Origin of the sequence: Flexibacter flexilis DSM 6793 (genome assembly GCF_900112255.1) — a bacterium.
GTDB classification, from domain to species: domain Bacteria; phylum Bacteroidota; class Bacteroidia; order Cytophagales; family Flexibacteraceae; genus Flexibacter; species Flexibacter flexilis.
This window is the reverse complement of record NZ_FOLE01000013.1, coordinates 1-57,671: the sequence shown is the minus strand read 5'-3', so window position 1 is coordinate 57,671 and position 57,671 is coordinate 1. Positions and strand designations below refer to the sequence as shown.

Below are 57,671 nucleotides of genomic sequence, written 5' to 3'. Positions count from 1 at the left end.
AAATATTTACATCAACTGTGGCACTTTCAAATATTTTTTGCCCTGCAAAATCAATCAGTAATACGGGGTTGGTATTTTCAGCAAAAAACTTTCGTGTACTTTCGCCATAGCCTGCCCGCATCCATTTGTTGGAAGTAATAAAACACAAGTGGCCTTTTTCTTTTATCACTTGCCAACCTTTTTCATAAAAGAGAGAATAGATGTCGCCAGAATTAGAAAAAACTTTGAAGCCCTGAGGTTCATAAATTCTGTTGTGTTTTATCCTTTTCCCTGTTTTATCATCTAAGTAGATGCTATCTGTTGATAGTGAAAAATAAGGTGGATTTCCAATTACAATGTCAAAGCCATCCTTTAAAAGAAACATCCATTCTACATCAAAAAAATCAGAACTTGAGTTTTGGTCATAAGGATTCCATTCAGCTATTTTTTTTGCATCTTCATGGTTAAGTGAATGGTTGTTTTCTAACAACTGCACTAACTTCTTACGCAATTTTTCGTCTTTATCGCGTAGTTGCCGCTTTTCTTTGGCTGTTCTGGCGTAAAAATGTTCGTGGCGCACTGCAAAAATTTCCTGTTTAGTTGTTTCTATGGCTGGGTCTTCAAACAAATCAATCTGAGCTTGCCTTTTAGGCAGCCCAAGTAAGGTGTTTGCCGCTACAAATTTGGTTTCCAAGTTAGGTAAAGTAATGACACCGTAATTTTCTTTGCTCAAATCCATTTCCCCTTGTTCCACAATAAGCGAAATAAAGAAACGCAATTTGCTTATTTGTGCCGCTATGGTTTGTAAATCCACACCATAAATACAGTTTTCAATCAGGTGTAGTTTTAGCTGGTACATATCCAAGTGTTGTGCCACGCCAATTTTTTCGAGCAAGGCAATGATGCCGTTCAAAATTCCCATTGGAAAAGCACCAGAACCGCAGGCTGGGTCAAGGATTTTTACTTTGAGTAAGGTATTGTAAATTTTCTTTTTTTGTTCATCGGTCAGTTGTCCGTTCAAATCAACATCGCCAATTTTTTCGTTCAAATAGGTCTGCAAACTTTCGCTTACCATAAAATCCACAATCTCGCGGGGTGTGTAAAAACTTCCGCTTTGCTTACGGGCAGATTCTTTGGTTTCGCTGTTGTATGCACCCAAAAGGTTTTCAAATACATTACCCAAGAGTTCGGGGTCAAGAGCCACTTGCACATCTTCGGGCGCATTTTCTTCTACGGTAAAATTGTAGCGTTCCAATAGTGGAATAATGCCCTTGTTTTCGTCGAAGAAAACGCAGTTGGGAATGTATGCACGGTGGCTGAATTGCCCTCTTACTTTCCTATCGTTTCGACTAAAGCCGTCTAAATGATATTTTACGCCGTCGGTTGATGCTTCTTTGTCCAAACATTCAAATAAACCGCCATTCAAAAAAGGAATTTTGCAGAATAGATTTAAAACTTCCGCTTCTTCAATATCAAACATTTCTGCATAGCGATACAATGTTTTTACATCTCTGTTATTTTCGTCTTTGGCAAAAGCACGTTCAGTAACGGATTTATTGAGTGTGGCAAAAAACAGGTTTTGCAAGATAGCATTGTAATAGCTCCCGTTATTGTTGTCGTTTGGATTAAAGTCTTTTAGTATGGATTTTAGTTGTTCTTTGTCGAATAAATTGTGTGGCACTAACTGTTTTTGTTTGATGAACCATACAAAAAGCAAACGAGTAATGAGGCGAATAATTTGTTCTTCCAACTTTTCGCGGTCGTCGTCTGCGGTACTTGTATTTTTAGGAAAGGTAATACCTATTTCCTCCGACAATGCCCATTCGTACCATTTAAAGAGTTCGTTGTAAAACTCTTTGGTGAGCGTTGAAACAGAAAATAAACTTCTAATATCCTCAAGTTTTGCTTTTTTACCTGCAATGGCACATAGTCTGTCGGTGGGGGTTTTTACTTTTTGACCACTGCCTAAAAGATAGGTGTATCGTTTGGGTTGCGTTTGGTTTTCAACAATTTGCCCATACTCGTCCAAAGTACGAATTTCGCTTACAAAACTCAAACGCCATTTATCAGCTTGCTCGAATACAATTAAAGCACCGTCCACCTCATTTTTGTAAACAGAACGTAGTAATTCCCTTAAACCCACTTTGTTGCGCTCCAACCAAACTTCGGGTTTTACCTTTACCAAATACAACCCAATAATTCTATCGTCAGCCGTACTGAAACTACCCAACTCAAAAGCAGCTTCGGCTTTGTTGTTGCTTGGTAAAGGGATTTCAGCAGGGTTTTGAAGAAAGTTTTTTACACCGAAAACATCTGTCAATAAAGTCAGCCAGTCGGAAAGCACAAAGGGCTTCGATAATATATTTTGAAGTATTTTCTTTTCCATTAGTCAATATCTTTATTAGAAAGTTGTAGCACAAGTTGATGTAACTTGTTTGCCAACAAGGTTTTGGATATTAGTTTGGTTTCGTAATCGGCAATCATGGCAGGCGATGTATTTCGAGCCATCGCATATTCAACTACTTCGGTTTCTTTGCCTTTGCAAAGCAAAATACCAATACTATTATTTTCAAAAGGGCGTTTTACGTCGCGGTCTAATGCTTCTAAATAGAAGTTCAGTTTACCCAAAAATTCGGGTTCAAACTCTTGAATTTTCAGTTCAAATAATACTAAGCATTGCAAATCGCGATGGTAGAAAAGTAAGTCGGTGTAATAGTCTTTATTGCCTACTTGTAATCGGTATTGATTTCCCATGTAGGTAAACCCTTTTCCTATTTCAAGAATAAATTTTTGCAGATTGCTTATGAGTGCTTTTTCAAGGTCTTTTTCTGAATGACCTTCTGGCAGTTCCAAAAACTCGAAAATGTAGGGGTCTTTAAAAAAGTTTTGAGGCAATTGTGTAAATGTCGTTTTCAATTGTTGGTTAGAAAGTGCCGTTCTTTCAAATACTGCGGAGTTGAGCTGTCTCTCCAGTTCCCTTACAGAAAGTTTTTCTTGTATGGCCAAATGCAGGTAAAACAGCTTTTCATCGGGTGTTTTGGTTTTGCTCAAAAGGAGGAGATGTGCCGACCATTGCAATTGAGTTAGTAGTGTTTTTACAATTTTAATAGCTTCATTTTCAGATTTTTGTAAATGTGTCATCAGTGTTGACACAAATTCAGGTGCTGTGTATGCTTCATAAAATTGCTTCATTCTATAAAGTCCCCTGCGGTTGAATCCTCTCAACTCTGGGCATTTTTCCTGAATAAAACCTGCGAGTGCTTCCACTGTATTTTCGCCCCATATTCCAGCAGAAACTTTTTCGGACACCAGTTTACCTACCCTGAAATAAAGTAATATAAGTTCTTCATTTACTTTATGGAAAGCTCTGTTTCTGGCTTCTTCTATCAGTAGAACAACTTGCTTAAATTCAGTATTCTCACTTTTAAGTTTATTCATGTTTTAATCAATAAAGGTTTCTGATAGTACAATTTCTGGTGAAATATTGGCTTCTACAATGCTTGTTTGCGCATTATTTTCTTCGTCGGTGTTGAGTGCATCGTATTTTTGAGCGAGAGCAATGAGCAAATTATCAGCCTGCGATGTAGTAATTTCTCGTTTGTTAAACAATTTTTGACTGATTTTTTTCAGTTCGTTAGCCAATGGCGTATAAGTGCCAGCCTCTACTATTGGTTGCAAGGTTTGACAAACTTCTTTTACAGTAGCTTGGTGTGTAATGCCTTTAAAATCACGCAAAAATTTGAGTGCTTGTTTGGTGTTGGCATCAGCTTTGTCGGTAGAAGTTACTTTTTCTGTGCTTGCACTCAGAAAATCTTGTTCAAAAGAGAGTAAAGCGGCTTGTACGTGTTTATAGTGGCTTTCTGGCAGGTCGAAAGCTGGCTCTGAGGTCTTGGCTTCAAAAATTTGTGCAGCCTCCAAAAAAGTAAGTGGTTTTACTTGTGCTTTGTCGTTTATTTGGTAAAATTCTGTTTTGTAAACCGATTTAAGGAATACTACAGTAGATTGTTGTGCCTGACTTTTTTGTGCATACTCTTCTTTTCGGGCTGTTCTGGCTTTAAGCGGGAATGCCTTTATTCGTTTAAATTCTTTTGGGTTTTTGTCTTTAAACTCTCTGATAACGCGCAAATAATAAAGCCTTTTGTCTTCGTCGTCGGGCAAACCTTCCTTAAATAACTCAAATTGTTCGAGCAATTCTTCGTGCGTATAAATTTGTGCGTCTTCGCCAAAGGCAGTATGAAAACCTTGCAACTTTACGAGCGCATTCCTATACAATTTTATTTCCTCGTCACCTTGCTGCGATGGGTAGAAATTGTAATTGTAGATAACGCCCGCAACACTACCAATTCTGTTTACTCGCCCAATACGCTGCATGAGCCTTGTGGCGTTCCAAGGGGTATCGTAATTAACAATCACATTGGCGCGGTGTAGGTTTACACCTTCGGCCAGCACATCGGTAGTGATGATAATGTCGTAGTCGTCTTTTCTCTCCCCAATATAATTGGCATCAAAATTTTCGAGTATTATCTCAAAAATTTTGTTCCGATTATTACTCGACACATTCAAGATTTTAGTCCCTAAAAACGCTTCTACCTTTTCTGTCAGGTAGTTGGCAGTGTCGGTACTTTCGGTAAAAATCACCAGCTTTCCTGTCGGGTTTATCTGTTTATCAAGTAGTTCGTCTTTTAACGTTGCAAGAAAAGTGTCAAGTTTTGGGTCAGTATCTACCTTGCTCCATGCCTTTACTAATTCTTGCAATAAGGCATAGTCTTTTTTCAAGCCATCTAAAATCTCGACAAATACAGGATTTTTTTTACTGATTTGCCTTTCAACAAAATCTTTTTTATTAAAGACATTGTTTTTGGGATTGATAATACTGTAGTCTAAAATGATAGATTCAATTTGACTTTCGGTTAAACCTTTGTCCTGTAATTCATTGACTCCTAAGTCTGGCGCAATGAACACTTTATCATTTTCAAACATCTCAATCATTCGCCCTGTGGAGATGAGGAGATTATTAAGCGTTTTCTTAAACGCAGTGAAGCTGCTTTCTAGTCTTTTTATCAGAAGCGTTTTTATAATACCAGCCAAAGATTTTGAAAATCTTTCAGCTTGCGTGTAGCCACAAATTTCCAACTGTTCATCGGATAAAAACCGTATGGCTTGGTATCTATAAAACTGAATTTTATCTTCGTCTGTCAAGTAAAAAATTGTATGATAAAATAGCTTACTTAACTTGGCATCTAGGGTATAAATTTTGGGTTTAGGGGCAGCTATGTCGGGAAACTTAATTCCCTGCTCGGTTAAGTCCTCTATGTATTTAGGGTACTTTTCTAGGTGCTTGCGAGTACGCCTTACGGTAATCTGCGAAATTATCTTTTCGCGTATTTCTGAATACAACTCTCGTATTCTTTCAATATCAGGTTTGTCATGCTGCATAATTTTCCAAAACTCCCGAATAATTGGGGCAAAAAAGCCTTGTAAATTTGTTATGGGCAACGTGCTGCGCCTTGCATCTTGGAATAAAAGCAATTGATAATATAAATCTTGCGGTCTGTTATTGAGCGGTGTTGCTGAGATGAGAATTACCTTTTTCTTATTGCCAGTTACAAGACCTTCCCCGTTTCTTGGAGCCTTACAAATTCTTTGGAGCATAGCAAATGCTTGTGAGGTATGATTTCGGTAGCGATGTGCTTCATCTACCAAAACTAAGTCGTAATCTTCCTTTGCCCAATAATTAATGTCGTTGCCTTCTGCTATTTTTTCAAGTCTTCCGTTCGTAATAAATTTGGTATGTTTGTCAAGTTTAAATAAGCCGAATGTATTTTTCCAGTTTTTTTCTAGTGCTGGTGGATATACTACAAGAATCTTGGTATTTAGTGAGCCGTTGGCAATTAAAAATCGCTTGGCAATCATAGCAGCAATCACGGTTTTTCCTAAGCCCACAACGTCGGACAAGAAAAACCCGTTATGCTCCATAAGCATCTGAAAACCTTCATTTACTGCATCAACCTGATACGATAATTTCTTGTAATTTCGAGGCAAATCGCCTACAGTGTCGGGGTCGTAATCTATATTTTTATCAAAGTATTCTATCAGAAACTTTATGTACAGTTCATAGGGCGAAAATTTTTGTCCTACGTGTGTTTTTTGTTTAAAGCTGTGTATATCTGCGGGTAAGATAGGAGTAGATTGCTCCCAAAGTGTAAGGAACTCTTGTTTGGTAAACGCTACGTCATCGTAGTCTTTCAGCGCGATATTTAGCTCATAATTAGGCGATTTCTTTATTCCAAGCCCTGCTTCTGTCAGGTTGGAAGACCCCATAATTACCCAGCCGTCAGAGTGTACCGAATGATTTTCTGGCAGAAACAAATAAAATTTGGCGTGTATAGCACTGGAATTATGCGCTCGCACCTCAATTTTTCCATCAATGAGGTCATTCACAAACTTTAAAATACCTTTTTCAACTTCTGAGGAATATTTTGCTTCTCTTATGTCTTGAACAAACCACTTCAAAAACTCATCTTTGGTTCTTTGCTCATCGCCAAAATACAATAATCCTTTACGTTGAGATTCGGCAAACATCGCATCTACATTGATACCAACCAATATTTTTATATCTGTAATATTCTGCAAATAAGGTTCTAATGCAAAATATCCCGACGACCTAAAATAGCCTACCACTGCATGAAAGGCATATAAATCTTTCATGTGTTCTATGATACCTTTAAACTTATCAAAGAGATTTCTGTCTTTGCTATTAGTGAAGAATTTAGACGACATATTGGGTTGTAAAATGATGGCGTGATTAAAACTTAGGGGCAAGTTGGATAAAAGTGTCTTAACAAACAATAAACGTCATTATAAAACAATGCCATTGTTACTACCATAGTACATTTATTTCGAGTTCATTGATAGCTTGTTTGCCGTCCACCATGAAGGTTATCTGGTTTTCTACTCGCGTACCATATTGCTTGTTTTGCTTGCAAGTTATGTGAGGCGAATAGGGGAAAAAAGACAAAAGAAAAGCCGCCAATGGAGGGGTAGATTAACGAAAAAGTATTTGTGCAGGACGGGATTTGATAACACTATTGCCCCCAAAAAGCACAAAAGTTTATTTTAATACCTTAGTTCGGGTTGCACAAATGCAATGTTAGTGGCAGTGAGTTTATGTAAACAATCTGCTTTTATTGTCGTTTACAAACTTTTTTGCTTCTTCGACCATATACATTGTCTTACAAGTTGGACACAACAAATAATAGTCAAAGTAATATTCTTGGTTTGGTTTTAGCTCTTTCCTTTTGGTATCCTTTTTTATTACTTGGGTATTACATTTTCTGCAATTATCGCCTTCATTTAGAACTTTTCTTTTGCGATTTTGATGCTTTTCTTGCTCTGAGTGAGTGGGAATATAAACTTCCTCTTTCTCTGATTCATACCCAACATCTTCTAACAAATTTTTGCTATTCAATGCCCAATTAGCCAATTCATCACATCTCTCATTTTCTTTATGCCCTGCATGACCTTTTACCCAATTAAAAGTTACCTTTTGGTTGTTTGAAATCAAGTTTAATAATTTATCCCATAAGTCATAGTTGATGGCTTTCGCATTCCTTTTCCTGTACCAATTGTTTGATTTCCATTTTTCCGCCCAACCTTTTTCAATTCCGTTCACAACATATTGAGAGTCTGTGTAAACATTTACAATTGAAGGTTTTTTCAACCTTTCCAAAGCGAATATAACACCCATTAGTTCCATACGGTTATTTGTCGTTAGCAAGTAACCTTGGCTAAATTCTTTTTTGTGTTCTTTATATGTCATTATTACACCAAATCCACCTTTTCCTGGATTTGGTTCAGCACCTCCGTCTGCGTAAATATTTACTTCTGGGATTATTTCTTCTGTTTCCATACTCGTTTTGCATTGCTACTAAAATCTGTATAAACGAAACCTACTCTCGTTTATCAGATATAAAATCAAGCCTATTACGCTTAACATCTGATTTACTTACCAATGCCTTTATTGTTTCGACAAGCACCTTGCCCGCCATTCTTTTACAAAGGTAGCATCTGTGAATTATGTAAAAAATTATTTTTAATATATTTTTAGTGCAATTAATTAAAGATACAAACCGACCCCAATCCCCTGAATTTCAGAGGTACAGCAGTCTAAAATTCAGGGGAAGTAAAGCACACGGGAAGGGTAACTGTATATAAAGACGAATCTCGAAGGGCAAATGGGTGACAAGCACTTTTCAAAAAAATGAAAATATTTTTCAAGTATCTTGTTATCAATAAATTACAAACAAAAAAGTTATCCACATTTTGCGGTATTATTATAGCCTAAGTTTTCGACGATGCCCCTATTGAAGACTTAGGAATGGCCGCTTGATGATTTAAACAGAAAGAATTAGCTGCGTTCTTATGCTGCTCGTGAAATCAAAATAAAACAAAATTTCACGATGGAATCCAAAAACAATTCGACCCCTGATGTTTACCAAAGAGTAAACCAACTGATTATGGCACGCTTAGAACAAGGCGTTGCCCCTTGGCAGCAACCTTGGCAAAACACTTTGCCTCAAAACTACCTCAGCAAAAAGCCCTACCGTGGCATTAACTGCTTCTTGCTGAACCTCTTTAATTTCCAAGAACCCTATTTCCTTACCTTCCAACAGGCCAGCGATTTGGGCGGGAAAGTGATAAAAAACAGTAAAGCCCTACCCGTGGTGTATTGGAATTGGCTTTACATTGACCCTATCACTCAAAAGTCCGTCCCTAATCCTGCACCCCAGCAATTGCCCCTTTTAGAAAAAGTCCCGCTACTACGATATTACAATGTATTTAATATCAGTCAGATAGAGGGGATAAAGTGGCAACTGCCCCAAGTGCAACCTCTTGGTGCCAATCTTTCCATTCAAACCGCTGAACGCTTATTGCATTTTATGCAACCACAGTTGCCACCTATTCGCGTGGGCGGCTCTTCGGCCTATTATACACCCCCCATGGATTACATACAAATCCCTGAAAAACAACACTTCATTAAGCCTGAAAGCTATTATGCTACTCTGTTCCATGAGTGCATACATGCCACAGGACACGCCAAGCGGCTTTGTCGTAAAGAAGTGGTCGAAACCAGTTCCTTTGGTTCATACAGCTACGGCGTGGAAGAACTAACCGCCGAAATGGGAGCAAGTTTTCTGTGCTATCATGCCCAAATTCTACCTCAGGTCTTGGACAATTCGGTGGCCTATTTGGAAAGTTGGCTCAAAGCCATCAAAGAAGATAAAAGGCTCTTAATCAATGCCTCTGCCAGAGCACAAAAAGCCGTGGATTATCTCTTAGGGCAGCAAAACGATGAATAAAGACCACCTTTAAACAGAAAATCTACCATACTTCAGTACAAACAACAGGCGAATCATTCGCTTCTCATCAATCAATTAAAATCCATGACAAAAAGAAAAGACGAGGAAGAGGGCGTAGCAGCTACGAACCTTCCCAATGCCGAAGAATCGGTGCAAACACCTGTGTCCGAAGAGTTGCAGGACAATCCAACCCCTAACACTTGGCAACAGGAAGAACAGTATTTCCATTATGATTTTGATGGAGATATGCACATCAGCCGCGAGGTATTCAAAAAGATTCCTATCGAAGATGTGGCCAATATCATCAAAGCCGTATTTGCAAAAGTAAGTGCAGAACGCGGCCTCAAAACGGACACCTTGTATTTTAAAAATGGCCGTTTACGCGTTGTAGTCAAAGACAGCAACAGCCGCGAGGAAATCTACGGTTCGGATTTGAGCCGTTCGGGACAGTGGCACCGTAGCAACAAACATCACACCATTATCACGGTGGAAGAACTCAGTTAAAATCCTAATTGCTCCCTGTTTTCAGGTGAGCAATTTTTCTATTGCAAAACGCACCTGAAATAAGCATAAACAATTATTCCGCCAACCTTTTCTCCGCGTCGTTTTTACAGAAAGTAAAAGCGGGCATGGATACTTTTTTTCTGTGAAAAGAGAGAAAAGGGCTTGGCGGCTTGGGTATTCATGACCCGCTTTTATTGTTGTTGCCCCATTATGGCCGCCAAGCAAAAACACCTCTCTATCGGAACTTTTCTGTTGGTGAAAGTCGCCTGAGAAGCCAAACCTTATCTCATGCTCATTGAATCCATTTCAGAACAATGGTTAATGGTACGCGCCACCGACCGACCCCATTTTACGCTACAAATTCCCAGAATCGAAGGCCGCACCCTCGAATATGTTAGTTTGGGAGACGGGGGACAATTGCACTAAAAAGACTGCCAGTTCCCGAAAAAACCATTGGCTTGAATTTCTTGAAGGCTTTTGGCTAAAAAATAGCCTCTTAGATTTTCATATGCTGGATTTTGGGAGAGTCTTTCCCAAGTGGCTTGTTGGCAACTGGCATGTTCAAATACGCACAAAATTTGGTAACCTTTAATGTGCGGAAAACGCGGTAGGAGCAAATCCACCAACACCCCCTCCGATAAAGCCTGAGCGTGTTGCCACAAAGCCCTTTCCACTCTTCCCGTATCTTTTCCATTATACATTTCTAAGGCATATACCTGATAATCAGTATTATTATCCCAAACAATTACCGCATCGGCAATCAAAAATGAGTTGTCCGAAAGTACCAACTTGGTCTTACTGCGGGCATTAGCCTGCGTTCTGTTGTTGCCCTCTTGGTCAAAATAAGTATCGAACAACAGCAAATTGCCTTTGCCTTGCAACTGCTGCTGAAGCAAAGATACCTGAATATCAATGGTATGCTTGCGGTGTTTATAGTCCTTGTAAAAAAGGGTGCTGTCTCCCATCGGCCTTCTGATTTGAACTATATCCGTATGTTCCTGCAATAGTTTTTCACCCGCAGCCGTCAGGTAATGCACCGACTCCAATTTGCCTGCCACTGGGTCTGCCCCAAAGTTTTTGTGTGCTATCGGCGGTTTGTTCCAATGGCGCATGGCTTTGAGTTCGCGGTTCAGGTTGGCTCTGTCCTTTTTGATTCCCAAAGCCATCATTTGCGAGACAGTCAAAAACTTGCATTGAGCCAAAAATTCCAAAATCGTTTGTTGAGAGGCTTTAATTTCCATGAGTTAAACAGCAACTAAAATTTGTATTTAGGTTCTAATTTTTTCTTGGGAGGCGTGTTTGGCGCAGCTGCCTTGGAACGCTCCACTTCTTCTTGTTTTTGGTATTGCCCCGATTGATGAACCAAGTATTCTTTGAGTTGAGTCGTCTGTTTTTTGTCCAAAAAGAACGGTGGTTGATGACCGACCAAAAAGGCCGCAGGGTCAAACACAAAAGCGGGGTTAGTACCTGACTTACAATAAAATTTGTATGGCGGCAATTGCTGTAACTGCGTTACTTTCACCCCAATTTCAGCAGAAAAATCCTTTAAATCCTTAAATCCGTTTGCCCCCACTATCTTGGTAAACGTGTTGGATAAAATGGTGCGCAAAAGTCTGGTATCACTGATTTGTCCTAAATTTTGGTTGGCAATCACTAAATGCAACCCAAACTTTCTGCTTTCTTCCAAAATCAGCCCAATACTCGGACTCAGGTAATTTTGGAACTCATCAATGAATAGAAAACACGATTTTCTCTGTTCTTTGACTTGGTCGGATCTACTCAGCACAATGCTTTGAAGTCTGGCAATCAGCAGTTTATTGAAAGCACGACTGGCCTCCTCGCCCTTGTCTTTGGTAAAACGCACAATGATTATTTTCCCTTCATTGATGGCTTTTTCCAGATGAACCGTACTGCGGCCTGTGGTAGCGCGATAAAATCCCGCGTTATTGAGCAAAGATTGGATTCTGGTATAAATCCCTGCTTTGGTATGCTCATAACTTTTGTTCAAAAAGGCCGTTTCAAAGAATTGGCGATGCGCGGGAAAGGGACTTTGTTTGCCTAAGGCCAACAAAGCAGGGTCATTTTGCATGAAATTTTGTAGGTCTTTCAGGCTTCTATTTTCGTCTAATAAAAGAGTTGCAATGCAAGGAATTAAAAGCGTTTGCATTTGCAAAGTCATTTCGGCAGAAGGCCAAAGTTCCTGTAAAGCACTACTAATACTTTGCGCCAAAGTATCGACAAAAGAAAGACTTTTATTATTGGTTTCTAAGGGATTTAATACAGGAAATTTATCATTACTCAAAAAAGGGTCAAAAAAAATAAGCCTTTCTTTTTCTTCTAAATTCAAATGTAGTGCCAATAATTCACGAGAAATATCACCGTGTGGGTCAATAAAAACCAAACTATATTTTCCGTTTTCTTTTCCGCTGCTTTTTGTTTGTAATCCGTACCAAATCAGCTTCATTATTTCGGATTTACCCGAACCACTTTGTCCAGAAATATAGGTATGTTTCATTAAATTGCCTACTAACAAACGAGCAGGCAAAGGATAAAAAAAGAGGGGAATAATCGGCGAATGGAGCTGAATAAGTGCTTGAATGTAGGAAATTTCATCAGGTTGATAAGAAGAGATAAACGCTTTTCGTTGGGCTTGTGTAGCCAACATCAAAACCTCAAAAATAGGGTGAAGTTTGGTGTTTTCCACAGGAATAGATTTATCCCATAATGTCAAAAATTCTTGATAATTAAAACCCCTGTATGCAAGCAGCTGATAGCGTTTTGTGGTGCTGATATTCTTATTAGATAACTGTTTATCAATGCTTTGGGTATGCAACAGAAAAGCAGTTTGGATAACTTCAAAAAACTCCGCAGGAATGGTTTGCCCAATGGGCAAAGTAGTGGCAGCATCGCTATCAGGAAGCTGCGATACTCGATAGGTAATCGCCAAAATATCCGACCGAGTAACCATTGGGTTTCTTTTATTGTCCCTTATTTTGCTTTTCTAACCACAATATCTTTTCTTCAAGCAATTTAATTTTATCTTTATAAAGATTTTCTATTTTTTCATCAATTGAATAGTAAATAGGTTTATTATTTTGATGAGATTTCTCTGCATAGTTATTGAAAATAACTTGTGCGTCAAATTCCAAAATAGTAGCAGGAGAAACTTCCAAAACTTCAGAAATTTTATATAATTTCTTTAAGGAAATGTCAAATAATCCCTTTTCTATATTAGAATACTGTTGCTGACTGATTTCTAATTTATCTGCAATATATTCTTGTGTATAATTACGAAGTTCGCGTAACTTTCTGATTCTTTCGCCTACTTTCTGCATAGTTTTGATGATATTTTGACTTAAAAATAATCGTTTTTTTTCATAAAAACAAACCTTGTAAAATACAAGTTCGCACCTTGTATCTTACAAGGTTTTGATAGTTGATAATCACTACTTTTTTGCAATTTGCACTTGATATTTTATCAAAAATCATTATAAACATTGCAAATAATTCAAAAGGAAGTTGAATGTATTTGCATTACTTGGTTCATACTCAATTTATCAACTTCACAAAAAAATGAAAACTTATTTCATTATTCCGTTGGCTGTCCTTGCTCTGATGGGCAATGAGGCTTTGGGTCAAACCCAAAACCACACGGCCGCCCCCGTTACTGCTTCTAATTCTCCCATCAAGGGAGATAACACTGCTCTTGCAGCAGGTACAAACCCTCCTAAAAACATCGTAATCGCCAAACTCGACAGCTTGATTGCCGCTTCAAAAGCGAAAGCAGAAAAGTCTGCTAAAGAACTCGCTCTTACCAAGCAAAAATCCGAAGAATCTGCCAAACAAGCGGAGAAGTCCGCTCAACAAGCTGAATTGTCTGCAAAGCAAGCAAAAATTGCCCAAGGTATTGCTGCCCAACTTACAAAAGTAAACAAATAAAATATTCTCACCAGAAACCAAACACCGTAAATGTCAAGGAGATGTGCTTGTTAGCCATCTCCTTATTTTGTATTCTACCAAGCGGTCAATATACTGATAATGTTTCACTTACTGCCAATATCGTAATGGGATTAGAAACCTGAATTATTCCGCAAGACAGTCTAGAACAGCATCTGCCAAAGACTGATATTTTGGTCAGTCAAAACCTTCAAGAGCAGTTTGCAGACCCCAGCGAAAAACAACAAGCGCAAGCATTATTACAATTTTTAGACGCGGATAAAATTCCTGATTTGAACCAAACGGCTATGTTCAAAACCTTACAAGCCGTTATTGCTGCCCATTTTTTACCAAGCCCTTTGCCTGATGCACAATCCGATTTGGGGGCAGCTATTAAAAGTTCCTTGCTCTTGCAATATGAAAATGACAAAAGAGAAATAAACAATCAAAATGAAATATCCGCAGAAAAACAGGTAATCAGTGAAAATGACAGGCAAGACGCACAAAATAAAGCACAAAACGCAGAAAATCTTGCCCTTAGAGATGCTGCTTTGGCAGAAATAGCCGACCAACTGAACCAATTATCAAGTCAGCCAATGATGGCTAATCTTTTAGCTGATTTTGACCTCACAACAGCGCAAACCCAATTCCCACAAATCACGGAAACATTCAAAGATAGTCCTGACAAACAAATGCTTATACTCAAAGCCTCTTATTTGTTGCAACAGTTGCAAACACAACAAGAACAACCTGAAGTGGCTGATTTTATGGCACAAAACCGAGAAAGTATTCACTCCCTTTCGCAAAGTTATAATCAGTTGGCTCAGGCTTATACTTTGCCCAAAATTGAACTGAAAAAGCCCGATGCACTCGCCAGAGAAACTGCCAGAAAACTCAGCAACAGCGCATCGGCCACCGACCTATTGCAGCAGCCTGCCGCCATGGTTGCCGCTTTGCAACAAAATACCCATATCCCCACACAAAGTACTCATCAAGAGGCATTTAATCAACAATTAGATTCTTTAAAAGAAGCCCAAACCCAAGACCAAAAACCACTGTTAGACCCAGAAACCCTTGACGCGATTAAAGGCAGTATGCACCAAATACTCAATGTGTTGCCAACGGCGGGGTTTGTTCGTACCATTGCCGACGGAATGCGCAATAATGCTCAACTCAATCACAGCAGCGCATTTGTCCTTAAAAATCTTCAGGCAGACCCAAACGGACAAGTCGAAATCCCTTTGCAGTTCGATTCTATACAAAGTTCTTTAGTGTTTAAGCCTGATGGAGCAGCGATGTTTCCCGATTTATTACAATACGATGACTTGACTGGAACTTTAACTTCAGGCTATCGTCCATTGCCTTATGCCACCCCCAAACTCAATGAATTTCAGCAAATTATACAATCTAAAGATTTTAATAAACAATACAGTCAATCCCTTCAGCAAGAGATTAAAAACAAAGAATTATCTAAACCCGAAGATATTGTCGCACTTGCCCAAACGCTTTATCAAGACTTATACCGACAAAAAACCCAAGAACTTACTCAACAATTGCCCACGTTTAATGCCAGTGTGTTAAACGAGTTTGTTCAGAAGCAAATTCAAGTGGAAAAGGTAGCGGCCAATTATGATTTTGGAAATCAACTCAAACACCGAGACCGCGAAAATCCACAGGTTTTGACGGGAAGTATACCCGAAGAAAGGGCTGCAATTGATTATATGCGTGTGTTTGCCAATCCGCTTTTGAGTGTCAGGAGTCGCACTAAAATTGCAGAAGCACAAGACCAACTCAAACAACTCAAAGAAAGTGATTTGAATAAAAAAAGGGCAGTAAAAGACCCTTTGTTTTCCAAGTATTTTACACGTTTGCAGGGCGATTTCAAACAAGATGTGGTAGCCTGACCCGCAGACTCTTACAAAGTACCAACGCTGGCAAGCACCCAATTAGGCGCACAAACTGAGTTTATGGAAATGTTCGCCACTGGCCATTTGATGAACGGAAAACTGACTCTTAGAAACGAAGATGTAACCCATTATCACGAGCGATTGCAAAAAGTTAGCAGCAATGTACCCATTACGGAGCATGATTATTACTTCCGACCGCCCAAAGTACAAGCCTTTTATGAGGCTCAAAAACAACAGGATTTAGACCAAGAACTTGATGCCAAACTTGATGCTCTTGCCCCTGTTAGTTAATTCTTTATCCTTTTCAGGCACCTTACTTTATGGCACAATATACTATTTATCAGGCAATAAAGGATTTTACACAAGACTTTTATCGAAAAGCCTTGCAACCTCTCGTAGCCCCTTTGATAGCCACCAATACAGGGATTGAGACCGAGCCGCTAACCTTGCGAATGTCCCAAGAAGTCAGCCTTTGGGCAACAGGAAAGTTTTTTGATACGGATTTTACGCTCAAGATTCAGCTTGACGGAAAAGTTGTATTTGAACCCTATCAACGTAGCAAAAATGGTCGAGAACGCAGCCCCAAAACTTATGATATTGGCTTGCCGTCTTTGGACAAGGTGTTGCAAAATGCGGCGAAGGCCAAGGACACCTTTGCCCTTTTGGCCAAGCAGTGGCCAGAGGAAAATAATCCCGAAATGGTAGCAAAACGCAAACGAGGTTTTGCCTATCAGGTGCAGGAATCTTTCCTGCCTGAGCTACAATATTGCCCCAACCAAGCCCAACAACAACAGTTATTAAAAGATATTTTAAAAGTGATGGTCATGGAGAAAATGCCCCATGCAGAACCTGCGCCTGACCATGAATTATGAGGAGAAAGTGAGGCAGCACGTGCCTATGTCCGTATGATTTTAAAGGCAAAATTATCGGTCAGTGAACGGGTGCAACGAGCCCAAACACTCTATAAACGAAACCGTATTTCGATGGAAAGGCTCACTGACATTTTGCAAAATCCCAAGAATAAGGCTTTAGCACAAGACAAGGATATTTTCTTTTTGTTCCCTTGTGCCGCTTCCGCTGAACAACTGGCCAACTATGCTTATTGGGTAGAAAAGTTTGGAACATTTGCCACACCACAACACAGCCCAAAGCCGCTTATTTTCAATACCAAAATGTTGGAGAACTTCACCCACTGGACAAATGAGTTACTAAGGCTCTATGGAACGTAATATTACATTTACGCTACATTTACCCTACCTTTTTAGTTACATTTATGAGTACATTTTTGATACATCTTAAAGGTTACCCCAAACAGCACACAATACACTTATAAACAATATTTTACACCACTTATTACATTCAATTCCCCTCACTTCTCCCTCTCTACGTTCCTCCTCACTCCAGCCAATAAGGAGGCTTACGTTGCGGCGGCTCTCCGTTCCCTCCGCGTTCGGGGCTTTTTTTTGTTTATCTTTATCTTTTTAGTTTTTTTTCTTGTGGGAAGGTGAGTCGTTGGCGCGGCCTTTCTTTCATCACATTCCTCTTGGCTGAGGGCTTTACTAACATCGCATTCATCTGCCCGACAGGGGTTAATACGTTAAGGATTGGGGAATAGGTAAGAATTATTGAATATGAATAAAGGAAGAATAGCCAAAGATTAGTATATGGTACAAAACAAGAAGTTCTTATCGCACTGCCTTGAGTATAATCGCTGCGCCTTACTCGCCGTCAAGACCATATCCTACACTGGTATCGAACTCGTTTTTGGGCTTCGAGGAGACCTTGCCCAAAAATCGGTTCTTCCCCGCATCGATAGGTCTTTGACCTTGAGGGCTGGCGATTGACAGCAGGCCGTAGCTCTTAAATAGCTACGTTTTACTCCTTCAATCTATCTTTCCATGAACAACACACGAACCAGAAAAACACCTGAATTAGCCACTGGCGATTTCTTCTTTGATGGCACACCCTTTGTCACTCCTTGAGCACAAGCATTACTCAATCCACAAGCACTACAAAGCATCATAGCAGAGTTGCAAGACTTGGCCAAAGCGCAAGGTGGTATAGATTATTTGCAGGTATTTTATCAGCCCGAAAGTCAGCAAAAAATATGGGTGATAGATGCTACACCTCGCAGTTGTTTACAGGAAAATAAGTTAATGGGCAACTTAGAATATCACCATTTTACTATCCTCACACCAGAAGAATACTAAACAACATATCCTCCCCAATTTGTCCAATAAGATAGGTTGGGGATTTCTCTGAGGTAGGTGCGGGTAGTGATATAAAAGAAAGAAGCTAAATAATTCATACAAAAATATTCTTACATTCCTTATGCCGCGGCCATGTGAGTAGTTCTGACTGCAATAGTGGCCAAAAACAGTTCAAGATTTGCTCGATAAATTACAAGTCTTGTTTGCCAAGCACTTTTTGGACTATGATTACTATAAATCATATATTTATCTTCTGGATGAATTAGGTTTTAAAATGGGCAAGCACTCGGTTTATAAATTAGGAGAACAGAGTGAAATAATCCGAAGCGAGTACGCAATTAGTTTCAAGCGTGCCCCTGTACTTGGGCTAAAGACTTGATTTTCTAAACCTGAGTTCCCTTTTACTATCAGGGTTTTTAAATAAAATATATTACTAATCAGCGAGAATGCAGTTCTTGACAGGACTGAATATAAATTTAAAATAAAATTTGGTCAATATTGTACTTGTAACACTAAGTAAAGAGGTCGTGATTCTTGGTGTTACAAGTACTTTTTCAAAAAAAGATTTATGTCAAAAGTTCCAATGTCAGCCAATTTAGTTCTACATGGAGTATAAAAGTATTTCCGCCAGAAGCAAGCCAAACAAGAATTTATCAAACCTACGCCACAGCATCTGTATATTGAAGCCTATCATCCCGTCATGGAAAGTATTGTTTTTCAGTGGTTTGAAATGAATTATTTGCGGCAGGCACGAAAAATATTGCAGCAGTTTAGACATTTTTATAATTTTTAAAGAGGGCACATGCTGGTATTAGTTCCCTATCAGTATCTGCTCAAGCACCAAATTGATATACAATAAGTAAATAAAAATAAGAACAAATATTTAGATTAAGCTCTCTTTTTTTACTAAATTAGTACCCAGTTTTAGCCTTTACAATAATATTTTATATAAATATATTATTAGTAAGCACAAACATCACCCGCAAGTCTATACGAATTTAACTTTAAAGGTGAAACTATATTTAAGGATAATTCTAATTTATTTATTATTTTTGAAAAGGTTAATAATGATTCATCATAATTTTATTTCCACATCGTGGGATGGGTGCCCCCAGCTTCAGCTGGACAAGAAAGACTTAGTCCTTAATATGAGAAGGATCAAGTCTGTAAAAGAAGCGTAATGCCATACTATTAGAAGTTGATGAGATACAGTATATGATTGTAGATATCATTTGGTTCGGGTGACGAAGTACAGAAAGAGATGGATACATAAGAAATTAGAACCGTTGCTTGAAGAAATGATCAAGGATATTTGTGAAGGTGATAAGAATTTGAATGGAAAGATATCATGTATATATATCCATTCTGTTACAACCATGACATTTTCCTGATGTGGTACAAAAATAAAATGAGCTACTTCAAAGAAACCCTGAGATATGGAAGAACATAAGTAATACATCAAAAAGTTTTATCGAAAATAGTTGTCTTGAAAGCGAGTAAGATGATACTTCATCTGTACTGTGTGAGAAGTTAATGAAAGAATGTATAGAAGAACGATGAAAAATTCCGCCAATGGCGGAGTAAAAGCCCCCAGCTTTAGCTGGATTGGGATAGGCCGTAGGCCGTTTTACTATCACTATTATTTTGCATTAAAGCAACTTTCACTAATTTTATAGATGTTCCTATTCCTTAATTATATAGTAACAAATTCAAACTAATAAATTAAATGATAATGAAAAATTATTTATGTTTAACATATGACTTAATAGAGAAAAACAGTACGCTCGGATATAATCCACTTAATATCCCTGAATTCTATGAACTCAAATTCACACCAGTTTTTGAATATGAGAAGGAATTAGGGCTTACCATAGAAGACAAATTGGATATGTTGCGGAATGTGATTAGCTACTTGAAAGAACGAAACATCCATGTAACATTCACTGACAGGGTGTATGACGAAGAAAAACAATGGGAACGTAACGAAGGTCAAAATTGGAGATACCTTCCTGTTGCAGAGTTACAAGGAAACAACATCTGTGTAAACCCAAGAAATATTGACTTTCTAAGCATTTATTTAAGTATCGGACACATTTACGGTCATTTAGTGCAAAGGATGGAACACGAGAAGTATAAAAAGATTACAGACTTTCTTAATTATCCAAAGCCGCTTGATTTGAATTTTATTTTGACAGAATATAGAAACAAATTCGGAGGCAATTATAAAGAAGACTTTCTTCAATTTGAAATTGAAGCTTTTCGTTATGCAAAGTTTGCATTTTTAAGAGCAGGTAATGAGTTCAATGAATTACTTGATTACGCAATGAATGTTTACATTGAAACTGACTTCAATGAATTGTGGAGATGGGTAACAATCAGCAATCTCAAAAGTGGCCCCGATTTCATGGACGAATTTCAAAAGTGCTGGTATAATAACAGGGGGAAATATACCACCATTGAGCCTAAAAAAATTGAAGTCAATGTAGTTCCCGACCCTAATGGTTCTTTAATAGTAATAAGAGATAATGTTATGGTAAATAGCTGATTAAAAATGGAAACAGATACTCTAAATTATTTGGCAGAAAAAATTCTTAATGATGTTAGGAATAAATCTTCATTCTCTAATTCAATGTTAGATGATATGAATAGCTTTCCATTAGTTGACTATTTGAGAGAACAAGTAATTGATTCAGATGTGGAAGTGATTATTTCTTTGATTAAATCTGAGGACATAAATCTATGCTATTTAGGGCTAAACTTAGTAAATAGAGTGCTACACCTTGAATTAATTAAAAAGTATCTCATTACATTTTGGAATAATACTGATGATTATGAAAGAAGATATTTCTTGATGTGGCCATTGCTTAACAATAGCCAACTTACAGAAAAAATGCACAAAGAAATATTTGAGTTTGTAACTGATAATTGGGAAAAATGGAAATTGGATTACACCAAGTTCGCAGGGGGTTCAGCAAACCTTGTAAGTTTCTCTGAAAAGAGATTTTATGATAAAAAATTTCCCAATTCAAAAAAATGGATTTATATTTTGGGATTAAAGGCAATAGGAAACAAAACCGACATCCATGTAGCATTAAGCAAATTTAAACTTGATAATTCAAATGAAATGCAACAAAAGGTTTTATCAATTCTCAAAAGCAGTTAAATTATATCTAAATAATTAAAAATGAAAAAATATATCGTAATTCTAATCGCAGCATTTGTGGTTATTGGAGGGACAGTTGCTTATTTCAAAATGCAGAAAACATCAACCAACAAGATTACAGTTGGAGTACATTCTTGGCCTGGTGGTGGAATGGTTTACATAGGCGACAAAATGGGTTTCTTCAAGGAAGAAGGAGTTGAGATTGATATTAAGAAAATTGAAAACTTTGATACCAAAAGAGCATCATTGATTTCAGGGCAGATTGATGTGGATGTAGCCAGCACACTTGACCAGTTATTGATTTATAATGAAACTGGTTTCCCTGCACAAGTCATTGGAATTACTGACGAGTCAGATGGAGGTGACGGATTAGTTTCAAGTGATTCTATAACTGACCTACAACAGTTAAAAGGGAAAACAATTGCTTACGCAGAAGCATCTCCCAGCGATTTCTTTTTAAGATATATTTTGAAAGCAAATAATATTGATTTAAAAAGTGTGCATTTCAAACCAGTTGCAGATCCTCAAATTGCAGGTAATGCAATTATCGCAAGACAAGTGGATGCAGCTGTAACTTACGAGCCTTGGCTTTCACAAGCTGGAAAAGAAAAAGGATTACATGTTTTGATCGATACCAAGAAGTATCCAACTCTTATTCCTGGGCTTTTGATTATCAACAGAGATAAAGTTATGGGGGTTAACAAAGAGCATTATGAAAAATTTTTAAGAGCATGGTTCAAAAGTGCAGACTACTACTATTCTCATAAAGAAGAATCTCAAAAAATAATTTCGGAAGGCATGGGGATGAAGATTCAAGATGTGAGAGATATTCTTTCGGTAGTAGATATTCAAACAAAAGATTTGAATAAAAAACTAATTGACAAGACAACTCCAAATAATTTATTTGACTTACTTTCAAATATTAATGTGTTCTGGAAAGAGAATGGATTTATTAATAAAGATTTAAATACGGAAAGCATGGTCAATACCAGCCTCATACAAAAATAGAATGAAGGTTTCTAACGCAATTTATCCTCTATCCCTGCTAATTATATTAGTAGGGGTTTGGTGTTTTTTCTCAAATATTTATGGAGTAAAAACAATCTTTCTGCCAAGCCCACAACATACTCTTTTTTCTCTTTGGAGTATGTTGCAGCAAGTAGAGTTTTGGCAGGATCTTTTAAGCAGTTGGTATAGAGTTTTTGTAGGCTTTTTAATTTCATTTTTAATAGCCTATCCTATTTCTTTTGCTTCTTTGTTAAATAACAAACTTAAAGATACTATTTTTTATTTTATTGAGTTCTTTCGCTACCTGCCAGTTCCAGTTTTTATCCCAATCATAATTTTGTGGTTTGGCATTGAGGATATGAGTAAAATCATTATTATTGTATTAGGAACATTTGCTCAAATGATTCCTATGTTTTACGATTCAGCGACTGCAATAGAAAAAAAATATTCATCTTTCAATTTTGCATTAAAATGGTCGAAGCTAAAATACATTGAGAATGTAATTGCTAAAGGAAGTGCCCCAAGCATCTTAGACAATTCAAGAATTTGTTTGGGCTGGGCATGGACATATTTAATAGTAGCTGAAATTGTTGGAGCTGAATACGGCATTGGCTATGCCATGATTAGAGCACAGCGATACTTAGCAACAGACAAAATATTTGCTTACATCATTGTAATCGGCTTGATTGGTATTCTTACCGACAGGTCATTGGTTTTAATGAGAAAAAAACTATTTCCATGGAACAAATAAAGTTTAATGATATTGACCTTGCATTTGGCAACAATGTAATAGTTGAATCATTCAACTTGTCAATAAACAAGGGTGAGATAGTTACTTTTTTCGGGCCTTCGGGTTGTGGAAAAAGTTCTATAATGAAACTGGTTTTAGGAATTAATACTCCAAAAAGTGGCAGTGTTACTATTGGAGGGGTAGAAGCCGCAGAATTTAAATCACCAATTTCTTATGTACCACAAGATAATGACCTACTACCTTGGCTTTCAGTAAAAGAAAATATTGAAATTTGGTCAAAAAATACTGCTAATACCTCACTTTCATCAGCTGAGGTATTAGAGTTGGTTAATATGTCAAATCACTCTCAAAAGTTACCAAGTATGCTTTCTGGCGGTATGTCCAGACGAACTGCTTTAGCAAGAGGATTGGCAATAAAATCAGACATACTTTGCTTTGATGAAGCAATGGTAGGGATTGAAAAGACAATACGACATAAATTGCTTTTGAAGTTGCGTAACTATATAAAAAAAAACGAAGTAACAGCTATTTTTATTAGCCATGATTATGAAGAAACAATTGTTTTATCAGATAGAATAATTGCTTTCTCCCCACCACCAACTGTTATATCAAAACAAATAAATGTTACTAATCTAGCCAATAGCTCCGATAGAGATGATAGCTTTACAAGCTCCTTATTATTCAAAGAAGTTTATAATCAAATGATGTCTATATTATAATGTGCAACGATGTACAAAAAGCAAGCAATGATCTTAAATTAAAGTTTACAAACATCTTTTTAGGTGTTTGTAAAGAACTTCAAATAGTTGAAATTTGGGCTGATCAAAATCGTGATGAAAATGGCAAAACAAAATGGCAAATTTTGTTTGAAAACACTTTAAAAGATTTGGGTGTAATATATGGATATTTTTCTGAGTATGATCCATACAGTCAGGAAATGAAATATTTCTTAGATATTCCTAATGTATTACACAACGATAGGACTAATGAATTTCAAGCACCTTATATTCCATATTTCTACTGTAGTGATAAAGGTAGTAATACATATACCAATCTGGTGTCGAAATTGTTTACTAATTCTCAGGCAAAATTTAAATCAATAAAAGAAGCACCCAAATTATACCAACATCTGCCTATTCAACGAAAAGGAAATGAAACAACTGAACTAATTTCAGATAAATGCCTCAACTGCTTTATTCCCTGTCAAATCAGGGAAAAAACGGACTATTATGTTGTATTATTTGACGAAATTATATTCTATCAATTTGCCTATTGTTATTTAAATAAGACGAGTTTAAGTAGTTATTATAAAAAAGATAAAGAACATCTCGTTTTTACTTATTTGATAAAATTTGCCTTGAGTATTGAACAAAAAATTGGCCAAAATAAATTACATGAAAAATTGCATATTCCTTTAGAAAACTGGAATAAAGCATGTGAAATAGAACAAAGAACTAAGATATACTCCATAGTAAATGAAAATGTTAAGAATGATAAATGGAAGGAGCAGACATATAAACTCTTTGAAGGAATAGTTGATGGTTTGATTAATGAATTTATTCAAGAGAGTATTGATGGTTCTTTTAATTTGAAAGAAGAGAAATTTAAAATATTAAAGCATATATCGAGATTCGATATAGAAGCTTCACTTTTAATTTTCGACAGCGAAAATCAAGAAGTTATCTTTCATGATCTTTTTGTGTTTCCACTATATACCGAAAAAAATAAACCTATCCTAAAAACCTCATGTGTGAACGGCGTTGAATTGGAAATCTATTCTCCTTTATTGTTGGTTTTGTATATTAAAACTCGCTACTTATTACTTCAAGATGGTGTGTTTGATGAAGATAATGATTCTGCTGATGGATTTCAACTAACAAAAGAAATTGTAAAGATATTTGCAGAGAAAATTATTCAAGAGGATTACCTAAAGAATGTTCTTAAGAAAGAGCTTATTATTCCTTCTACAAAAGCCGCTATTTCCCAAGTGATGGCTCGTAACTCAAGTCACAATATTGGAAGCCATGTACTAAATAAACTAACAGGAGATATTTCTCAATTAAGATTGGAAGACTTTAAAAGTTATGACAGCATTTATACTAATAAAGTGCTAAAAAATGAAAATATATTAGACCAGCTTTCTAAATTTAACAACTACATCAAATGTCGAATGGACTATCTATCTGATATTACCTTTGGTATTCCTGCAATGCGTGTAAATAAACGATTGCATTCGGAAGTGCTATCAGATTTAGATGATGTACGATTACTTTTAGAAAACATTTCTGGTTTATCAGATTTTCATTATTCAATTAATATTGATTCTCGAATAAAGAGGAGTGAAAACGAATTTGAAATAGACCCAGTTGTAGCAATGCCCAATGATATTTTGGGTTGTCAAGCATTTTATAATATCATAGAGAACGTCATTCGTAATACTGCTAAGCATAGCGATAAAATAAACGTTGATAACCCAAACAATAATAGCATAATATTTACCATTGAGTTAAAACCTATAAACACAAATGGATTCAAAGAACATTTACTTCATCAAGCTAATTTGCTTTATGAAGTAAATATTTATGATAATGTTGTTGTATCAGGCAGTGCAGATAAACTTTCAAAAGAAGAGAAAGATGAGTACTATGATAAAACCCAAACCGACAACCAAGCTCAAATATCTACTATAGACTATTTAGTTTATAATCAAAATAAAAAGCTTAATGACAGCATTTTAAAAAAGGATGACAATACGCTTCGCTCCTCCAGTTTAGGTTTAATTGAAATGGAGGCATCTGCTTGCTATTTAAGACATTTAGATGTTTCTAATTTAGAAGATGATGATTATAATATAGAGTACAATGAAAATATATTTAACAGCAAAGACAATTTTAATATTCTAAAAGCTCTCAAGATTAAAGCCAAAACACAACAGGAAAATGAAGCAGAAAGATTTTATTTAGGGTATCGTTTTTTTGTACTTAAACCCACTGAGGTACTTTTAATCGGCGATTATCAGCTTTCGTCTGAGTTTGAGAATAATGGCTTTCAACAGCTATCTTTTGAAGATTTTCAAAAGGAAATAAAAAAAGGTAAAGTATTCAATCACCAATTTTTGGTGTATGAAGATGATAACACAAAAAACTTGATAAACGAAACCGAAACAGTAATTGATATTAACGATACCGCAATAAAAGTAGCAAAATATAAGACACTACTTCCAAAGCGAATAATGGAAATTAAATCCTTAGAAGGTTTTCCCTCAAGTGCAGAAAATGTAATGAAACTTTTTTGGGAACAGTGGGCCAAACAAGTGAACTGCTATGATTTATGTATAAGTACAGCAGTTCCTGAAAACTCCGAAAGTCAGGAAATACATATTTTAAATCACGGTAAAAATACATTGTCAGAATGCCAAAAAAAATTCTTTGAAAAATGGTTTAACGACAAATGTAACAATAACTACATTGAAGCCCTATCGAGTAACGGTCAGCAAAAATTACCATCATTTTTTAAATTTACCGCGGGTACATCAACGTCACCCTTAACTAAGTATCAATCATGTATTAAGGATGAGATAAATGATAAGTTGCTTTATCCTGAACTTTATTTCTCAATCACAGAAGCTGCTAAGACAAATATAATTATTCTTGATGAAAGGGTTCAGTATGCTGCAAATAATTTATTTTATGAAGGGCATAGTTTTGCCGAATATTATCATCATAGCAGAATTTTTGTTCCTGAAAAGACAATTGATCTGGGGGCAAATAATATGGATATAGTAAAGAAGGAAATAGAAAATTTTATAATACCCTTTCTATCAATGGAAAATTATTTGGTTATTCATTACAGTATTATTGAACGCTTTTTTAATAAGGCGCAAAATAAAGAAACTGCTGTTCACAAATGGCTAAATCATTATTCGTCATTGTCAAATATAATTGTAACATCAGGTAGAGGAAAGATAAAGAATCTCCCACCTAATATTCATTTTGTAAATCTTTCACCTTTACTTGCTTCAGTTATAGATTTCAGAAGCAAATATTATTTACATCAAATTATTATGTCATCACGTAAACCAAATAAGGTATGAGTAAAATATTTATTTCAACAAACAGAGATTCAGCAGGTGTCTGTTTTGGCAGAGGAGAAGGAAATGCAAAAAGAAGGGTTGCCGACCTACTGAATATTTCTATAGATCAGCCAATCCAACAGATACTTAACGATCAGGTATATATTCATCTTGATTTTAAAAATCCTGAGTTTGAAATCGATGAAGAGAATGATTATTTGTTATATCATAGTCAGACAGTTGAAGCATTTTATTCAAAATTTAAAAATAAAGAATTTTCAAATCATCCAGGCAAGTTCAAAGAAGTTTTTGAAATACTTATTGATGATTGTGTACAAGATAAATTCGCAGCTATTAAGAAAGCTGTTTTCGAAGAAAATGCAAATAGCAATTAAAAGCGATAGTACAAGGCATCTTTTACATATGCAAAAATGGTTGAGTATGTATATCGTGATTTTCCTTGCAAATGAAAAACCATGTATTATTGTCTTTATAGAGGGATTGGGTTGCAAAATTGAGCTATTAGTAGATACAGGACTACACAAGCAATATAGCCCAAAGTATTGCTTGTGTTGAGAATTGTTATGATAAAACTACGGATATAAAACAATCGCGAGTTAAATCATGGGTTAATATGTTGCTTGCTAGATAAGATAGAGAAAGTGTATGCGGATAATACTTTCGGCAGAGCATTTTGGCAAGTCATGGGTGAACATGGACATTATTCTCGCAATTCGCTAAAAAATCTAAAACCACTACTCACGCGATTTTTGGAAAGATTTATTACTTAGGCAAACATTAATCTTAGACTATCAAAGGATTACAAGAAGAATACTTGAAATGCGAATGCGTTTTTAGTTATTATGATAATCACAAATACCGCCAACAAAAGTTAATTCAAGTAAGGCTCTTACACTGTAACTATGCAAACATTTCGGCTTTCAAAAGTGGTTTAACATTTGCTTAACTACATTTTTTCAAAAATATGCTATTATACAGACATACAACAACAATTTTCTTACAAAAAACTCTCGAAATGAGAGATTTTTTTGTGAGAAAATATTGAGTTAGAACATTTTGATAATCTCCATCTTACTAGCAAGTAGCATATGAGTATTATCGTCGCTTATTTCTCAGGATATATCGTATCAGGCTAGTGGGTTAGAGATAATAGACATTCCTTTATGAGACATAACACAAATAGTATCTGCAATTGTTAATGCTTCGTCTATATCGTGTGTCACGACAATAGAAGTTTTATGGTTTTCATGGATGATGTTACGAAAGTAACGCTGAGCATTGGTTCTATTAACAAAATCAAGAGATCAAAATGGTTCATCTGCACAAATAATGTCAGCATTTTGCATAATTGCTCTCATAATTGCTACCTTTTGGTTCATTCCTCATGACAGTTGGTCAGGATATTTATCTTTTTGGTTATACATATCAAAGTGTGTTAGTAGTGCGTCTAGTTTATCTTTATCTATTGAATGCGTGCCTTGAATAATATTTTCAGAAACAGTCATTCGCGGGAAATTGCTATATTTTTGAGTAATAAATCCAATATTGTTTTCTTTGAGATAGGTTTTTGGATTCAATCAATTAATGAGTATATCTCCGTGATAGTTTGTATCTAGTCCTGAAAACATTCTTAATAAGGTTGTCTTACCGCAACCACTACGACCAAGAATACAAAATATTTCCCCCTTTTTAATGTTAAAAGATATGTCCGAAAAGACCTTGGTGTTTTTGAAGTGCTTACTTACGCCTTCTACAACTATTTTATAGTTTGCCATGTTACTTATACAGGTAAGGGAATATATGTTTTCTCGATAGTTTCATCAAATAGTCTACCAGAAATCAAAGAGTTCAAATAGTCAAAATAGAAATATACACTTTTGGGATATTTGCATACTTTTGAGCCATTCGTATATTATAACCAATACCATGCTCTGCTGCGATCATTTCAGCTAAAACAACATATCATCGACACAGACCTATGAGTACGCGAACATTATCATATACTTGCGGTAAAATATAACGGAAGTACATAAGTATTCTTTTAGTTTTTCAGAAGTGTAAAATCGTTATAAGGTCTTGTAATTCTCAAGGAATATGATGAAGTCCATTCATGATCGTACCTAAAAGAGGGAAAAAAGTACCTATAATAAGTAGCCCAATTTTTGCACTTTCTCCTAATCATAAAGAAAGTAAAATTAGTGGTAATATCCCCTCTATTGGTATATATCTCATGAATGTAATGTAAGGGGTTAGTAGTTTTTGTATATAAGGAAATGTATAAAATATACCTCCAACAACAAAGGCAAGAGTAAGTGAAATAGTAAATGCAATAAAAACCCTAGTAAATGAGTATATGACATCTACCATAAATCAGCCTTCTCAAAACATGGTCAATGCGGTATCAAACAACTTTTGAAATGAAGGGAAAAAGAATGAGTGCTCACCACTCATTCCTAAAACAAGCCACAAAAGTATAGCAAAGCCAATACTTATTAACGGCATTAGTGTTTTTTCATATTTTATACAAATGTAGGATATAATCATAAATATACAAGAATAATTATTAATCTAAGGAATCATATCTAAGATAGAATTAGTCAATGCATCAACAGATTTGTTAGGTGCAATGCTGTCTCCATTTGTTTTCATAAGATCTGCAACAGTATTGTACATAGTCCATACATTACTAGTATAGTTTTTATTGAACATGTCTTTATTGTCAGATAGAGTATGCCATATAATGACCTTTTTTAAGTCCAGCATATCGCCAGTAGGCATCTCAAAAGCTTTTGACATAATTTCATATGACTCAGTAGGGTTATTATTTATATAATCTAGTGACGCTACCCATCATTGAAGGAAATCTTTTAGATAATTAGTATTTGTCCCAGAGAAAAGTTCACTTTTTGCAAAGTAGATTGCAGGAAATAGACCAGGAAAATCTTTTGAACTATATAGTAATTTTGCGCCTGATATTATATTGAGTGAATTAGTAATATATGGCTCATATGTTCAAGCAGCATCAACCTGACCTGCAATAAAGGCAGTGGCTGCATCTGCGGCTGGCATATACTTAATTTTAAGTGTTTTGAAATCAATATTATTTTGTTTTGCAGCGTATTTGAGGAGAATGTATGCCGGTGTTTCTTTTTCTAAGGCAATAGTTTTACCACTTAAATCAGCCAAAGATTTGACTCCATTTTTAACCAATAATCCATCTGCTCCATTTGACTCGTCTCCGAGCATAAAACCAATACCAGGAGCTTCTTGACCATCAGTATTTAAATACATATCATATGTTCATTGGTATATATCAATATTTCAGGCTTTCATAGCTAACCTTGCGTCACCTATACCACCTATTTTTACAATTTTAACACTAATACTTGGTCAAAATAGACCTTTTTCTTTTGCGACATAAAGAGGAGCAAGACCAGCCCAACCAATATCTCCTAAGACAATCTCTTTTTTTGTAGTTGTTTCTACATCAGTGATACTAGATTTCTGATAAGAACACCCAGCTATAACCAAAATAGCAATAAATAAAAGCAATCCCTTTGAGTTTTTTGCAAAAGATTTATACATCAAACAGGTGAGAAAAGAATAAATATCCTCAAATCACATATAATGTTTAGTTGCAAAAATTCAATTGATTTTTTAGTATAAACTAAGGCAGTATTTTATAGCAATGAGTCATAGATTAGGCAGTGTTAAATTTTATACCTCCTTTACACAGAAACCCCACCCCATTCCTTATACTGCGACCATGCCAGTATTTCGCTGTATAATACCGTTCAAAAGTGGTTCAAATCTGTATCCGTCATCTCCAAATGACTATTTTTCCTATTATCAAACACCTGAAACGCCTCTCGCAAAGCACTTTGTGGGCGGTTCAAAACACCATTTTTTACAGGGCTCACTTTTAACGGCTCTTTGAACCACATTTCAATAAATTTCTTCTTTTGAAGGTGATTAGCCTGTTCCCACGCCTGTCGTGGACTCAATATCAACCTGACCGTTGCCTCCAAAACCTCCTCCTCCAATCGTTTATCGGTTGAGGCAGTCACATTACTTTCTTTTAAGCCACGTATCGTCAGTTCCAAACTCGACAACTGCGATTCTATTTTTTGAATAAGCGTCGGGTTGCTATAATGAATAATCTTATCCATTAAGCTATTGTATTCTTTTTCAAGCTCTTGAATCTTCAATTCACGGCTTGTATCTCTCTGATGCACTTGGCTCTTTAGTCCATTTACGTGTTCTATCAGCAGTTTTTTAAAGGCTTCCTTGTCTTTGGGGCTGAGTGTAATACCTCTAAAATACAACTCTAATCGTTTGTGTACCTTCTCCGCTCTAATGGATTTGCCCTTATAGGCTGAGCCACTACTAAACCTATAATAAGGATAAGATTGATTTCTACCCTTGCTCCAACCCGCAAACAATAAATTCCCTTCCTCATCGGCTAACATTCATTTTAACGGAAAATGCTCATCATAAAGACTGGAAAAATTCCCCATCACGGGCTTTTTATTATTTAATTTCTCTTGAATAATATTATACGTTTCCAGCGAAATAAGCCCTTCATGCTTCCCTTTACGAAACGGAACATTCCAATGCCAAAGCATTGCTCCATTGGCATCTTTCGTCGTTTTTTGATATGCTATATAGCCCGCATATACCAACTGATTCAATATACGACCCACATTACTCACGCTCATTCCTTTGGCCGAGCCCTTCGATTCGCCTGTCTGAGAACGCAAACCCTTTTTATTCCAAAAGTCTCTTAATTCTCTAACAGATATTATTTTGCCCGAAGCATAAGCCTCTAAACCCTCTTTTAACAAACTTGCTTCGGGTTCTTTGGGTAACAAGATTTTTCAGCCGTGAGCCGATTTGACTTGCTGATAACCCAATGGCGGAAACCATGGCCAATAACCGTCCATCAAACGGGCGTGTTGGCGCGAAAAAACTCTCTCGGCGTTTTGCCTGCGGAAAAATTCCGCTTGTAAGGCCATAATCCCTTCCGAAAACCTACCCGTAGCCGTGTTCTCAAACGTCATTTTTACGGTAACAAAAGACAAGCCCAACCTCTCCAATTCTTGTTTGATTTGCATGTGAACCACTATATCACGCGCAATACGGTCTATGTCATCACATAAAAAATACATGATTTTGGTCGGATTTTTGGCATTATACGAAGACACAAACTGGTATAAATTCAATAATGCTGGCCTTTCAAGGATTCAACCCGAAACCCCTTCTTCCTTAAATACCTGCATGACCGTCCAGCCTTTGGCTTGTGCAAATTGACGACATGCTATTTCTTGGCCGTCCAATCAAGCCCCATTTTGTACCTGAAGGTCAGAGGAAACACGACAATAAATTACTACATTAACCATGAAAATCAGAAAAAAAGATAAAGAAAAAGGCGGCTTTCACCGCCCAATTATATCCAATTGCTTTGTCAGCGCAAGAGCAAAATCACTTTCTTTTACATTAGCGAACTCCCGATTATTTCAATACAAAGTTGGATTCGTAAAGCTACTAACGAGCTGCTTTCGGGGTCTTGCAAAATACGGTTATTCATTAGATTATACTTCTACAACTAAATCAAAATTGGCCACCAATACCTCCGTTTTCAAGCTCGATACTTTGCCTTTTACCTTAGAGCCTGCTTGTAATGCCTTGGTTTCGCTTCGCACTTTTCGTCCGTTGGCCTGCACGTGTTTATCCAGCAAATCTGAAGGGTAATTGGACAGAATAAATTTGCCTTTCAGCCCACCCAATAGCGTCAGTAAATCGTCATAATCCTGTACCGTGTAGCCAGAATAATGGCCTTGGTCAACTTTATTTTTGCCTGATTTGCTGCCCATACGCTCAGATATATAAGGCGGGTCGATATAAAAGAAGGCATTTTCTGTGTCGCGGGCGGCTATCAAATCCAAAGCTCCTATGTTTTCAATACAAGTTTTCGCCAAACGTTCCTTGATTCGCGACCCAAAGTTTTTCTTTTTGTTATTGAAACGTTTGGCGACTGTATTATGATTTCTGTCAAAAGCAAAGCCACTACCAATGCTTGAACTAAAACACGTGGCACTCAAAACCCAAAACGCCCATGCTTTCTTTAGCTCTGAAAAGCAATCGGCATTGCGCCAAACGTTGCGAGCAATTGCCCATTCGCGACGGGCATAGGGCGTGGCAACAACCAACTGTTGCAACAAAGGAAACAAATCCTCGTCTTGTGCCACTTGGTAGAAGTTCGCCACTACTTCATTTTTATCCCCAATTACCTCTATTTCTGAAGGTTCCTTTGCAAAGTACACGGCTCAACCCCCAAAAAAGGGTTCACAATAAAGTTGATGAGCAGGGATTGCTTTGGCTATTTTATTCGCCATTTGCTGCTTTCAGCCATAGTAACTAATTGGTGTTTTTCTTTTAAACCAGTTTAACATTTTTCTCTTATTTAGGAAGTAAATACACTGGGTGTAGTTATTTTCCTTTTTTTTCTGAGTAAAGACCTTATTTTAATTGGTTTAAAAGTTCATTTTTATATTTTTCTATCAAATTTAACTGTCCCAAATACTGATGTTTTTGATTAAATTCCTGTACAGAAGATAAATATTTAAGTGCATTTTCTTTATTTTCAGTTACGGCATAACGAAGAGTATTTGCTCTCAAATAAATAGATTGGTGCGATAAAGGAAGCCTCATCAATAAATCTGGCCGATGCTCCAACATATCCAAAAATGCGCCTCCTTTATCTTTATTTCCTACCAATAATTGAATTTCTGCTTCTCTAATTCTGGTAAATAAAGACCATTTTTCATCTGTATTGTCATCAAAATATTGATTACTTTTTGATAATAATTCCAACGCTTTGAGTGATATGTCTTTTTGCTTTAAATATGATTTATTATGAGCTAATGTAATCGCTAATTGATGCTCAAGTAACGCATTCCAATAAGACTTTTGTGTTCCCAAAGAAAAAAAATTGGCTTCTTTAGAAAGTGTATCATAATAATCAATCGCTATTTTAATAGGCGAATGTTGTCGATGAATATGGCCTTTCAAATTCAGCATTCGCATATAAAGAAGTGGATTGGGCGGTAAATACTGATTGATTTCTAACACATAATTAATACTTTCGAGTGGCTTAAAGTCACGGTACGCTTCGCCGCGTTGCATCAGACATTTAGCAATGCTAAAATGCAGATTTCTATATACTTCTGGGTTACGAGCCAAAACCTGAGGGCTGCGTATTTTTTGCGTGAGCATATCGTAATACCAAAGAGAATAATCTACATTGCCTTTCTCAAACTCTTGGTCTAAATGCGTGATTGTCTCCTGTAAGTCGCTAACTTTAAACGATATAATCGCCTCATCTTCTGTCTTTTTTCTGTATTTGGCCAAGAGTTCATCAGCCAAACTCAGTGCTTCTGGAAGATAAATAGAACGATGACCCTCAAAAAAACTTTTATCATTAAGTAGGTGCGTAAACCAGCCTTTGGCAAAAGCTTTATCTTGTATTCGTAGCCCTAACTTTTTACTAAACTCCTGACTTGCTCCGTGAAATGAACGCAAGCAATTAAGTTTAAAATATAATTCATGCACAATAGATGGTTTCATTATTCAAATAGGTTAAAGTAAACACTATTTTCAACTTTTTATTAAAGGTTGAAAATACGAATAGACACTCCCTTTTATAACGACTTTTGTCATGTCATTGTAGCAAGTTATACGTTATTTATGCAATAATCAATGACTTATATATTATTGCTACATCAAACGAGTACTCAAAAGATAGAATTTTCTAAAAATTGGCATAGCTACCCATGATTTAGAATACAAAAAAATGGTACTGACAAATATGCCAGCACCACACTGAAACTCCCGCGCGGTTAAATTTGGAAGTTGAACGATTTGTTCAGTAAAATCTATACGGATTTGTCTGGCAATTGCAAGACTTTTTAGCGGAAAATGTAAGTGTGTCGATAAAACTGGTTGTGCCGTCTTTTTTAGTAATTCATTATTTAATCAATTGTTAAAACTAAAAATGATACAAAAATGGGAAATATGTTAGAGTATGCTTCTTTTTCTGATGAAGTGTTATTATCCCAATGCACAAATCATTCTCGCATGACGCAACGCGCCGTAGGACTATGTGTCTGGCTCGTTATTGTACTCTCAGCTCTTAATATGGCTTATTTGATTTGGACGGTATCCAATAGCTACCTTCTTGCCGTCTTGATGTTCTTGATTTATGGGGGCATTATGTTGCAAGTCGAACGCATCATGTATGCCAGTGCAAGTAATAAGGGTATGATTTTTAGGCTAATTTTCGTCTTTGGTTCAACCTATATGCTCCACACGGTGAACGAATACATTGTGTACGGCAAAGAAATTACGCAAACCATTGAGGAAAATTACCAGCAAAAACGACTTGAAACCATCGAACCCATGACCAACGCAGTGGGGAATTATTTGGCCAGCAAAAAGGAACTGCAAGATGAGCTAACGCAATTGAGACACCAAAAAGCTGATTTAGAAAGTAAACTTGCCCAAGAAATTGGCGGTGTTTCTTTCAGCCAAAAGGTTAGTGGAAATGAAGGAGATGGTAAACTTGCGGGCATCATCAAAAATGATATTGCGCTGTGTGAGCAAAAAATCCAAGATATAGAAGGGCGATTGTCTTCTACTGAAACAGGTTTTAAGCGGGATAGTGTCACGGCCGTAGCCAAGCAAGATATTCTTGAGTTGAGTTCTACGCCTCATTATTCGGCGGTGGAGCAAAGTGCTGCCTTAGAAAAAGCTAAAGATAAGGCCGACGAATATCACAAAATCGCCTTCGACCTCTGGGGTAAAATTGTCATTGCCTTCTCGGTTTTCTTTGAAAGTGCTGTCCTTATTCTCAAAATGATTATTAAAACTGATTATACGGATTTGGCCAAGAGCAACCAATTGCAAGCACAAAAAAACGTTGAAATTCGTAATAATTTGGTCAATACCATATTAGATGAGATGGTCAATCCGAGCCCTAATAGCGGAGCGATTCGGCAGGATTTGGCCTATCGTTTGGTGGAGTCAAACATGATACGTCAGCAAATTAGCAGTGATTTTGTCAATCTTGGTAAACAACCCAAAGAGCATGAGTATGCCTGATGAGTTGTTGGGTGAAAATACGACAATGTGGTTGATAGTTGGCGGTGTACTCATGCTTATTGTATCGCTGAGTATGTTTAAAAAGTCCAACTACCTTCCTCCTATCAACAAAGAAGCAAGATTCGGGGAGGCTTCTGTTACCAGCACAACAACAGAGTTGCCTCTCCCAAACCAAGAAACAGAGGCCATGAATCCAAGAGCAGCCTTTGATGAACTGCAAAAAGCCCGTCAGGAGGTAGAGGTCAATCAACAATTGCTCAAACTTAATAAGGCTTCGTTGGAGGCCAAAGCCGCAGCCGAAAAAGAAGAAGCGCAGCGGCGCATGAATGAATTTTTAAAACGAAACACCCCTAATTAAAATGGAAAATCCCTTTGCAACAATATTGAAAGAGTTGGAAGAACTCAAAGGAATGGTCAGTGCTTTACAGGATTGGCGAGCTGAAAAAGTGGTGCCACCCGCCGAAAGTGATTTTATGCAGTTGGCCGATGCTGCCCAACTGTTAGGCATCTCCAAAAGCACTTTATACAAGTATTCATGCAGTCGGCAGTCACCATTCACGTTTTACAAGGTAGGAAAGCGATTGTTTTGCAAGCGTAGCGAACTCCTCAATTATATGAATGGCAGTAAGTTAGCCAGTGTAGAAAGCTATGCTAACCATAGGCTTTCCGCAAGAAAATAGCAATCCCCTCCGTCCCCATTTTGTTCCGATTTGGAATAGATTGGGGACGGAGGGGATTTAGTAGAAGTGCCTGTGATTGGTTAAGAATAATAAACTGTATTTTAAAATTACTATTCAATAATAAAAATAAGTCTATTCAAATCCTTAATTACTAAAAACATATTTTTACTTACAATGCTCTACCCAGTGCCTAATGCTACTGTATTAAATAAAACACTCTGTAAATTATTCTAATTGAATTTGACTGAATCCCCAAAGTAGCCCACTTGTAATTTTATTTATATATTTTACTACTCAAAATCATATCTAAAAAAGATGTTGGTTGAAGAAAGTAATTCGGGTTTTCATCAATTTTTTCTTTAATTAGAATTAACCCTCCGTTTGTATATGATTCCATTGTATGAATAAGTTGTTTTACAACTTCATCTTCTTCAATTTCACCTTTTTCTAATGCAAGAATATCTAATTCTGTTTTTGCAAATAAGGCAATAAAGATATTTTCTTGAAGGCTTGTAAAATCTTTTCTGTAAGAAGTTGTTGTCTTACTGCCCCAATGTTGAATGTGGTGGCTGAAATCTGTTTTCTTTTCTCCGTTTGGAATTGGCGAAAATTCATCATTATATAAACCCAAAAAAAAGGCATACATATACAATTCGTAGTTGGTACTAAAATACTTTCCAAGATTATTTTTCTTTTCGCCTTCCGCGCCAAATTTTTGTGAAAGCGAAGTAAAAAGCACCTTGTGAACTTCACTATACTTTGGAATTTTGGTTTTCCATTTGTCAAATAAGTTTTCCATATTACAAAGTAATTACTTGGGTATTGATTGTTTTTAAATTGTTCGGGTCAAAGGGTCTTTCCAATTTTACCCAAAACGCTTTGTTTCTTTTTACGCTTTTAAATTCATCTTTGATTGAAAGCACTTTTGTGTTTTTATCTGTGTAAAGGAAATCTTTTATCAAAAGGATTTTTTGATTGCCCGTTTCGTAAATCAGATTCAAGAATTTCTCTGTTTTGTTTTCGCCAAACGAAGATGTCGGTGCATCAAAAATCATTGGAAATTTTTCTGATTGGATTTCCGTTGCTAACTCTGATATGGCAAACAAGATGGAAATGTGCATTGATGTAAGCAACGATTGGTTCGGTTTGTAAAAAATTCTTCCGTCTTCTTGCAATTCAATATTTACAATCGTTTTATTGCTCTTATTTTGTTTTTCAAAAACAATTGTTCCTGTGAAAGCATCAATATTAATTTGCTTGAAAATATTGTTTGATTTCGTTTCAAGTTTTTCAATAAACCCGTCAAACTTTTTCTCTTTCGTGTCTTTGAAAATCGTTTCAATATCTCGCAAAATTGTTCTTGTTTTTATCAAAAATGATTGGGCAGAGCTTAAATCAATTTTGTCTTTTTCATCTTTTTTGGTTTTTAGTTGTGCTTCTATATCCTTTAGTTTCGCCTCGTAATCAATCTGTTCTTTGCCTTTCTGTTTCAAATCTCTTTGCCAAGAATTGTAGTTTTTCAGAACATTGACAAGTTTTTCTTCTGCAATACTTGAATCGCCTAAAACCTTTTCTCTCTCTGTTTTTTCTTTCTCTAATTGCTCATTCAGCAACTCAATATCTTTTTTTCTATCAGCATTAAATTCAAACAAATCTTTGATTGTTTTTCTGATTTCTCTAAGATTTTTCAAATTGTCTTCGTGGCTTACACTCAAATTTAAAAGTCTGCTCGTATAATCTTTCTTGAACAAAAGTTCATCATCGGCTTCCTTTTCCTTTTTGACTTGGCTTTGTAAATACGTTTGCAGGCGTTCAAACATAAAGTTGTACGCCTCTGAACCTTTTGGAGCTTCTCGATTACAAACTTTACAAATTTCATCGTGGAGCATTTCCTCCATAATAACTTTTGATGGAATATTATCAGGAAGCGGAACGGCATTATTCAATAGTTCTGCTTTGGCTTTTCTTTCGCCCTCTTTAATTCCTTGCTCCTTGTCAAATTCAGATTGTTGCTTTCTTCTGTCATGACTTAACTGCTTTACTTTGTCTGTAAATTCTTTATGAATTGGCTCAAAGTTTACTGCAATCCATTTTTCATCAAACAATGAGGTTGTGTAATTTTCGTCAATACGTTTGTTTGCCTCTGCAATTTTTTCTTCAATGTTTTTGATTCTGTTGTTTATCGTTTCAAGCGTATCGGCATTTTTAACGTGGCTTTCTGCTGATTGAAGATTGCCTTCTATTTTTTTGATTTCTTCAACAGTTGAATTTAAGTGAACTTGATATTTGTGTTTTTCATTTTCAAGACGAAGAATTTCGGTTTCCAAATTTTTATACAATACTTCGTTCTTCTTGTTAGATTTTGTAGAATCTTCAACGGCCTTTTCTGCTTTTTCTCTTAGAAAAGCACCTTTTTCAGAATACTTGTCATAATATTTTGCATCGGAAAACAAGTTTATCAAATTAATCAAAGCATCTTCGCTTTCAAAAATATTCAATTGGGATTCTCCTTTAAACATTGAATACTTTCGGATTTGAAAAGGAAAAATTCTATTTAATAAATCAGCTCCGTCAACTTGATTTCTTTCGCCTAACTTGTTTTCCTCAATGCCCTCCAGCATATAATTGGAAGTTGAACACTCGTTATCGGCTGTCTTTTTTACAATAAAAGATTTTGAAATGATTTGTTTTTCCTCATACTGCTCAACCGTAATGGATACTTTTACTCTAAAATCTTCTCCGATTTCCGCTTCGTTCAATGTTTTTGCAGAAACTAATGAGTTTAGTTTGTCGTTATCATTGTCGAACAACGAGCCTAATTTATTATTATCAAACAACCATTCAATGGCTTCAAAAAACTTTGTTTTACCTTCTCCATTTTCTCCTAAAATAATATTTAAGCCGTCTGATAATTCAAACTCTTTTACACCGCTGTAACAGAGGTAGTTTTCTATGGATATTTTTTTGATAATCATATTGATACTGTGTTTAAAAATTGGGTTACTTGGTCTCTTAAAACTTTATCAGTTACGGGTGACGTGCCGTCAAGACCTTCAACTATCAAAGCGATTGCTTTAATAATTAGCTTGTCTGAATTGAGTGCCTCACGAACTGTTGCAGGAATTTCAGAATCTTGCAACTCATACTTTGTTGTAAGTAATTCGTGATTCAGAAAACTTTTTAAAATTTCATCTTTTCTTGCCATAAGAAAATATTTCAAATGTCGTTTAAGTTTAAATTGTATTGGTCTAAAACATCTTTCAAAGAATTGTATGTTTCTGTTTTGTTCATTGCCAAATTTGCAAAATCAACAACACGTTCTAATTCTTTTCTTACTAAGCTCTTTTCCATTTCAAAGGTGCTTTCGTTATTTGAAACTTCAGGAATAACAACTAAGTCGTGAATTGTTGCGTGAATTTTATCTTTATGCAAACGCAAAACTCGCCCACGTCTTTGAATAAATTGCCTTGGATTTCCTGTACTGGCACAAAATATCGCCAATTCCGAACGAGGTACATCCACGCCTTCGTCTAGACATTTCATTGAAGTTAAAACGTGTGTAATTCCTTTTTCGTAATTGATTAAAACTCCTTCTCGATTTGTGGAATTTGACGTGAATTGTTTTACCATTACAGAATCGTCAGTATTACTTACAACTCTTGTGTACTCGTTAATCAATTTGTTTTCATCTTCTGTTTCTTCAATGAAATCGTTGTATTCAAAATTTGCTTCAACTCCTTCGGGAACGTAAACCAAAGTATATTTCAAGTTTTTTCGTTGCTTAAATTCATCGTTCAAAATCTTTTGAAACGCGTCAATTTTATTGGTGGCTTTATGGATAATGCGTTTTCTTTCCAACAATTTTTTCTCAATCTCTGGCGAACTTTTAAAATTTCCTTTCTCATCAAACAAACCCATTCGCAAAAGTTGAAGCGAAATTTCTTTATAGCGTTTCATTTCCTCTTCAGTCAATTTTACGATATGCGGGAAGTATGTGTATTGGCAGAGAAAACCATTTTCTAATGCTTGTTTCATTGAATAGGAAACAATATAAGGCGATTTGTCATTGAAAAATTCTTCAATTGCTGTATTTCCTGCTTCGTCAAATTTTCGGTGTGGTGTTGCCGATAAACCAATTCTTTTTTCTAAATGAATTGTCGGCAAAATCTTCAAAAGTCCTTGTGAACCTAAATTGTGCGTTTCGTCCGCAATCAATAGGGTTTCCTTTGGAAGTTGTTTGAAAAAACTTTGAAACTTATCTCTCGAAAGCGAAGCGTACGTTACAATTACGATATATGAAGTGTCAATCAATTTGCTTGCGGTATTGAAAAACGCAAGTTTATCTTCCCACTTTTCTTTTGAGCTTACTGTGATAACATTTTTGAAATTGAACTTGGCGCATTCTTTTTTCCATTGCTCCAACAATGCTGTTGTTGGAACTAAAATAATCGCTTTGTATGAGTTTTCTTTTTTATAATCTTCTAACAAGCAATTCAACGAAGTAATTGTTTTGCCTGTTCCTGTTGCCATTGCAAAAATTCCTTTATAATCGTTTGTAACCCAATTTTGATAGGCTTCTACCTGATACGTTCTTGGCGTCCCATTATTGGGAAATCTTGGATTGTGAATGACTTTATCAATTTCTTTGTGAAGTTTGAGAATAGTTTGTTTCAAACGCCCATTGTTAATCAAGCTCACTTTCTTTTTTAATAATTGGGATTCCTGAACTATAAGCTCATCCAAATCTTTGTTACCAAACCTATCTCTGATTGCAATTTCAATATCACTTGCAGATAAATATTCAACACTGTCATCATTTTCAGCAAAATAATTATCAATGATTCTCATTTGCTTTTTAATAAGTTTATTTGACCGTCCGTTTTCCCAGCTCAAGAAAGCTTCTAATTCTTCTAAATTTTCTGATAACCCTCTCAATGTAAAATTGCAGGAAGCTTTGTATGCAATACTGTTTTCTCCATCAGTAAAAACACCAGACTTATAATGTGCTATTCCTCTACCATTTTTGGGTTTTACAACTTTTATTTCAATGCGTTTTTCAGCAATTAAATAAGCTAAACATTCAAAAAAATGCGTGTCGTATTCATCAAGTATTCTACCAAGCGTAACAATATCAGTTAAATCAAAAACCTTATTTGGGTTTTCATTCAACCCTTTTTCAACTACTGCTTTATCTTTTTCAGAAAGCAAATGATTGATGACCATTCGCATTTTTCCACCTTTGCTGATAAATGTAGCAAAACCAATCGAAAGCAAATTAATAGCTGCCGAACTAAAATAGCCCAATAACAAATGAAATTCGGAACTATTTGCCAAACCTTCCAAATAGAACTGCATAGGCTCGTTTTCCGAACCTGTTTTATAATCCCTATCTATAGACCATTCGCAATCTTTAAGCATATCTAAAACTTGTTTTGATTAGTTCAGAAACAATTTTAACAACTAATTTTATTTCCTCTTTCGTATTAAACTTTCCCAACGAAAAACGAATTGAAGCAAAAGCATCATCATCACTCAATCCCATTGCCGTTAAAACGTATGAAGGCTCAACAATTGCAGAAGTACAAGCAGAACCATTTGAAACGGCTACATTTTTCATTCTTCCGATTAAAACATTTGCGTCAAAACCTTTGAAACAAATGTTGCTGACGTTGTGAATTCTATTTTCTGTACTTCCGTTTACGAACGTGTCGGGAATTTTGAGCAATTCGTTCTCTAACTCATTTCGCAACGATACAATTCTTTCTGCATCTTGTTGTATTTCTTGTTCAGCAATTTCACAAGCCCTTCCAAGTGCAATAATACTCGGAACGTTTAACGTTCCACTTCGCAATCCATTTTCGTGTCCGCCTCCGTGCGTGTATGCAGGAAGTTTAATTCCTTTCTTCACATACAAAGCCCCAATTCCTTTTGGAGCGTACATTTTATGTCCGCTTAAACACAAAATATCAATGCCTATTTTTCCAGCATTTATGTCTATTTTTCCAATAGCTTGAGTTGCATCAGTCATGAACAAAGCACCAACTTCGTGAGTAAGTAAAGCAATTTCTTGTATTGGTTGAATTACGCCTGTTTCATTGTTTACAAACATTACGCAAACCAAAATTGTATCTGAACGCAAAGATTTTTTCAATTCTTCCAAATCAATCAATCCGTTTTTTTGAACAGACAAATAAGTTACTTCGTAACCTCTATTTTCAAGATAATTGCAAGTATCAAGAACGGCTTTGTGTTCGGTTGATACTGTTATGATATGTTTACCCTTTTCTGAATAATTTTCGGCGACACCTTTTAAAGCAATGTTGATTGCTTCTGTTGAACCACTTGTGAAAATAATTTCTTTATCCGTTGCACCGATTAAATCTGCGACTTGCGTTCTTGCTGATTTTATGGCTTCATTTATGGTTTTGCCAAAATGATGCGTACTGCTTGGATTGGCAAAATTTTCTTTTAGAAATGGAAGCATCGCATCCAACACTCGTGGGTCTATTGGAGTGGTGGCGTTGTAGTCGAGGTATGATATGTTGTGTTTATAATTCAATTTTCAATTCCTTGTAAAACATTATCTACGTCTTGTGATGAAATTTTTGACGCATAGCCTTCTTTGAGTTTTTTAATTTCTTGGGCAGTCAAAACATTGTCAGAGTACAGATAAATAAGCAATGATTGCGTTACCGAATCAGAGTTCATTATCATTTTCTTTTCAATCGGATTCCAAACTACATTTAACCAAGGTTTAGTATTTATTTCAAAATTGACATTATTAAAACGCTCAAAGATTTGCTCAAATGAAATTTGTTTTCTTTGATAAATCAACAAGCTTGATTTTATAAAAGGCAATATACCGATAGGACGGAATAAAAGATTTCCTCCCGTTTCATTATTACGATAAGCTTCTGCTGAATTTTCAACTGTGTTTACATACTCGGAAATGAATGAAAGTTTTGTTTTGAAAGCATCCCAAAAACGAATACAAAAAGACTTATAGGCTTCAAATTCTTCGTTTGATGGTTTAAATTTTAGATATTTATCTAAGACCTTTTTAGTAGGTTTCTTTTTGAAATTTTCTTCATAAAAAACTTTGAACAATTCAAGATTGGCTTGATACAAAGTAATAATAGATGTGATAGCTTCTTTATTCTTAGGTGGAATAGCTTTTTGTTTTGCAGAAATAACTCTTTTGCCTGTAAACAAGTCATATTCTTCAAGCAAGTTTCTTGTCATAATTGCAACAACATCGTCTTCTTCTAACGCAATAACATAATCAGGTGAAACGGGTTTCGCATAACGGTTAAGTGTAGTAAACAATCTTCTTGTTCTTTGTTTTCCTGAATCATCGTTTTTGTGTCCGATAAAAATTGCAGCAATTTGCTGGTCTTTTAACTCAGGTTTTTCTTTCAATGCTGCTTTAATTCCTTCAACACGATGTTGTCCATCAACAGGAAATATCTTATGCTGACTAGGGAAATCAAGTAATCCCATTTGATAAGTTTCTGTTTCGTCATATTTAAACTCAATTTCTTGCCAATCAGGATAATCGTCATAAACAGCTAATACAAGTGAATTAAAGAATAATTCTTGTTGATTAATTATGTATTCTTTTACCCCTTTATAATTGTCGGTAATGCTTCGCTGAATCAAATCTTTTAATGATTCCGACTTATGTAAATTTTCATCAACCTTTGAAACAAATTTATCTACTTGTTCAAAAGTAAGAGTGGTTACGTAGTAATCCCAATTACCTATTTTTGCTCTTAACGCTGGAATTTTCATTATTGAAATGCTTTTATTGCTTGTTTAATTTCTGCGTCTGGAATTTCTGTATTCATTGGTAAAAGTAATGAGTTAATAAACTCCTTTTCAATACAAACAGTGTCTTCGTTATCATCTAATGGAAAATATGCTAAGTGTAAATCGTTTTTCCAATAATTAAACATTCTTGTTATTTTTGGTCTTTCATCATTACGTTGATATTTTTGAAAGTATTCTTTTACACGTTTTCTTAGATTTTGATTTGCTGTAAACTGTGCCCGTCCAACATATAGTGGATATTCAGTTATGCCCGTAATGATTTCACACTTAACATAAAACATATACAAACCTCCTTTGTCGTTGGGAATATTTTCAATGTTTGCATCAAAATTGTCAGCATTGTCATTTAGGTATTTTATTGTTACCCATTGGTTAAAGTTTAAATTCAAATCAGGATAATTGAATTTACTCCACAATTCTCTATGAAGCTTGTATTCAACTTTCCTTAATTCCAATTCTTCTCCTAATGAAAATGCGTTTCCAGTCATATTTTCAATAATGTTTTTCTATCAAATAAAACAACTCGCACAACCAATTCCTTCTTCATCGTCTAAAATATCAATCAAGTAAGGTGATTTGCTTTTAGCTGCATTTCGTTCCATTCGTTTAACATACTCTTCCTTCACCTGCTTTACTCTTTCTGGATGAATCAACTCTTCCAAACTTTCGTTCTGCCCCCAAGTGTAGCCATCTTTTTCGTACTCCATTGCTTTTTTGTACAAGTTGGGGTGCTGTTCGTACAACCAAATCCATTCTATTTTCTGCTGAAAAAAGCAAAAGTAACAGCCAGAGCGGCTTCTTGAATATTGACCTATTTTACCATTGATGGCAAAATCAATTTTGTTGTAATAGGCTGGCACACCAACACCGCTTTCTTCCAAGATTCTGAAAATATCATCACGAACCAATACGTCTTCATTGTCAAGCAAGGGAAATGAGTCTTCTTTTGATAAGGGATAATCAGTTGTTTTCAAAAAATCAAAAACTAATTGATTAAAGCCTTTCACATCGGTATCAAGTAAGACGTTTAATTTTTGTATTTGCGTAAATGAAGCATCAATTTTTTGGGAAATGATTTGCACTACTTTGTTTTGATATTTTCCAAAATCAATGTTTTTAGAATAGGAAATGATTTGCTCAATGTTTTGATTTGATAAAGTCTTAGCAATTACATCTTCACTCCAAATGTTTTTTCGGAAAGGAAAAATTGATTGAATATTTTTCTTTGTTGAAATATACCCTTCACGGTCTTCGTCTCCACGAATACCAACATAAGAAATAACATTATCCATTCCTACATATTTTTCAAATGGGTCAAGTTTTAATTTCTTTGTACACCAGCGAGAGTTAGAAGAAGGCAAGTACCCTCCATACATCTTTAAAAAGTGGTCAAATGGGTCTTCCGAACTATTTTCAGCACCTTTTAAGAGTTTTATTTTAATTCCGAGATAGCCTTCAAGGTTTTGAACAAGTTGATATGTTTCATCTAATTCTTTCCCAGTATCACAAGAATAGAACTCCAAATTTAATGATGGATATTTCGTCTTTATATAAATTGCTAAGGCGGCACTATCTTTGCCTCCTGAAATTCCTAAAACATGCCTTACTTTACTCATTGCAATAATTCTTTTAAGAGGTTCAACACTGCCGCTATATTTGAAGTTCTGTCGGCTCCCAATTTTTTCTTCAACGCAGACTTCAATTGCTCAATTTCTTCTGACTTATTTTTAGGAATACGAACAACTTTTGGATTTATTTCACTGAAAAATGTATCAATTTTGATTCCTATTACATCTTCAGATTTCTCATCAATATAGGCTTTTGAAATGTTAGTCAAGCTATCCAATTCCAAAATCATTGACTTGAATTTTTCGTACAATGCGATTTCATCCTCATCACTGAAATTTTCAAGCTTTTTTCCAACTACGGCTTGTGCAATAGAATTTAACCAAGCCTTTTTATCCTCTAAACCCGAATCAATTCGTTGGACAAACGTTTTTTGATTTGCTAAAAGCAAATGCTTTTTCAGCTTTGCAAAACGGTCTTGTAAATATTTTTTGTATTCGTCAAACTCAACTGATTTTCCAACAAATTCATTGCAGATAAATTCTTCAAAGCGTTTGATTAGTTCATCATAAGAAGTACGCAATTCACGAACCGCATTTTGCAAACTTGTTGTGTAGCCTTGCAGTTTTGATTTATCTTTTTGCAAAGCACTAAGCGAAGTCCCTAACGCATTTGGGAATGCATCAAAGAAAGTATCTTCGGGGTCTTTGCTCATTGCAATAGCAGTGCGAATTTTCAAAGCCGAAGATGAAAGACGTTTTGTTTGCTTTGAATATTCATGCAACTGTTTGTAAAAAACAATGAACGGTTTTATCGTTTCAATGAATGAATTGTTATCAAACTTCGATTCAGTTGAAATATTCAAGAATGTACGGTAGCTATTAAATATATCGAGCTTCACGCCTTCTATATCAAAAGTTTTAATAAAATAATTTTCTGGATTTTTGGCAATTAACTCAAGATTGTCATCCGTTATATTTGGTAGATAGCCACCTCTATTAAACAAAGCAAAATCATCTCTTCTCAAAAACAGAAAAGTCGGAACCCAAAAATCAATAAAGCCTTGTTTCAGTTTCAATGGTCGTTTGCTCAAAATAGAAACAAATTCATCAATACTTCGCTGTTCTAATTTTGCACTTTCAAGGAATTTTTCCGATGTTTTCCATAGTTCATTGAAACTTGAATTTTTGTCAATACTTGGTACAGAGAACGAATTTTCACGAATTGGCGAAATTCCGTTTTCTTTCAAAAGTGATAAGAAAATTGTCTTTTCAGGCGGAAATTTTGCATCTTCAAACCCCAAGTTTTCTTTATCCCAATTATTCGCAAGTGCTTTAAAATAGTTGCGTTTTGCGGTGTGAATTGAAGGTGAAATTTTGTGTTTGTTTACCAATTCGTTTATGAATGTCGGTGTTGCGTCATAAACAATACCACAAACTTGAGTAAGCAATTTATTGAAATCTGTTTGACTGGTAATAGTTTTTCTTACTCCTTGAAAATACCAAACTACATTCTTATTGTTAGTAAAAAGTCCTTTCCTTGTTATCTCGTGTTCAAGAATTGTAATTTGGTGCTGAACGATACTTTCCAATTCTCGTTTAGCAACCCTATCATCTTTGTTTTCTTCAATTACTTGTTGGATTTTCTCTATTTCAAATAACAAGTTTCTAATTTCAGTTGAATTTTTGAAATAACAATAAACGATAGCTTCTTTTTGATTTTTTGAAGTCTCTTCAACCTCTGAAACTGTCAATTTGCTGTTGAATATAAGATTTACAAAACCATCTATTTCGCCCGTTGGAATTTTATTTATAGGAGATTCTGAAATAATAAACTCAAAATATCTTGGCGTTCCTTTTTTGGAATAATACTGATTTGCTAATTTATGAGAAAATGAAATATGTTTTTTCAACAATGAAACAACGTCATTAACTTCCGAAATTTTTTCCCCCGCCTCAAGTAAGGCAGTTTGAATATCCAAATCCGTTCCCTCAAACAAAATATAGCGTTTGCTGTGCGAACGGAAACGAATGATTTTTTTCGTTTCAAGATTTTTGATGATTGTGCTTGCATTGGAAACACCGCAGGCGATTTCAAGGTAATTACTCAAAAAGTTATTATCTAAAATCGCTCCGCTTGCCGAGAAAATATTCAGCAAACCAATTGTTTTAACGGCATTTGAGTAATCGTTTATTTTTTCATCAAATGCTCTTTCTACTTCTTCCAACGAAGAACGGATTGAACTCCAAGCCGAAAAATCGGGATTGTATTTTGAAGTGAGAAACGAATAAAAATTGAAGTTGAGATAATCGTAAACACAACTCAAATTATAAAACGGATTTTCACGTTTGTTGAATTTCGCTAACCCTGTATGATCTGTTGATTCAAGGAATGAAAAGAGAGAACGTTCATTTTGTCCGTAGCGTTGCAGCGCAAGTGTAAGCGTATTTGCCGAAAGAATATCAAGCGGAAAAAGTTTTGTAGAAATTTCATCTAAGAAATATTTGTTGAAATTGAACGCTTTTGAAGCGACAGACAATTCCACGCATTTTTCAACTTGTGCTTTCGGGGCTTTGTTTTCAAAGTTTTCTGCAACATATTCCGAAGCCAAATACAAAAGTTGTTCAACGGGTTCGTTAAATGTAATTTCACGAAAACGACCCTTAACCTTTGTCCATTCTTGCTTTTGTGTACTTGTTAAAGCGTAAGCATACGATTCAAAACTTTGATGAACCGTAGAAATTAGAACAACATTGTACTTTGGGTTGTTGCAAAACTCCGCTAATTGTTGAATGAAATACAATTCGTTTTCGGGATTGTGTTTGCTTGCATACTCCAAAAATTTCCCGAACTCATCTAACAGCAAAAACAAAATGCCGTTGTTTTTGCCAAGAGAATAATAGCGATTGAAAATTTCAGATAAGATATTTTCGTGCTTATTTTTAGTTGTTGTTACTTCAAAAGTATCTGCAAATTGCTCTACAATCGAAGTGTAAGAACCTACAATTTTTACAAAATCAACTATAGGATTCGCAAGAAAGTTTGTTTCAAAATAACGTTTTTTCCCTCTCACACTTTGTTCAAGAGCTAAAAGAAACGAAGATTTTCCTGTTCCGTAAGTTCCAATGATATTGAACGAGCGAATACCTTTTTTAAAATCGTTCACAATTTGACCTACTACCTGTTTGGCATTTGGCGTTGGGATATAATTAAAATCCCTCTCAGTATCTCTGAGTATATTTACCGATGTTGTGAAATTATTTGCCATAGTATTTGTCTAAAATTGAAAATGCGTTCGGTTTATTCTTGAATTGCAATTCTTTTATTCCTGCGTGGTCTGTGAACGTAATGTTTTTGTCCACGATTTCAGAAATTTTGTTTATCAGTCCCGAACGATTCAATGCAAAGATTGAACCAGGACTGTTGTAGTCGTACTCAAGCGAATTTAAACTAATTGAGTTCCCATAATTTGGGTTATCTAAAATTGAAAACAATAAAACCTGTGCTAGTAATTTATCTCTGTCATTGTTTTCAATTTGATATTCTATCCTTTTTTTTATTTTGCCATTTTCATCTTTATACTCTATCTGAATGATTTTGAGCAAATCAATTTCAGAAAGTATACCAGAATAGCTATCTTCAACGTCATTATAGCCTTCATCGTTTTTGTATGTATTTACAAAAACCATAAAGTCTTTCGCTACAGTATTCTCGTTAAAATTTAATACATGGTTTATCTCCTGAATTCGCTTCAAATAATTCAAAAAAGAACCATCATTAAATATTATTTTTTCTTTCCTAAATTCATTAAATATGATACTATAGATAGATGCTATACCCGTTTTAACAAGCTGATAGTGTAGTAGCCACAAACTTGCATCATCCTCTAAAAAAGGATCATATCCCGTATCTGTATCAAAAAGCCTTATTCCAAATTCAGTAGGATGATCTTTGTTATCAATTATATTAAATGCTTTTAACCAGTAACGGATTGCAGAAACCATGTTTTTACCTACACCCAGTTTAACAACAGCATCTTCACTGTTGAATAATAACCCACTTTGAACAAAGTCAAACCCTTTTTTGAGCCAAAGTTGTCGACAATGAAATGAATCGTGCCCTGAAAATATATATTTTGATGTAGTCATTTCACTCATTATTTCTATTTAGACTTATGCCTTTATTTTATAAACTGCAAAGTAATGTATTTTTTCGGTTATAATTCGTGTATCGTACCTTCATAAATGATTTTGCACGGATATAAAAACCTTGTTTTCTAGTGGAACACTAAGTCAGTTATTGAAAGTACATGCAAAAATGCTAGTGTATGCGGTCAACAAAAAGGATTCTCCTTAATTTGAATGTAACTCTATGCTACCGAACAAAGAGCAGAAGATTTACTTCAATCAAGTAACAGACTATTTACACCTAAAACAACTAATTGTATTTATCAATATACTTAGTGTGGCAAATGATGTGGCAGTAGAATTTTAAACAAAATTCATTCAATTGATAATCAACGCCTTAAATGCAAAAAATAAAAATAAAGCTCTATTTTTTAAATAGTTATACGCAGGCACAAAACTACCCCTACCCAAAATTTTTGGCTTTCGCTGGCAATTTTCGGTTTAAATATCTCTATATAGATACAAGACGTTTGCCGAAGGAAAAAAGGGTGACATGGCATTTGGAAAAAGTGTAAAATATTTTATAAGCACCTATTTATTAGGTATTTATAAAAACAAAAATGCCGTTATAAGCAAAAAGAGCTGAACAAGGTTATTTGGCCTTGTCCAGCTCTTCTAAAACTTGCTTGAGTGCGATTTCTGCTACATCAAGGGTAACGATTTCGCGTAACCGATGTATTCGGGCGTGTATGGGGCGCGAATACCATTTCTTGGGTTTTCGTCCTCTGCTTTTCCAAACGGCTCGGTTGGTGGCTTGGGTCTCTGCTTTTCGCCGACGGCCTGCGCCCATATCCACGAAACGGCCATAGGTGTTGAACCAGAATTGCGCCGAAACTACCCCGCCCGTTTGCTGGCTTAGTTTGGTGGATAAGCTGCGTAGCAGCGCATCGGTTTCTTTGATGTTTTTGGATTTGATTTGCTGGCGCAATACCTCGACGGTGCGGTTTGCCCATTCCTGAAAGACGTTGTAAAGCTCTTGGTTTATCATGGTAGCCAATCGTCTGGATTGTAGTCTAATCGCTCGGAGGCGTAGAGTTTAAACTCTACCCTGATGCCATAACAGTTGTCAAAAACAGGCCCTACCTTTAAGAGCGGAATTTCAGAAAACTCTAAGTTTTTGAAATGGCTACGCTCGTAAGCGTCATGTATCATTTTGGCAATGATTTTCTTGGCGATGGCTTCGGCTTGGTCAAGCAACTGTACTTTGCTATCGGTATCGCTGCGGCTGTCTAATTTTCGGATTATTTGAAAAGCGCATAATTGATTATTGAAAGGATTGTCAATGTTTTTCAAATCCAATAAGCCTTCGTAGTAATCCAAGAACAGACAAAAGGCTTCCAAATCCATGTCTTTTTTTACCTCGCCAAACACTTCTTCAATGTCCATGATTTCAAAACGTTTGTTCTGCTCGGAATGCTGAATTTCGGGCAGCTTGGCGGCTACGTTTTTGAAATAGTCTTCGTATGATTGGCGTGTCATTGTTGCGTTTTAGATTTGGTTTCAAAGTAGTTACGCATCATAATATTTAGCTCGGTCAAAATCCAATGTAAATTGGTGTTGGCCGTCTTTTCAGCGTCGCCGAACTTATTGCCTGCCATTTGCAACCACACGCCTACCCAACCTTCGGATTCTGTTTTTTCCTCGTCGGTTTTCTTGAAAATCCAAGGGTATTGCTTTTCTATTTCGTTGCGGCAACCCATGAAAAAATAGAGAATAGCGGCCTTTTCGCCCTTGAGCAAAGTAGCAAATGTTTGAGCGCGGGTCGCCACTAAATTGTCGTTGAAGACTTCGCGCGGGTCGCCATTGGTATCTGGCGCATCGGGATTGAAGTCTTCGCGCTGCGGTCGATAGAGCGTAGCGCACAAGGCGTTGAGATGGCTTTCGTCTTGGGTTTGCAGAAAACGCAAAAAGTGCGTGTCTGCATTGATGAACTCGGCAAACGATAGGTTGGCCAAGGTGTCAGCGGGGCCTACGAATTGTTTTTCGTCCACGCAAACGGTGGGTAGTAAGTTGATGCAAGACTCAGGATTTTGAATAAAAGGGTCTGTCAATAGTGCCAAATCCACCCATTCAACAGGCGTTACTTTGGTCATGAAGAAGCGCAATAGCTCCAAATTCATGTGCAAGCGAAACAAAACGGGGATAATGGCTACCACTACATCGGTGTAGGGAGCTTCGCTCATCAAAAGCTCATAGATTTTGATGAGCTGGTCACGGGTAAGTTCTTGGTAGTTTTTGGGGCAAGGGTAAAATTTACCTTCTAAATAAAATCCGTTGTCTTCCATTACTTGCTAAGGGTTTGAATTTCAATTGTATCTATGCCCGAATGAGGGTTAAAAAGGAACACTTGGCATTGGATAGGTCTGGGTTTCCAGAACTTCCAACGGGGGGAGCGGCGGCCTTTGTGCGCAATGGCTGTAATGTCATTGCGCACGGAGTAATTAGTAACCCAAAGACTGTCAGTGTCCGCAATTGCGGACATCTGAAAGTATTGGTCGGCGTAGCGGTATTGCTTGAGCTGCTTGGGCAGCGAATCGCGCGGCGACATGACAAGCGTATCACGCGCAGACATGGAAGCCTTGCCCGATGTGGTAACCGACAAACGCATTACAGCCTGAACGCGTTTGATTTTGGTATCAAAAGCGCGTTCTAAGGCGGCAATATGTGCCGCGTTCAGCTCTCGAAGCGTAGCGGCTGAGAGCTGAGCGACGGGAGCGATAGCTCTTTGTTGGCCTTGTGCATTGCGCACGCGGCGCAATTGATTGTTATGCGCTAAAACAAGGTTTTCGCGCTCCGCTTCAAGGGCTGCGATTTGCTGGTGATGCCAATAGGCAGCACCAACAAAGCAGACTACGAAGAAGAGTATGTAGAAAAGGATAGGTTTCATCGGTCAATGAAATTAGCGATTTTGTAAATGGTACGTTTGGGTCGTTTTTTTCGGTACACGCCATCTCCTTGACGGCTACCTGCTTCGTTGGTGTTGCCTTCTACGGTGATTACGAATTTTCCGCCATAATCCCATTGCTCAATAAAGCCTACGTGCCCGATGCGGCCTAAATTGGTGTAGTACAAGCCGAATACATCGCCACGCTGCGGGGCGTAAGTGTAAGGCTGGCCACGGACAAAGACGGTATGGCGTTTGGGAAAAAGGGCGGGCGACCAAGCGGACTGGGGGTGCGGTATGTCATGTTGCTGCAAGCACCATGACACGAAAGCCGCACACCAAGACTGGCCGCGTTTGGCCTTGACGGAATGCAAGTACATTTCTACTTGCGTTCCGTCATTGCGGCCTGTGGCTTCTCTAATGCCGACTTGGGAAAGATAGGTTTGCGCTAAGTCGTTTCTTATAGCACCCTGACCAACAACACAAAGGCTATGAGCAAGCCAAAGTAAACAGAGAGTAAAACGCATATTCTTTGGACGGGTTTTAGGTTGATAAAATCGCACTGAAATTGTTCTACATAATAGTGGAACAATGTTCTGAAATTGAGGCGAATGCCTAACCAAACAAGGCTGTTGAGGGAGAGCATGGCGATGAGAGCAAATAGAATGATTTGCAAAATACCGACATCGTACACAATGGCGGTTGGGTCTGTTTTTCGTAGCGCGAGCGGAGAAATAAAGAAGACCAACAAAGCCATTGGTAGGCCGAGAATTTCAGGCCACAAGGCCAAGAAGCGCAAGAAACGCGGCAATAGATTTTTCATTGGATAAAGGGTTTAGAATGTAAATAATTGTTAAGGATTGGGCGGCTTTCGCTGCTTTATTTTGTCATAAATCTGCCATGAAACGAAAACGATAGACAAGGTTGTGAGCGTCAGCGATGCAATGAGCTGTACTTGTTGTAGCCCTTGAAACGAAAAAGCCCAAGCAAGAAAGTTGCAGATAACAATGGCAATATTGACTAATGGATTGGTGTGGTGATGGTTATTTTCCATTGAAAAAGAAGGGTTTAGGTTTAAAATAAATGAACATGTTTGGTTGGGTCTTGCTCAAATCGGAGTGTCTGACGGTCTGCAAAACAGGGGCTATCCTTATACAGTGGATAGGTTTCTGCATTTTTTTGCAGAAAATTATCCAACTGGGTTAAGTAGCTTTCGCCTTCTTGCTCCAGCTCTTTTTTGACGCTGTCAAGTCGTTCTAACTCTGCGGGTTGCTGCACCTTGACGGTTTGGGAATTGTTGTTGTTAAACAAACTAATACCCGTATCGTCGAGTGTAACAGAAGACTCCAGAAGTGCGCGGCTCATGGCCAGCAGCGCAATGGCGGGTTTGATGTATTCAAGCAAAGCCGCATTTTCGGGGCTAATGTTACCTTGCAAGTGCTGTTGCTTGATTTCTGCGAAAAGCGGAATACAGGTTACTTGCTTGATTCGCTGCTCAGTTCGTAACATAATGCCTGCGATTTTCAGGTAAGTGAGTCGCGGATAAACGATGTTTAGCGCGAAGAACGTCTGCAACTCAGCAGCGGAGCTAACGAAACACTGGCGGGCTTGTAAATAGGCCTCCGATTGATGCCAATTATAGACCTCTTTGTTCTCGTACAAGAATTGTAAAGAGGTCTCAAGCCCCAAAAATCCACTGGCACGACAGCTTTTTTCCAAATCGTTGATTTGCCAACCGAAAGCCGTCTTTTTGCCCTCGCTTACATTGAGGCGAATGCCACTGGAGGAGATGTCCAGTTGAGCGATAGGAATGTATCGCTCAAATCCTAAGTGCGCCAAAGGCAATTTTGCGTAAGGCATGAGCAAAAGCATTTGGGCGTGCGTAGGAATGAGTGGAATAAGCGGAATCGGGGTAGCTTCTGGATTGCTATTATTTTCGTCGGTAATGGCTGTATTTTGGGCGATAATCGCCTCAAAAGCAGCCTGATAAGCGACTTCATCATTGGCCAACAGGAGCAAATTCAGCAGTTTATTGCCTAAAATAGGCAATAAATGTAGCTGTTGCGCCTGCCATAAATGGCTCTGAATGAGCTTTAGCTCAAGCGAGGCATTGACGGGCAAATATTGCTGAAAGTCGTTTTTTTCGACAAATAGGGTTTCCATCATGGCATTATCAGACGTGTTTAGGTTTATTGAGGAATATTAGTATTTCGCTTGCTGGCGGTCACGTTGTCAAGCGTTTGGAGAATAGGCCGTTTGAAACGGAATGCAATGTCCGAACCCCATTCGTTAAAATCGCGGATAAAATGAAGTGGCCCAAGCAGCAAGTCTTTTTCCATTTCAATGAGCGACTGATAAATATTGAAGGCTTCGCGTGCATCAGAACCAGAACCACTGCCCATGCCTTTGCCTGGTGTCGAACCAATCAAAGAGCCATGTACGCCGAGTGCGTAGAGCAAGTGAGAGCTGGCCTCTTGGCTGTCTTCGATGTACTGGCCATCTTTCATCTTGTCGCCCAACGAAGTAATTACCCAACCATCGTAGTTTTTGCCTGTCTGCGGGTCTGTTTTGAAGGTGGTAAAAATGGATTTACCTGCATTTTCCGAACCCGACATGACCTTTTCAAACTCATCCACTTCTTTGCTCATCAAAGCTCTGCGTTCTGGTTCGGTCATGTTGAGGAAATTCTTGTATTTCCACACCCACCAGTCTTGTGATATGGCCACATGGTATTTGATGGCCGTGATATTTTTCATCAAGGCCTTTTTGAATACGGGAATGTGATTGGCGAAATCCAACCAGCCTGATGTGCGTAAGCAATTCCAATCGGCCAATTGATAATACACGCGGTCGGGCGTAGGATATGAACTTGGATAAATGAATTTGAAAAACTTTTTCTTGCGCACCTCTTCTGGCAAATCGTACAAGTCGATGGCATCAACGGTTTGCGTTTCCTTTGAGTTGTACTTTGCGCCGCTATCCCAATTAGGAGATATGTAACACTTCTCAAGTGCGCCTTTGGCATTTTGCTTTGCCCAACGACAAAAAGCGGCTTTTTGCGGCCTTAATGAAACAATCGTTTTCTTGTCTTTGGACAAAATCATCTCAGAAAACACGTTGTAAAACCAGTAGAAATCAGTGATGGCACTGGCTAAATACAGCTCAATTTTGCTTTCATTGAGAAACTTATTGATAGTGCTGTTTTTGCTGTTGGGCAAAAAGATAGCGTCGCCATTGTCGTTGTAGTCGTATGTGCCGTATTGAATACCACCCGCATACAATGCTCTGGCTTTCCAGTTGAGCGTGGAGGAAACAAGCGAGTTTTGTCGTGCGTGCTTGAGTACATTTTGGGGAAACTGGTTGTCTTCTCCCCAGTAAGCAATGGGTTCACTGCTGTTGCTTTTTTCTTTGACCGTTGGAGCGGTGGGTTTAGCTCCAGCACTGTTTGTTGCTGTTGCTCCAACGGTAGCGAAAGAAACGGCGCCATACACCGAATCAAGAAAAGCGAAATTGCCGTCGTTTGAAATGTGTTTTTCTGCCATGTTAAGAACCGTATCTGACGGGGATACCGTTAAAATGAGTGATAAGTCTTATGTGTATAGTAATGAGTCTTTTACCTCTTTTGTCGAAAAGCAATCGTGTAGCGTTGGCATCGTTTTTAATGTTTCGCTTTTTTTTGCTGTTGTTATAGACCTTACTGGCGATTTTTGCAGCCTTAGAAGGTTGGTGTTTGGCCAAAATAGCCTCTTCGAGTACAATACGTTGCCCAGCAACACCCGTTTGTTGGTTTGCTGCAATGACCGTAATGGCAAAAGGTTTAGGAACGTCCATTTGGTCGAGCACGAATTTGAGAGTAAGCAGATTCATGTGTGCAAATAGGCGAAGGTGTAAGGAGAAAAAAAGGACAAGTGTAGTAGTTGAGTTTATGGGCAAAAAACCCTTTTGCGTTTCGAGGAAGCCGCCAGTACATAATACCAAATGAGACTTCTTATTTGAGTATTGTGATAGTGGTGTCTGAGGAGAACGCGAGCGCGGCCCAAAAAAGCCCTCCCAACGTCTAAAAACGCTGTAAAGGGCTTTATCATTGAAATTTGAGGGGTTTTAAAGGGTTTTAAAACAAGGAACTTACAGCATAAGGGTTGTCGCCTTCATCTTCAAATTTTATATCTTGTACAGCCTCTGGTGTGCCGTCTTGGATACTGCGCAAATACTCGGCGTACTCTTTATATTTAACGGCTTGTTTGTAACTTATAAATTCCTGCTCGTGGTAAGGTGTCGTATAATGAACCGATTCACCTAAACAAGAATTTATACAAATACCGTTTTCAAGTTCCATATATACACAGCCTGTCAGCTCGTCAAATCCTACTATTTTAATTGCTTCGGCGGTGGCGTTTTCGGCATAAGCTGCAAAGAGTTTTCCAATGCCTACCGATTCGCGATAAGGTATATAAG

The 57,671-nt window shown here is 36.7% G+C and carries 58 protein-coding genes and 1 pseudogene (1 of these 59 running past the window's edge); 20 read left to right on the top strand and 39 right to left on the bottom strand.

The window, feature by feature from the left end; all coding sequences use genetic code 11:
- The 4 genes from BM090_RS16805 to rnhA all read right to left on the bottom strand — a co-directional run.
- Positions 1-2,365 carry the 5' portion of an Eco57I restriction-modification methylase domain-containing protein gene (locus BM090_RS16805; protein WP_091516348.1) on the bottom strand. It extends 974 nt beyond the left edge of the window, so the window shows 2,365 of its 3,339 coding nt (coding positions 1-2,365); the start codon lies at positions 2,363-2,365; its stop codon lies beyond the left edge, outside the window.
- Positions 2,365-3,417 (bottom strand): PDDEXK nuclease domain-containing protein, encoded by a 1,053-nt coding sequence (locus tag BM090_RS16800; RefSeq protein WP_091516345.1) that lies wholly within the window; start codon positions 3,415-3,417, stop codon positions 2,365-2,367. The genes BM090_RS16805 and BM090_RS16800 overlap by 1 nt, the downstream gene beginning before the upstream one ends.
- Positions 3,418-3,420: 3 nt before the next feature.
- On the bottom strand, positions 3,421-6,687 hold the full coding sequence (locus tag BM090_RS16795; RefSeq protein ID WP_221405420.1) for a helicase-related protein: 3,267 nt from the start codon (positions 6,685-6,687) through the stop codon (positions 3,421-3,423).
- A gap of 457 nt (positions 6,688-7,144) precedes the next feature.
- Positions 7,145-7,888 carry a ribonuclease HI gene (gene rnhA, locus BM090_RS18880; protein ID WP_177199993.1) on the bottom strand — a complete coding sequence of 248 codons (744 nt, stop codon included), beginning with the start codon at positions 7,886-7,888 and terminating at the stop codon, positions 7,145-7,147.
- A gap of 550 nt (positions 7,889-8,438) precedes the next feature.
- Here rnhA and BM090_RS16785 point away from each other — a divergent pair.
- The 3 genes from BM090_RS16785 to BM090_RS18515 all read left to right on the top strand — a co-directional run bounded on the left by BM090_RS16785 (position 8,439) and on the right by BM090_RS18515 (position 10,268).
- Positions 8,439-9,338 (top strand): ArdC family protein, encoded by a 900-nt coding sequence (locus tag BM090_RS16785; protein WP_091516339.1) that lies wholly within the window; start codon positions 8,439-8,441, stop codon positions 9,336-9,338.
- Between the two features lie 84 nt (positions 9,339-9,422).
- Positions 9,423-9,842, top strand: a complete 420-nt coding sequence (locus tag BM090_RS16780; protein WP_091516336.1) for a hypothetical protein — start codon at positions 9,423-9,425, stop codon at positions 9,840-9,842.
- Positions 9,843-10,130: 288 nt separating this feature from the next.
- The gene (locus BM090_RS18515; protein WP_177199992.1) at positions 10,131-10,268 is read left to right on the top strand and encodes a hypothetical protein; all 138 of its coding nucleotides are present in this window, start codon (positions 10,131-10,133) and stop codon (positions 10,266-10,268) included.
- On the opposite strand, the gene BM090_RS16775 is transcribed toward BM090_RS18515, so the two are convergent.
- From BM090_RS16775 to BM090_RS16765, 3 genes are read right to left on the bottom strand one after another with little or no spacing between them, the layout of a single operon-like run.
- Positions 10,265-11,083 carry a replication-relaxation family protein gene (locus BM090_RS16775; RefSeq protein WP_091516332.1) on the bottom strand — a complete coding sequence of 273 codons (819 nt, stop codon included), beginning with the start codon at positions 11,081-11,083 and terminating at the stop codon, positions 10,265-10,267. The genes BM090_RS18515 and BM090_RS16775 overlap by 4 nt on opposite strands.
- Positions 11,084-11,097: 14 nt before the next feature.
- Positions 11,098-12,810, bottom strand: coding sequence for a type IV secretory system conjugative DNA transfer family protein (locus BM090_RS16770; RefSeq protein ID WP_091516328.1), 1,713 nt, complete (start codon positions 12,808-12,810; stop codon positions 11,098-11,100).
- Between the two features lie 10 nt (positions 12,811-12,820).
- A complete protein-coding gene (locus BM090_RS16765) occupies positions 12,821-13,177 on the bottom strand; it encodes a helix-turn-helix domain-containing protein (RefSeq protein WP_091516326.1) in 357 nt (118 codons plus the stop codon).
- A 238-nt stretch (positions 13,178-13,415) separates the two neighbouring features.
- Between BM090_RS16765 and BM090_RS16760 the strand changes: the two genes are divergently transcribed.
- The 14 genes and pseudogenes from BM090_RS16760 (at position 13,416) to BM090_RS16690 (ending at position 27,284) form a co-directional block, all read left to right on the top strand.
- The gene (locus BM090_RS16760; protein ID WP_091516322.1) at positions 13,416-13,781 is read left to right on the top strand and encodes a hypothetical protein; all 366 of its coding nucleotides are present in this window, start codon (positions 13,416-13,418) and stop codon (positions 13,779-13,781) included.
- A gap of 191 nt (positions 13,782-13,972) precedes the next feature.
- The gene (locus tag BM090_RS16755) at positions 13,973-15,682 is read left to right on the top strand and encodes a hypothetical protein (protein WP_091516319.1); all 1,710 of its coding nucleotides are present in this window, start codon (positions 13,973-13,975) and stop codon (positions 15,680-15,682) included.
- Between the two features lie 63 nt (positions 15,683-15,745).
- A complete protein-coding gene (locus tag BM090_RS16750) occupies positions 15,746-15,976 on the top strand; it encodes a hypothetical protein (protein ID WP_143084019.1) in 231 nt (76 codons plus the stop codon).
- 29 nt (positions 15,977-16,005) lie between these two features.
- On the top strand, positions 16,006-16,557 hold the full coding sequence (locus BM090_RS16745) for a hypothetical protein (protein ID WP_091516312.1): 552 nt from the start codon (positions 16,006-16,008) through the stop codon (positions 16,555-16,557).
- 111 nt (positions 16,558-16,668) lie between these two features.
- Positions 16,669-16,914, top strand: coding sequence for a hypothetical protein (locus tag BM090_RS16740; RefSeq protein WP_143084018.1), 246 nt, complete (start codon positions 16,669-16,671; stop codon positions 16,912-16,914).
- Between the two features lie 801 nt (positions 16,915-17,715).
- A complete protein-coding gene (locus BM090_RS16735) occupies positions 17,716-17,895 on the top strand; it encodes a hypothetical protein (protein ID WP_091516305.1) in 180 nt (59 codons plus the stop codon).
- Between the two features lie 1,220 nt (positions 17,896-19,115).
- Positions 19,116-19,286, top strand: a pseudogene (locus BM090_RS18940) (transposase); the annotation flags it as partial.
- 341 nt (positions 19,287-19,627) lie between these two features.
- Positions 19,628-20,440, top strand: a complete 813-nt coding sequence (locus tag BM090_RS16720) for a hypothetical protein (protein WP_143084017.1) — start codon at positions 19,628-19,630, stop codon at positions 20,438-20,440.
- A 6-nt stretch (positions 20,441-20,446) separates the two neighbouring features.
- Positions 20,447-21,058 (top strand): hypothetical protein, encoded by a 612-nt coding sequence (locus tag BM090_RS16715; RefSeq protein WP_091516295.1) that lies wholly within the window; start codon positions 20,447-20,449, stop codon positions 21,056-21,058.
- 21 nt (positions 21,059-21,079) lie between these two features.
- Entirely contained in the window at positions 21,080-22,066 is a 987-nt protein-coding gene (locus BM090_RS16710; RefSeq protein ID WP_091516290.1) for an ABC transporter substrate-binding protein, read from the top strand.
- Between the two features lies 1 nt (position 22,067).
- A complete protein-coding gene (locus BM090_RS16705) occupies positions 22,068-22,817 on the top strand; it encodes an ABC transporter permease (RefSeq protein WP_091516286.1) in 750 nt (249 codons plus the stop codon).
- Entirely contained in the window at positions 22,805-23,536 is a 732-nt protein-coding gene (locus BM090_RS16700; protein WP_091516282.1) for an ATP-binding cassette domain-containing protein, read from the top strand. The genes BM090_RS16705 and BM090_RS16700 overlap by 13 nt, the downstream gene beginning before the upstream one ends.
- A complete protein-coding gene (locus BM090_RS16695; protein WP_091516279.1) occupies positions 23,536-26,910 on the top strand; it encodes a hypothetical protein in 3,375 nt (1,124 codons plus the stop codon). The genes BM090_RS16700 and BM090_RS16695 overlap by 1 nt, the downstream gene beginning before the upstream one ends.
- Entirely contained in the window at positions 26,907-27,284 is a 378-nt protein-coding gene (locus tag BM090_RS16690; RefSeq protein ID WP_091516276.1) for a hypothetical protein, read from the top strand. Before BM090_RS16695 ends, BM090_RS16690 begins: the two co-directional genes overlap by 4 nt.
- A gap of 930 nt (positions 27,285-28,214) precedes the next feature.
- Here the strand turns inward: BM090_RS16690 and BM090_RS18935 are convergent.
- The 11 genes from BM090_RS18935 to BM090_RS16640 all read right to left on the bottom strand — a co-directional run bounded on the left by BM090_RS18935 (position 28,215) and on the right by BM090_RS16640 (position 34,536).
- A complete protein-coding gene (locus BM090_RS18935; RefSeq protein WP_394333483.1) occupies positions 28,215-28,289 on the bottom strand; it encodes a hypothetical protein in 75 nt (24 codons plus the stop codon).
- Between the two features lie 198 nt (positions 28,290-28,487).
- Positions 28,488-28,685, bottom strand: a complete 198-nt coding sequence (locus BM090_RS18930) for an ATP-binding cassette domain-containing protein (RefSeq protein ID WP_091516270.1) — start codon at positions 28,683-28,685, stop codon at positions 28,488-28,490.
- Positions 28,686-29,478: 793 nt separating this feature from the next.
- Positions 29,479-29,706 (bottom strand): hypothetical protein, encoded by a 228-nt coding sequence (locus tag BM090_RS16675; RefSeq protein WP_091516267.1) that lies wholly within the window; start codon positions 29,704-29,706, stop codon positions 29,479-29,481.
- A 216-nt stretch (positions 29,707-29,922) separates the two neighbouring features.
- Positions 29,923-30,201: an ABC transporter substrate-binding protein gene (locus BM090_RS16670; protein WP_091516263.1), complete on the bottom strand. Its 279-nt coding sequence runs from the start codon at positions 30,199-30,201 to the stop codon at positions 29,923-29,925.
- Positions 30,202-30,300: 99 nt separating this feature from the next.
- A complete protein-coding gene (locus tag BM090_RS16665; protein WP_091516260.1) occupies positions 30,301-30,495 on the bottom strand; it encodes a hypothetical protein in 195 nt (64 codons plus the stop codon).
- A gap of 209 nt (positions 30,496-30,704) precedes the next feature.
- Complete coding sequence (locus BM090_RS16660; protein WP_091516256.1) at positions 30,705-31,379, bottom strand: hypothetical protein; 675 nt, start codon at positions 31,377-31,379, stop codon at positions 30,705-30,707.
- Positions 31,380-31,781 (bottom strand): recombinase family protein, encoded by a 402-nt coding sequence (locus BM090_RS16655; RefSeq protein WP_177199989.1) that lies wholly within the window; start codon positions 31,779-31,781, stop codon positions 31,380-31,382. It lies immediately after the preceding gene.
- A 6-nt stretch (positions 31,782-31,787) separates the two neighbouring features.
- On the bottom strand, positions 31,788-32,078 hold the full coding sequence (locus BM090_RS16650) for a recombinase family protein (RefSeq protein WP_394333481.1): 291 nt from the start codon (positions 32,076-32,078) through the stop codon (positions 31,788-31,790).
- Positions 32,079-32,153: 75 nt separating this feature from the next.
- Positions 32,154-32,246: a recombinase family protein gene (locus BM090_RS18210; RefSeq protein WP_143084015.1), complete on the bottom strand. Its 93-nt coding sequence runs from the start codon at positions 32,244-32,246 to the stop codon at positions 32,154-32,156.
- Between the two features lie 255 nt (positions 32,247-32,501).
- On the bottom strand, positions 32,502-33,233 hold the full coding sequence (locus tag BM090_RS16645; RefSeq protein WP_091516247.1) for a DNA adenine methylase: 732 nt from the start codon (positions 33,231-33,233) through the stop codon (positions 32,502-32,504).
- A gap of 196 nt (positions 33,234-33,429) precedes the next feature.
- On the bottom strand, positions 33,430-34,536 hold the full coding sequence (locus tag BM090_RS16640; RefSeq protein ID WP_091516243.1) for a hypothetical protein: 1,107 nt from the start codon (positions 34,534-34,536) through the stop codon (positions 33,430-33,432).
- A gap of 438 nt (positions 34,537-34,974) precedes the next feature.
- Between BM090_RS16640 and BM090_RS16635 the strand changes: the two genes are divergently transcribed.
- Genes BM090_RS16635 through BM090_RS16625 form a run of 3 tightly spaced genes read left to right on the top strand, consistent with a single transcriptional unit; the run spans position 34,975 to position 36,749 of the window.
- Complete coding sequence (locus tag BM090_RS16635) at positions 34,975-36,069, top strand: DUF4407 domain-containing protein (protein ID WP_091516239.1); 1,095 nt, start codon at positions 34,975-34,977, stop codon at positions 36,067-36,069.
- Positions 36,056-36,427 (top strand): hypothetical protein, encoded by a 372-nt coding sequence (locus tag BM090_RS16630; RefSeq protein ID WP_143084014.1) that lies wholly within the window; start codon positions 36,056-36,058, stop codon positions 36,425-36,427. Before BM090_RS16635 ends, BM090_RS16630 begins: the two co-directional genes overlap by 14 nt.
- A gap of 1 nt (position 36,428) precedes the next feature.
- Positions 36,429-36,749 carry a helix-turn-helix domain-containing protein gene (locus tag BM090_RS16625; RefSeq protein WP_091516234.1) on the top strand — a complete coding sequence of 107 codons (321 nt, stop codon included), beginning with the start codon at positions 36,429-36,431 and terminating at the stop codon, positions 36,747-36,749.
- 274 nt (positions 36,750-37,023) lie between these two features.
- On the opposite strand, the gene BM090_RS16620 is transcribed toward BM090_RS16625, so the two are convergent.
- The 21 genes from BM090_RS16620 to BM090_RS18510 all read right to left on the bottom strand — a co-directional run.
- Positions 37,024-37,548: a hypothetical protein gene (locus tag BM090_RS16620; RefSeq protein WP_091516230.1), complete on the bottom strand. Its 525-nt coding sequence runs from the start codon at positions 37,546-37,548 to the stop codon at positions 37,024-37,026.
- A 1-nt stretch (position 37,549) separates the two neighbouring features.
- A complete protein-coding gene (locus BM090_RS16615; protein ID WP_091516227.1) occupies positions 37,550-39,724 on the bottom strand; it encodes an AAA family ATPase in 2,175 nt (724 codons plus the stop codon).
- Positions 39,721-39,954 carry a hypothetical protein gene (locus tag BM090_RS16610; protein WP_091516224.1) on the bottom strand — a complete coding sequence of 78 codons (234 nt, stop codon included), beginning with the start codon at positions 39,952-39,954 and terminating at the stop codon, positions 39,721-39,723. Before BM090_RS16610 ends, BM090_RS16615 begins: the two co-directional genes overlap by 4 nt.
- Before the next feature lie 11 nt (positions 39,955-39,965).
- Complete coding sequence (locus tag BM090_RS16605; protein WP_091516222.1) at positions 39,966-42,167, bottom strand: DEAD/DEAH box helicase family protein; 2,202 nt, start codon at positions 42,165-42,167, stop codon at positions 39,966-39,968.
- Positions 42,160-43,308, bottom strand: coding sequence for a cysteine desulfurase family protein (locus BM090_RS16600; RefSeq protein WP_317040752.1), 1,149 nt, complete (start codon positions 43,306-43,308; stop codon positions 42,160-42,162). Before BM090_RS16600 ends, BM090_RS16605 begins: the two co-directional genes overlap by 8 nt.
- The gene (locus BM090_RS16595) at positions 43,305-44,540 is read right to left on the bottom strand and encodes a DNA sulfur modification protein DndB (protein ID WP_091516219.1); all 1,236 of its coding nucleotides are present in this window, start codon (positions 44,538-44,540) and stop codon (positions 43,305-43,307) included. The genes BM090_RS16600 and BM090_RS16595 overlap by 4 nt, the downstream gene beginning before the upstream one ends.
- Entirely contained in the window at positions 44,540-45,067 is a 528-nt protein-coding gene (locus tag BM090_RS16590; RefSeq protein ID WP_091516215.1) for a GIY-YIG nuclease family protein, read from the bottom strand. The genes BM090_RS16595 and BM090_RS16590 overlap by 1 nt, the downstream gene beginning before the upstream one ends.
- Before the next feature lie 21 nt (positions 45,068-45,088).
- Entirely contained in the window at positions 45,089-46,195 is a 1,107-nt protein-coding gene (locus BM090_RS16585) for a phosphoadenosine phosphosulfate reductase family protein (protein WP_091516211.1), read from the bottom strand.
- The gene (locus BM090_RS16580) at positions 46,192-49,413 is read right to left on the bottom strand and encodes a hypothetical protein (protein WP_091516208.1); all 3,222 of its coding nucleotides are present in this window, start codon (positions 49,411-49,413) and stop codon (positions 46,192-46,194) included. Before BM090_RS16580 ends, BM090_RS16585 begins: the two co-directional genes overlap by 4 nt.
- Positions 49,403-50,302, bottom strand: a complete 900-nt coding sequence (locus BM090_RS16575; RefSeq protein ID WP_091516205.1) for a DUF4007 family protein — start codon at positions 50,300-50,302, stop codon at positions 49,403-49,405. Before BM090_RS16575 ends, BM090_RS16580 begins: the two co-directional genes overlap by 11 nt.
- A gap of 622 nt (positions 50,303-50,924) precedes the next feature.
- The gene (locus BM090_RS16570; protein WP_091516202.1) at positions 50,925-51,320 is read right to left on the bottom strand and encodes a hypothetical protein; all 396 of its coding nucleotides are present in this window, start codon (positions 51,318-51,320) and stop codon (positions 50,925-50,927) included.
- Positions 51,317-51,811, bottom strand: a complete 495-nt coding sequence (locus tag BM090_RS16565) for a hypothetical protein (RefSeq protein WP_091516199.1) — start codon at positions 51,809-51,811, stop codon at positions 51,317-51,319. The genes BM090_RS16570 and BM090_RS16565 overlap by 4 nt, the downstream gene beginning before the upstream one ends.
- The gene (locus tag BM090_RS16560) at positions 51,808-52,617 is read right to left on the bottom strand and encodes a hypothetical protein (protein WP_091516196.1); all 810 of its coding nucleotides are present in this window, start codon (positions 52,615-52,617) and stop codon (positions 51,808-51,810) included. The genes BM090_RS16565 and BM090_RS16560 overlap by 4 nt, the downstream gene beginning before the upstream one ends.
- A complete protein-coding gene (locus BM090_RS16555; protein ID WP_091516193.1) occupies positions 52,617-53,219 on the bottom strand; it encodes a DUF6549 family protein in 603 nt (200 codons plus the stop codon). The genes BM090_RS16560 and BM090_RS16555 overlap by 1 nt, the downstream gene beginning before the upstream one ends.
- Entirely contained in the window at positions 53,216-53,743 is a 528-nt protein-coding gene (locus BM090_RS16550) for a CHAP domain-containing protein (RefSeq protein WP_091516190.1), read from the bottom strand. The genes BM090_RS16555 and BM090_RS16550 overlap by 4 nt, the downstream gene beginning before the upstream one ends.
- A complete protein-coding gene (locus BM090_RS18205; RefSeq protein WP_143084013.1) occupies positions 53,677-54,039 on the bottom strand; it encodes a hypothetical protein in 363 nt (120 codons plus the stop codon). Before BM090_RS18205 ends, BM090_RS16550 begins: the two co-directional genes overlap by 67 nt.
- Before the next feature lie 30 nt (positions 54,040-54,069).
- The gene (locus BM090_RS16545) at positions 54,070-54,270 is read right to left on the bottom strand and encodes a hypothetical protein (RefSeq protein WP_091516186.1); all 201 of its coding nucleotides are present in this window, start codon (positions 54,268-54,270) and stop codon (positions 54,070-54,072) included.
- Positions 54,271-54,290: 20 nt separating this feature from the next.
- Positions 54,291-55,382, bottom strand: coding sequence for a DUF6712 family protein (locus BM090_RS16540; RefSeq protein ID WP_143084012.1), 1,092 nt, complete (start codon positions 55,380-55,382; stop codon positions 54,291-54,293).
- A 23-nt stretch (positions 55,383-55,405) separates the two neighbouring features.
- A complete protein-coding gene (locus tag BM090_RS16535) occupies positions 55,406-56,758 on the bottom strand; it encodes a hypothetical protein (RefSeq protein WP_091516181.1) in 1,353 nt (450 codons plus the stop codon).
- A gap of 1 nt (position 56,759) precedes the next feature.
- Positions 56,760-57,083: a hypothetical protein gene (locus tag BM090_RS16530; RefSeq protein ID WP_091516177.1), complete on the bottom strand. Its 324-nt coding sequence runs from the start codon at positions 57,081-57,083 to the stop codon at positions 56,760-56,762.
- A 244-nt stretch (positions 57,084-57,327) separates the two neighbouring features.
- A partial coding sequence (locus tag BM090_RS18510) for a hypothetical protein (protein ID WP_177199987.1) occupies positions 57,328-57,671 on the bottom strand: 344 nt, incomplete at its 5' end.

Excerpts from the sequence above, each read along its gene's own strand:
- BM090_RS18205 (WP_143084013.1), bottom strand. The coding sequence starts at position 54,039 with ATGAAAAATCTATTGCCGCGTTTCTTGCGCTTCTTGGCCTTGTGGCCT.
- BM090_RS16715 (WP_091516295.1), top strand. The coding sequence starts at position 20,447 with ATGGAAACAGATACTCTAAATTATTTGGCAGAAAAAATTCTTAATGAT.
- BM090_RS16710 (WP_091516290.1), top strand. The coding sequence starts at position 21,080 with ATGAAAAAATATATCGTAATTCTAATCGCAGCATTTGTGGTTATTGGA.
- BM090_RS16760 (WP_091516322.1), top strand. The coding sequence starts at position 13,416 with ATGAAAACTTATTTCATTATTCCGTTGGCTGTCCTTGCTCTGATGGGC.
- BM090_RS16765 (WP_091516326.1), bottom strand. The coding sequence starts at position 13,177 with ATGCAGAAAGTAGGCGAAAGAATCAGAAAGTTACGCGAACTTCGTAAT.
- BM090_RS16555 (WP_091516193.1), bottom strand. The coding sequence starts at position 53,219 with ATGAAACCTATCCTTTTCTACATACTCTTCTTCGTAGTCTGCTTTGTT.
- BM090_RS16635 (WP_091516239.1), top strand. The coding sequence starts at position 34,975 with ATGGGAAATATGTTAGAGTATGCTTCTTTTTCTGATGAAGTGTTATTA.
- BM090_RS16705 (WP_091516286.1), top strand. The coding sequence starts at position 22,068 with ATGAAGGTTTCTAACGCAATTTATCCTCTATCCCTGCTAATTATATTA.
- BM090_RS16605 (WP_091516222.1), bottom strand. The coding sequence starts at position 42,167 with ATGCTTAAAGATTGCGAATGGTCTATAGATAGGGATTATAAAACAGGT.
- BM090_RS16745 (WP_091516312.1), top strand. The coding sequence starts at position 16,006 with ATGGCACAATATACTATTTATCAGGCAATAAAGGATTTTACACAAGAC.
- BM090_RS16615 (WP_091516227.1), bottom strand. The coding sequence starts at position 39,724 with ATGATTATCAAAAAAATATCCATAGAAAACTACCTCTGTTACAGCGGT.
- BM090_RS16625 (WP_091516234.1), top strand. The coding sequence starts at position 36,429 with ATGGAAAATCCCTTTGCAACAATATTGAAAGAGTTGGAAGAACTCAAA.
- BM090_RS16785 (WP_091516339.1), top strand. The coding sequence starts at position 8,439 with ATGGAATCCAAAAACAATTCGACCCCTGATGTTTACCAAAGAGTAAAC.
- BM090_RS16775 (WP_091516332.1), bottom strand. The coding sequence starts at position 11,083 with ATGGAAATTAAAGCCTCTCAACAAACGATTTTGGAATTTTTGGCTCAA.
- BM090_RS16665 (WP_091516260.1), bottom strand. The coding sequence starts at position 30,495 with ATGTATAAATCTTTTGCAAAAAACTCAAAGGGATTGCTTTTATTTATT.
- BM090_RS16780 (WP_091516336.1), top strand. The coding sequence starts at position 9,423 with ATGACAAAAAGAAAAGACGAGGAAGAGGGCGTAGCAGCTACGAACCTT.
- BM090_RS16585 (WP_091516211.1), bottom strand. The coding sequence starts at position 46,195 with ATGAGTAAAGTAAGGCATGTTTTAGGAATTTCAGGAGGCAAAGATAGT.
- BM090_RS16750 (WP_143084019.1), top strand. The coding sequence starts at position 15,746 with ATGGAAATGTTCGCCACTGGCCATTTGATGAACGGAAAACTGACTCTT.
- BM090_RS16565 (WP_091516199.1), bottom strand. The coding sequence starts at position 51,811 with ATGACACGCCAATCATACGAAGACTATTTCAAAAACGTAGCCGCCAAG.
- BM090_RS16720 (WP_143084017.1), top strand. The coding sequence starts at position 19,628 with ATGAAAAATTATTTATGTTTAACATATGACTTAATAGAGAAAAACAGT.
- BM090_RS16650 (WP_394333481.1), bottom strand. The coding sequence starts at position 32,078 with ATGTATTTTTTATGTGATGACATAGACCGTATTGCGCGTGATATAGTG.
- BM090_RS16590 (WP_091516215.1), bottom strand. The coding sequence starts at position 45,067 with ATGACTGGAAACGCATTTTCATTAGGAGAAGAATTGGAATTAAGGAAA.
- BM090_RS16580 (WP_091516208.1), bottom strand. The coding sequence starts at position 49,413 with ATGGCAAATAATTTCACAACATCGGTAAATATACTCAGAGATACTGAG.
- BM090_RS16700 (WP_091516282.1), top strand. The coding sequence starts at position 22,805 with ATGGAACAAATAAAGTTTAATGATATTGACCTTGCATTTGGCAACAAT.
- BM090_RS16540 (WP_143084012.1), bottom strand. The coding sequence starts at position 55,382 with ATGATGGAAACCCTATTTGTCGAAAAAAACGACTTTCAGCAATATTTG.
- BM090_RS16620 (WP_091516230.1), bottom strand. The coding sequence starts at position 37,548 with ATGGAAAACTTATTTGACAAATGGAAAACCAAAATTCCAAAGTATAGT.
- BM090_RS16670 (WP_091516263.1), bottom strand. The coding sequence starts at position 30,201 with ATGTATTTAAATACTGATGGTCAAGAAGCTCCTGGTATTGGTTTTATG.
- BM090_RS16610 (WP_091516224.1), bottom strand. The coding sequence starts at position 39,954 with ATGGCAAGAAAAGATGAAATTTTAAAAAGTTTTCTGAATCACGAATTA.
- BM090_RS16740 (WP_143084018.1), top strand. The coding sequence starts at position 16,669 with ATGGAAAGGCTCACTGACATTTTGCAAAATCCCAAGAATAAGGCTTTA.
- BM090_RS16695 (WP_091516279.1), top strand. The coding sequence starts at position 23,536 with ATGTGCAACGATGTACAAAAAGCAAGCAATGATCTTAAATTAAAGTTT.
- BM090_RS16690 (WP_091516276.1), top strand. The coding sequence starts at position 26,907 with ATGAGTAAAATATTTATTTCAACAAACAGAGATTCAGCAGGTGTCTGT.
- BM090_RS16660 (WP_091516256.1), bottom strand. The coding sequence starts at position 31,379 with ATGTTAGCCGATGAGGAAGGGAATTTATTGTTTGCGGGTTGGAGCAAG.
- BM090_RS16640 (WP_091516243.1), bottom strand. The coding sequence starts at position 34,536 with ATGAAACCATCTATTGTGCATGAATTATATTTTAAACTTAATTGCTTG.
- BM090_RS16630 (WP_143084014.1), top strand. The coding sequence starts at position 36,056 with ATGAGTATGCCTGATGAGTTGTTGGGTGAAAATACGACAATGTGGTTG.
- BM090_RS16560 (WP_091516196.1), bottom strand. The coding sequence starts at position 52,617 with ATGGAAGACAACGGATTTTATTTAGAAGGTAAATTTTACCCTTGCCCC.
- BM090_RS16530 (WP_091516177.1), bottom strand. The coding sequence starts at position 57,083 with ATGAATCTGCTTACTCTCAAATTCGTGCTCGACCAAATGGACGTTCCT.
- BM090_RS18515 (WP_177199992.1), top strand. The coding sequence starts at position 10,131 with ATGCTCATTGAATCCATTTCAGAACAATGGTTAATGGTACGCGCCACC.
- BM090_RS16550 (WP_091516190.1), bottom strand. The coding sequence starts at position 53,743 with ATGCGTTTTACTCTCTGTTTACTTTGGCTTGCTCATAGCCTTTGTGTT.
- BM090_RS16675 (WP_091516267.1), bottom strand. The coding sequence starts at position 29,706 with ATGTCAAAAGCTTTTGAGATGCCTACTGGCGATATGCTGGACTTAAAA.
- BM090_RS16575 (WP_091516205.1), bottom strand. The coding sequence starts at position 50,302 with ATGAGTGAAATGACTACATCAAAATATATATTTTCAGGGCACGATTCA.
- BM090_RS18930 (WP_091516270.1), bottom strand. The coding sequence starts at position 28,685 with ATGGCAAACTATAAAATAGTTGTAGAAGGCGTAAGTAAGCACTTCAAA.
- BM090_RS16595 (WP_091516219.1), bottom strand. The coding sequence starts at position 44,540 with ATGAAAATTCCAGCGTTAAGAGCAAAAATAGGTAATTGGGATTACTAC.
- BM090_RS16770 (WP_091516328.1), bottom strand. The coding sequence starts at position 12,810 with ATGGTTACTCGGTCGGATATTTTGGCGATTACCTATCGAGTATCGCAG.
- BM090_RS16800 (WP_091516345.1), bottom strand. The coding sequence starts at position 3,417 with ATGAATAAACTTAAAAGTGAGAATACTGAATTTAAGCAAGTTGTTCTA.
- BM090_RS16570 (WP_091516202.1), bottom strand. The coding sequence starts at position 51,320 with ATGATAAACCAAGAGCTTTACAACGTCTTTCAGGAATGGGCAAACCGC.
- BM090_RS16545 (WP_091516186.1), bottom strand. The coding sequence starts at position 54,270 with ATGGAAAATAACCATCACCACACCAATCCATTAGTCAATATTGCCATT.
- BM090_RS16535 (WP_091516181.1), bottom strand. The coding sequence starts at position 56,758 with ATGGCAGAAAAACACATTTCAAACGACGGCAATTTCGCTTTTCTTGAT.
- rnhA (WP_177199993.1), bottom strand. The coding sequence starts at position 7,888 with ATGGAAACAGAAGAAATAATCCCAGAAGTAAATATTTACGCAGACGGA.
- BM090_RS16795 (WP_221405420.1), bottom strand. The coding sequence starts at position 6,687 with ATGAAAGATTTATATGCCTTTCATGCAGTGGTAGGCTATTTTAGGTCG.